The 45,764-nt window shown below is 47.2% G+C and carries 39 protein-coding genes and 1 pseudogene; 13 read left to right on the top strand and 27 right to left on the bottom strand.

The window, feature by feature from the left end; genetic code table 11:
* The 9 genes from L5M29_RS21505 to L5M29_RS21545 all read right to left on the bottom strand — a co-directional run.
* Window positions 1–7,539, bottom strand: a 7,539-nt coding sequence (locus tag L5M29_RS21505) for a DUF4347 domain-containing protein (RefSeq protein WP_263170000.1), incomplete at its 3' end; no start/stop codon positions are given.
* The gene (locus L5M29_RS21510) at window positions 7,536–8,396 is read right to left on the bottom strand and encodes a sulfotransferase family protein (protein ID WP_212600796.1); all 861 of its coding nucleotides are present in this window, start codon (window positions 8,394–8,396) and stop codon (window positions 7,536–7,538) included. The genes L5M29_RS21505 and L5M29_RS21510, both read right to left, overlap by 4 nt.
* 69 nt (window positions 8,397–8,465) lie before the next feature.
* Window positions 8,466–9,002, bottom strand: coding sequence for a phage tail protein (locus L5M29_RS21515; RefSeq protein WP_113941567.1), 537 nt, complete (start codon window positions 9,000–9,002; stop codon window positions 8,466–8,468).
* Window positions 9,003–9,013: 11 nt separating this feature from the next.
* Window positions 9,014–9,544 (bottom strand): phage tail protein, encoded by a 531-nt coding sequence (locus L5M29_RS21520; protein ID WP_263170003.1) that lies wholly within the window; start codon window positions 9,542–9,544, stop codon window positions 9,014–9,016.
* Between the two features lie 12 nt (window positions 9,545–9,556).
* Complete coding sequence (locus L5M29_RS21525; RefSeq protein WP_263170005.1) at window positions 9,557–10,078, bottom strand: phage tail protein; 522 nt, start codon at window positions 10,076–10,078, stop codon at window positions 9,557–9,559.
* 75 nt (window positions 10,079–10,153) lie between these two features.
* The gene (locus tag L5M29_RS21530) at window positions 10,154–10,645 is read right to left on the bottom strand and encodes a GNAT family N-acetyltransferase (protein WP_173497009.1); all 492 of its coding nucleotides are present in this window, start codon (window positions 10,643–10,645) and stop codon (window positions 10,154–10,156) included.
* Window positions 10,646–10,924: 279 nt separating this feature from the next.
* A complete protein-coding gene (locus L5M29_RS21535; protein WP_263170008.1) occupies window positions 10,925–12,064 on the bottom strand; it encodes a sulfotransferase family protein in 1,140 nt (379 codons plus the stop codon).
* Window positions 12,064–14,109, bottom strand: coding sequence for a phytanoyl-CoA dioxygenase family protein (locus L5M29_RS21540; protein ID WP_263170010.1), 2,046 nt, complete (start codon window positions 14,107–14,109; stop codon window positions 12,064–12,066). Before L5M29_RS21540 ends, L5M29_RS21535 begins: the two co-directional genes overlap by 1 nt.
* Window positions 14,087–14,674: an aspartyl/asparaginyl beta-hydroxylase domain-containing protein gene (locus L5M29_RS21545; protein ID WP_263170012.1), complete on the bottom strand. Its 588-nt coding sequence runs from the start codon at window positions 14,672–14,674 to the stop codon at window positions 14,087–14,089. The genes L5M29_RS21540 and L5M29_RS21545 overlap by 23 nt, the downstream gene beginning before the upstream one ends.
* 160 nt (window positions 14,675–14,834) lie before the next feature.
* Between L5M29_RS21545 and yrfG the strand changes: the two genes are divergently transcribed.
* Entirely contained in the window at window positions 14,835–15,497 is a 663-nt protein-coding gene (gene yrfG, locus L5M29_RS21550) for a GMP/IMP nucleotidase (protein WP_263147052.1), read from the top strand.
* Between the two features lie 141 nt (window positions 15,498–15,638).
* Here yrfG and L5M29_RS21555 read toward each other — a convergent pair whose 3' ends face one another.
* From L5M29_RS21555 to gspC, 13 genes are all read right to left on the bottom strand, one after another.
* Window positions 15,639–16,400, bottom strand: coding sequence for a type II secretion system protein N (locus L5M29_RS21555; protein ID WP_263170013.1), 762 nt, complete (start codon window positions 16,398–16,400; stop codon window positions 15,639–15,641).
* A gap of 14 nt (window positions 16,401–16,414) precedes the next feature.
* Window positions 16,415–16,891 carry a type II secretion system protein M gene (locus tag L5M29_RS21560; protein WP_105251002.1) on the bottom strand — a complete coding sequence of 159 codons (477 nt, stop codon included), beginning with the start codon at window positions 16,889–16,891 and terminating at the stop codon, window positions 16,415–16,417.
* A 1-nt stretch (window position 16,892) separates the two neighbouring features.
* On the bottom strand, window positions 16,893–18,080 hold the full coding sequence (gene gspL / locus L5M29_RS21565) for a type II secretion system protein GspL (protein WP_173242587.1): 1,188 nt from the start codon (window positions 18,078–18,080) through the stop codon (window positions 16,893–16,895).
* Between the two features lie 183 nt (window positions 18,081–18,263).
* On the bottom strand, window positions 18,264–18,449 hold the full coding sequence (locus tag L5M29_RS21570) for a hypothetical protein (protein WP_263170016.1): 186 nt from the start codon (window positions 18,447–18,449) through the stop codon (window positions 18,264–18,266).
* Window positions 18,449–19,447, bottom strand: coding sequence for a type II secretion system minor pseudopilin GspK (gene gspK / locus L5M29_RS21575; RefSeq protein WP_105251000.1), 999 nt, complete (start codon window positions 19,445–19,447; stop codon window positions 18,449–18,451). The genes L5M29_RS21570 and gspK overlap by 1 nt, the downstream gene beginning before the upstream one ends.
* Complete coding sequence (gene gspJ, locus L5M29_RS21580) at window positions 19,444–20,217, bottom strand: type II secretion system minor pseudopilin GspJ (RefSeq protein WP_263170018.1); 774 nt, start codon at window positions 20,215–20,217, stop codon at window positions 19,444–19,446. The genes gspK and gspJ overlap by 4 nt, the downstream gene beginning before the upstream one ends.
* Window positions 20,198–20,566 (bottom strand): type II secretion system minor pseudopilin GspI, encoded by a 369-nt coding sequence (gspI, locus tag L5M29_RS21585; RefSeq protein ID WP_105250998.1) that lies wholly within the window; start codon window positions 20,564–20,566, stop codon window positions 20,198–20,200. Before gspI ends, gspJ begins: the two co-directional genes overlap by 20 nt.
* Window positions 20,553–21,128: a type II secretion system minor pseudopilin GspH gene (gene gspH / locus L5M29_RS21590; protein ID WP_113941577.1), complete on the bottom strand. Its 576-nt coding sequence runs from the start codon at window positions 21,126–21,128 to the stop codon at window positions 20,553–20,555. The genes gspI and gspH overlap by 14 nt, the downstream gene beginning before the upstream one ends.
* Window position 21,129: 1 nt before the next feature.
* Window positions 21,130–21,564, bottom strand: coding sequence for a type II secretion system major pseudopilin GspG (gspG, locus tag L5M29_RS21595; protein WP_105250996.1), 435 nt, complete (start codon window positions 21,562–21,564; stop codon window positions 21,130–21,132).
* Window positions 21,565–21,626: 62 nt separating this feature from the next.
* A complete protein-coding gene (gspF, locus tag L5M29_RS21600; protein WP_105250995.1) occupies window positions 21,627–22,850 on the bottom strand; it encodes a type II secretion system inner membrane protein GspF in 1,224 nt (407 codons plus the stop codon).
* Window positions 22,851–22,853: 3 nt separating this feature from the next.
* Window positions 22,854–24,419 carry a type II secretion system ATPase GspE gene (gspE, locus tag L5M29_RS21605; RefSeq protein WP_105250994.1) on the bottom strand — a complete coding sequence of 522 codons (1,566 nt, stop codon included), beginning with the start codon at window positions 24,417–24,419 and terminating at the stop codon, window positions 22,854–22,856.
* The gene (gene gspD / locus L5M29_RS21610; RefSeq protein ID WP_113941578.1) at window positions 24,412–26,526 is read right to left on the bottom strand and encodes a type II secretion system secretin GspD; all 2,115 of its coding nucleotides are present in this window, start codon (window positions 26,524–26,526) and stop codon (window positions 24,412–24,414) included. Before gspD ends, gspE begins: the two co-directional genes overlap by 8 nt.
* 24 nt (window positions 26,527–26,550) lie before the next feature.
* Window positions 26,551–27,480, bottom strand: a complete 930-nt coding sequence (gene gspC / locus L5M29_RS21615; RefSeq protein WP_113941579.1) for a type II secretion system protein GspC — start codon at window positions 27,478–27,480, stop codon at window positions 26,551–26,553.
* Window positions 27,481–27,733: 253 nt separating this feature from the next.
* Between gspC and hslR the strand changes: the two genes are divergently transcribed.
* The 4 genes from hslR (at window position 27,734) to L5M29_RS21635 (ending at window position 32,561) form a co-directional block, all read left to right on the top strand.
* Entirely contained in the window at window positions 27,734–28,132 is a 399-nt protein-coding gene (gene hslR / locus L5M29_RS21620) for a ribosome-associated heat shock protein Hsp15 (RefSeq protein ID WP_105250991.1), read from the top strand.
* Window positions 28,133–28,146: 14 nt separating this feature from the next.
* Window positions 28,147–29,007 carry an Hsp33 family molecular chaperone HslO gene (hslO, locus tag L5M29_RS21625; protein ID WP_105250990.1) on the top strand — a complete coding sequence of 287 codons (861 nt, stop codon included), beginning with the start codon at window positions 28,147–28,149 and terminating at the stop codon, window positions 29,005–29,007.
* A 198-nt stretch (window positions 29,008–29,205) separates the two neighbouring features.
* A complete protein-coding gene (locus L5M29_RS21630) occupies window positions 29,206–30,747 on the top strand; it encodes a phosphoenolpyruvate carboxykinase (RefSeq protein ID WP_173497001.1) in 1,542 nt (513 codons plus the stop codon).
* Window positions 30,748–31,001: 254 nt separating this feature from the next.
* A complete protein-coding gene (locus tag L5M29_RS21635) occupies window positions 31,002–32,561 on the top strand; it encodes an AbgT family transporter (RefSeq protein WP_263170024.1) in 1,560 nt (519 codons plus the stop codon).
* Between the two features lie 196 nt (window positions 32,562–32,757).
* Here L5M29_RS21635 and L5M29_RS21640 read toward each other — a convergent pair whose 3' ends face one another.
* Window positions 32,758–33,114 carry a hypothetical protein gene (locus L5M29_RS21640; protein ID WP_263170025.1) on the bottom strand — a complete coding sequence of 119 codons (357 nt, stop codon included), beginning with the start codon at window positions 33,112–33,114 and terminating at the stop codon, window positions 32,758–32,760.
* A 499-nt stretch (window positions 33,115–33,613) separates the two neighbouring features.
* On the opposite strand from L5M29_RS21640, the gene L5M29_RS21645 reads away from it, so the two are divergent.
* The 3 genes from L5M29_RS21645 (at window position 33,614) to L5M29_RS21655 (ending at window position 38,445) form a co-directional block, all read left to right on the top strand.
* A complete protein-coding gene (locus tag L5M29_RS21645; protein WP_105250986.1) occupies window positions 33,614–34,864 on the top strand; it encodes a dicarboxylate/amino acid:cation symporter in 1,251 nt (416 codons plus the stop codon).
* A 274-nt stretch (window positions 34,865–35,138) separates the two neighbouring features.
* Entirely contained in the window at window positions 35,139–36,275 is a 1,137-nt protein-coding gene (locus tag L5M29_RS21650) for an FUSC family protein (protein ID WP_173242572.1), read from the top strand.
* A 133-nt stretch (window positions 36,276–36,408) separates the two neighbouring features.
* Window positions 36,409–38,445 (top strand): M14 family metallopeptidase, encoded by a 2,037-nt coding sequence (locus L5M29_RS21655; protein WP_263170028.1) that lies wholly within the window; start codon window positions 36,409–36,411, stop codon window positions 38,443–38,445.
* Window positions 38,446–38,470: 25 nt separating this feature from the next.
* On the opposite strand, the gene L5M29_RS21660 is transcribed toward L5M29_RS21655, so the two are convergent.
* Complete coding sequence (locus L5M29_RS21660) at window positions 38,471–39,238, bottom strand: class I SAM-dependent methyltransferase (protein WP_263170031.1); 768 nt, start codon at window positions 39,236–39,238, stop codon at window positions 38,471–38,473.
* Between the two features lie 270 nt (window positions 39,239–39,508).
* Here L5M29_RS21660 and L5M29_RS21665 point away from each other — a divergent pair, with 270 nt between their 5' ends.
* The 3 genes from L5M29_RS21665 to L5M29_RS21675 all read left to right on the top strand — a co-directional run bounded on the left by L5M29_RS21665 (window position 39,509) and on the right by L5M29_RS21675 (window position 41,888).
* Window positions 39,509–40,294, top strand: coding sequence for a hypothetical protein (locus L5M29_RS21665; RefSeq protein ID WP_263170042.1), 786 nt, complete (start codon window positions 39,509–39,511; stop codon window positions 40,292–40,294).
* Window positions 40,295–40,603: 309 nt separating this feature from the next.
* Window positions 40,604–41,074: a hypothetical protein gene (locus L5M29_RS21670; RefSeq protein ID WP_219251733.1), complete on the top strand. Its 471-nt coding sequence runs from the start codon at window positions 40,604–40,606 to the stop codon at window positions 41,072–41,074.
* 121 nt (window positions 41,075–41,195) lie between these two features.
* Complete coding sequence (locus L5M29_RS21675; RefSeq protein ID WP_219251732.1) at window positions 41,196–41,888, top strand: hypothetical protein; 693 nt, start codon at window positions 41,196–41,198, stop codon at window positions 41,886–41,888.
* Window positions 41,889–42,502: 614 nt separating this feature from the next.
* On the opposite strand, the gene L5M29_RS21680 is transcribed toward L5M29_RS21675, so the two are convergent.
* The 3 genes from L5M29_RS21680 to L5M29_RS21690 form a co-directional block, all read right to left on the bottom strand.
* Complete coding sequence (locus tag L5M29_RS21680) at window positions 42,503–43,333, bottom strand: isocitrate lyase/phosphoenolpyruvate mutase family protein (protein WP_219251731.1); 831 nt, start codon at window positions 43,331–43,333, stop codon at window positions 42,503–42,505.
* 102 nt (window positions 43,334–43,435) lie between these two features.
* A complete protein-coding gene (locus L5M29_RS21685) occupies window positions 43,436–43,921 on the bottom strand; it encodes a hypothetical protein (RefSeq protein ID WP_219251730.1) in 486 nt (161 codons plus the stop codon).
* Window positions 43,922–44,212: 291 nt separating this feature from the next.
* Window positions 44,213–44,674 carry an Lrp/AsnC family transcriptional regulator gene (locus L5M29_RS21690; RefSeq protein WP_263170038.1) on the bottom strand — a complete coding sequence of 154 codons (462 nt, stop codon included), beginning with the start codon at window positions 44,672–44,674 and terminating at the stop codon, window positions 44,213–44,215.
* A gap of 130 nt (window positions 44,675–44,804) precedes the next feature.
* Here L5M29_RS21690 and L5M29_RS21695 point away from each other — a divergent pair, with 130 nt between their 5' ends.
* Together L5M29_RS21695 and L5M29_RS21700 are read left to right on the top strand one after the other, a co-directional pair.
* Window positions 44,805–45,152, top strand: coding sequence for an NIPSNAP family protein (locus L5M29_RS21695; protein ID WP_219251728.1), 348 nt, complete (start codon window positions 44,805–44,807; stop codon window positions 45,150–45,152).
* Between the two features lie 478 nt (window positions 45,153–45,630).
* Window positions 45,631–45,764 (top strand): annotated as a pseudogene (locus tag L5M29_RS21700) (IS110 family transposase); the annotation flags it as partial.

The raw sequence follows: 45,764 nt of genomic DNA on the forward strand, positions 1-45,764 counted from the left end.
CGGCGCATCGTTGACGTTTGTCACTGTAATGCTAAAGGACTGCTCAGCCGTTAAGCCATCCGTGTCCGTCACTCGTAAGGTGACAGCGTGACTGCCCACATCCGCATTGCTTGGCGTGCCACTGAGTAAACCCGTCGCCGCGTTGAAGCTCAACCAGCTCGGTTTGGTCACTGCGCTCAAGGTTAAACTGTCACCGGTATCGGAGTCAGTTGCAGTCAAGCTGTAGCTGTACGCCGCATCTTGAGTGGCTGCCGTCACCGCCATTGAACTAATCGTCGGCGCATCGTTGACGTTCGTCACTGTGAGATTGAAAGCGGGTAGGCTCGCACTGAGCACTCCATCACTCACACTGATCACAATTGCCGTCGTCGTACCAACATCTGCATTGCTCGGCGTACCGCTCAATGCCCCCGTCGCTGTATTAAAGCTCGCCCACGAAGGTCGATTCGTAATATCAAAGACTAAACTATTACCGTCCGCGTCTGCGGCGGTGGGCATGAAGTTATAAAATGTACCTTGAGCTACATTGGTCGCAGGTGTCCCCAAAATAGTGGGCGCACTATTCACCACAACATCGAAGTTCCGAGTACTGGTATTGCCCGCATCATCTTCGAGCGTCAAGGTGATGGTACTCGTACCCGATCCCAACGCAGTCACAGTCACACTTCTATTAGCATCGCTTCCTGCCAGCACAACATCCGCAAGTGGAACCGCCGAAGTATCTGAACTAGCCGGCGTCACTAGGATATCTGCCGCAGCGGTGACATCATCGGCAATGGTAAATGCGAGTGCCGATGAGCTCTCACCAGGTTGAATGTTTTGATTATCAATTGCAGAAGAAGTGGGTGCGATCGTATCAAGGGTCACAGATAAGGCGCTCGATTCGATACTGCTATTTCCTGCAATATCAGTAGCAACTGCTGTGATGCTATGGGTTCCAGCACTCACGTTCGTCGCGGTGACACTCCAGTCACCACTCCCATCTGCGTTAACAGTGCCAAGCACTCCATCAAGATGGCTGCTAAGGACAATGCTGGCGCCGGCCTCTGCAGTGCCCGTTAGTACGAGAGTCGTATTCTTGGTGATGTTATCCGTTGAACTCACACCTGAATCGCTTGCCGCATCGAGATCAGGTGCAGAAGGTGCGACAGGTGCTGTGGCGTCTTGAGTAATAGTGGGGACATTCTGAGGGGCTGAAACGTTACTCGCAGCATCGCTTGCAACCACGACAAAATTATTGTCACTGTCCGTCGATAATCCGGCGCTCAGGGTCCAAGCGCCCGCCACCACAATAGTGTCATCCAACACAGTCGCGTTATCGGCAACACCGTCATTATTCACGTCGGCATAGAGGCTGATTGTCACCCCATCTTCAGCGTGCGTACCGCTGACCAATGTCGTTACCTGATTGGTGCTCATAGCGCTTGAAGGTGTCGTCACTATAGGATTAACGGGAGCCGTCGTATCGACAATCACATCGACACTGCTCCACTGGCTGTAGCTTAGGTCGGCATCATTGCTACCCGCATCCCGCATGGTATCGCCATTTAGCGCTATGCCATTAGCATCGACAATTAACCCACTCGCCCCCGTATTGTCACCCGCTTGAACTGTATATCTATAGGTCAGCACACCACTCGCCGCAGACACAAACACAGCCTGACGAGCCACACCATCGATATCGATCGACAGAGTAGAAAGCGTGCCAGAAACAGTCACATCCTCGGTCAAGGTGACCGTGATATCGATAGTGCTACCGACACCATAATGCCCATCGCTAACGGCGACGACATCCACAGTAGGCACTGCAGCATCTTTCGATATGGTATTGGTCACGGCAGGGCTAGAAACATTGCCCGCCGCATCGGTCAGGGTCAGGCTCACTGTCAGAGTGCCATCTCCTAAGCCGCTCACGTCTATATTGACGATCTGTTGTGACGCACTTGCGACCGCAATAGATCCTGTGACAGGCGTGCCTGAACTACCAGTAATAGTGTAATTCGCGCTGGTTCCGGCCTCCGCACTCGCTAAGGTCAAGCTAATCGCACTTTGATTTGCCTGAGTCACCGACGTCTGGTCAAAACTGACACCCGAAATAGTTGGTGCATCCGTATCGACAGAGTGTGCAGTGCCGGCACTATAAGCACCGAGTGCATTACCCGCATCATCAACAATATCACTCGTTGTGTGGCCTACCTTCAGACTACCCGTACCCGATATGCCATTAACAGTGACGGCAACACCCGTTCCAGAGCTAGCGGAAACGCTCGAAATAGTGCCAGATGCAGTGCCTGTGCTCGCCAGAGCAAAATCTTCCGTCGTCAGACTATTCACTGATTCGCTAAAAGCGAGGTTGAATATCACACTGGCATCCGCTGCGGCACCTACTGCAGGAGCCGAGCTGGTTATCGTGGGGATTTGCGTATCGAGCGTAAGCGCAAGTGCCGTCGATGCCGCGCCAGTATTGCCAGCGACATCGGTCGCAGCGGCTGTAATGTTATGCGCTGAATTACTGGTTAATAGCGGCGTGGTAAATGACCAATTTCCAACACCATCTGCAGTTGTAGTCCCCAATGCGCCATCGATGCTGCTCGTGAGCGTCACAGTGCTATTCGCCTCTGCGCTGCCAGTGAATGCCGGAGTAGTATCGTTGGTTACATTATCTGTGCTGCTGATCCCGGAATCGGAAGCCGTAGCAAGATCGAGCCCCGAAGGTGCTAAAGGCGCATCGCGATCGACCGCATGACTTGCGCCACCGGTATAAGCGGCAGTATAGCCATTGGTTCCATTACCGTTACCGGAAGCATCTTGGATATTGGAATTCGCCTTGACATCGAGTCTCAGGCTACCAGTGCCACTCACAGTATTCACAGTCACATCAACACTGGTGCCGGATGCCGCAGAAACACTGGCAATACTGCCACTTGCCGAACCTGTTGCCGTAAGAGCAAAATCATCGATAGAGAGATTGCTCGCCACCTCATCTAAACTCACACTAAACACGAGACTAGCGGCGTTCGCTGCGGGTGAGCCCGATACTACCACGCCAGTAACAACTGGTGGAGTTACATCGGCAACGGTAAAGTTCCAATCGGTTTTATTACTAATGCCGGCGTAAATGTTACCCGCCAAGTCGGTAATAGCTCCATTGGCGATTTGAATATAATAACTGGTGTTTTCAACTAGATTAGCGGTTGGGTTAATAGTCAACACGCCAGCCGTTATCATTAGCTGCCCGGCTGGTGAACCCACATCAATCGTCGCTACGGCCAGATCATCGGCATCGTAGATCACTATATTGCCAGCACCAAGCTGGATATCCTCATTCATGGTCAGCACAAAGTTAGCACCGATAGCGACATTCACATCACCATCTGCGGGACTAAAACTCTGCACTGTCGGTGCGGCTGTATCCACGAGAATTGCGACAGTTGAACCAACCGAGTTCAGCGTGAGCACTAAATTATTACCCGCGCCGTCAAGTAAGGTTCCTCCGTTGTCATCAATGCTAGATGCCAACATAATGCCGTCAGTATCGTTATCACCTGCCTGCACTGTATAACTAAAGACTAGATTAGTGGTTCCAGAGCTACTCGCGTAGGAAGCATAACGGGTGGTTCCGCCAATGGTTACGGCGATACGCGGCGTACCGCCGCCCGTATTAACAGTCACATTTTCAGTGCTGCTCACCGTAAAACTCAAGGTTTCTCCAACCACATACGTATCATTTGCAGGGACAGCAACACTACTCACAGTAGGCGCTATCGCATCAACTAATACCGCAGCCATACTGCCAATAGAATTTAATACTGAGTTTAGAGTATTACCCGAGCTCTCTTTTAAGGTGCCGCCATTGGCATCTATCGACCCAGCGATCGCAATTCCATCAGTATCGAGATCACCACTCTGCACTGTGTAGCGGAAAGTCAGTGCATTGCTACCGGAGCCGGAAAGGTAACTGGCGTACGCAGTGGCAGAGCCAATCGTCAAGGTAAGCTGCGGCGTGCCACCAGCAGCATTCACGGTAATCGCTTCGCTAGTATTGACGGTAAAATCGAGGGATTGCCCTACTATATAAGTCGCATTGGCCGGAACGCTGACACTGGTTACGGCTGGCACCACACTATCCACAACCGCATTACTGCTATCGGCCCGAGTGGTAATATTGCCAGAGTTATCCATCGCCGTAACCGACACATTACGATTGTTGGTATTAATGGCACCCGCAACTAAGGTATAAGTCGCCGTCCAAGTACCGCTGCTATTGCTGGCGGCCACAGCCGCACCGCCGCCGAATTGGCTGAAGTCAACTGTCGCTGCACTGATGGTATCGCTGTTGTTATCGCCACCTGCGGTGTTATTCCAGATAGCAGTGACTGTATCGCCGGCGATATAAGCGCCCGCAGTACCAGTGCCGCCGGAAATGCCGATATTCACATCGGATACCAATGGCGCAATACTATCAACTGTCGCGTTGCTGGTGTCTCCAGTTGTTGTAGTGTTGCCCGCGTTATCAATCGCAGTAAGACTGATATTGCGGTTTGTGGCATCAATAGCACCTGAGGTAATAGTGTAGGTTGCTGTCCAAGTACTGCTACTATTGCTCGCCGCCACCACCGCACCGCCACCAAATGCAGAAAAGTCCACAGTAGCACTGCTAATAGTGTCTGTGTTGTTATCGCCACCCGCAGTATTATTCCAACTGGCGGTTACTGTATCGCCAATTTTATAGGCACCTCCGGTACCAGTGGCACCGCTGATGCTAAGACGGTTATCTGTGACAACTGGCACAACATTATCCACAACGGCATTGGTTGTGTCAGCAGTAGTAGTGTCCCCTTGGGCATTGGTTGCGGTCACGCTGACATTACGACTGGATGCATCAATCGCACCAGAAGTGAGAGTATAAGTTGCCGTCCAGGTTCCGCTGCTATCCGTCGCAGCCACAGCGGCGCCACCACCAAATTGCGAGAAATCGACAGTCACACCTGTGATTCCGGCATTATTATTGCCGCCAGCGGTATTATTCCAGGTCACAGTGACGGTATCGCCAATTTTGAAGGCTCCCCCTGACCCTGTCCCCCCTGAAATGCTGATATTGCCATCGGTTACTGTCGGCGTGGTTGACGCCGTTAATTGACTGCTATCTGCCGTGGTTAAACCACCAGAAGATGCGCGCAAATTGAAAGTTTCACTACCCACGCCAGAATTGGTGTAGGTAATTTGCATACTGGTAAAAGTGGATACGCCACTGCTGGGAGTGATAGACACTGTGGCACCATTACCATCGGTATCTCCCGTCCCCGTGATCGTCGCGCTGCCCGCACCGTTAACTTCCGCCAAGGTAATACCTGTAGCATAACCCGTGTCCACAATGCTGTTTGCATCGCGTGCCGATACGATTGGCACAGTAGAGAAAGCAGTGTTCTGACCGCTAATGACGCTAGTAGGTGCAGGTTGAGTATCGAATACCAATTGGGTGGCTACTACATCTGAGGTTACAGAATTGGCATCAACAGTCGGCAAATTTGAACCAACGCCATCCTGATCATTCGCGGTCAGAGTGAATGCTTGCTGATCGGCGGTGGCGGTATAAGTCAGGTTGCTAAATGTCGCCACACCCGCGGTCGCCGCTTGAGTAGCGTTGGTTAAGGTGCCCGCACTGGACTCGGTCAAGGTAAGGGTTTCGGCGAAGTCCACATCGGTATTGCCGAACGCATCACGCGCCACAATAACAGGTTGGGTCGTCAATGCCGCGCCGGAAACAGAACCCGCAGGCTGGGTGGTAAAGACTAGCTGGCTAGCGACCACATCAAGGGTTGTGCCGCTGCCATTGGTGACAGCACTCTGCCCGCTTGCCATTTGCGTACCGCTGCCACCGACCGTGAGGTTGGTATCGCCATCCACACTCAAAATAATAGTGCGATCTTCTGTGAGCGTCGTATTGTCGTTGTAGTAGGCATTAACCGTGTAAGTTTCATTGCCCCCATCAGCAACGGACATAGCCAGGCCAGAGAAGGTAATAGTATCTGCACCAGCGTTGTAAGTACCGTTCATATTGCTGGCATCCGGCCCGTTCAGGCGCCAGGTAATTTTGCTGCGCTCGGCATCGGTACTGGTGCCACTCACGCTGACAACAATTTGAGAAACAGTGGTTGCAAGACCGTCTGAAGTTCCGCCATCTGTGATGGTGAAATCAAAAACACCCACAGCTTCACCGACCGTATCAATGGTGGTGGCAAGACCAATAGGCTCAACAACGCCACCAGCTGCGATGAGGGTGGCATCAGAGTTGGCAGGAGGAGTATCTATTGTATTCGCGACGGTGAAACCATAAAACTCAAAGAACTCGGGGCCATCCGTTGAAGAATTACAAGCACTGGCACAATCAAAAAACAATTTAAAGCCTTTTAGCTTAACGCCCGAAAAAGACGCCAATTGTCCTGGTGCAAAGGTAAAGGTCTCTTTAACTCCGCTTCCGTTAACAGTCGAGGAGGTAACAGTTCCGCCATTCTGCAAGTAACCAACAATACGCAGATTAGTAAATTGAGCTGTATAGGCAGGATCAGCAGCCTCGCCTCCCGTTAATCCCGTTAACTCAAATGCAGTGGTATTGGTACCATCTGCGCGCAAATAAAAATAATGGTTAGTGCTAGTCTCACCACCATGCATGTAAGCAAAATTGCCAATGCTACTAGCTAGATTTTGAGTGACGCCATCACCACCCTTAGCGGTTAATCTGAAATGAGTTGTGCTGAGCTGTGCAGTTGCCTGCCCACTCCAACCTACAAAACCATAAGTGCCATTTACAATTGGCGCTAACACCCCTGAAAAATCCCTTAATGCTTTTTCAGAAAACGCCAAAGTAGATTCAATATTTCCGCGGGTAACTTCTAAATCCCAGTCGCCTTGTAATTCGGCATTGCCGGTTAAATTATTGGAGGCGGCAATATCCAAACCTGTGTTATTGCTGATGATATCCAGCAACTCTTCACCGCTGTCATTCGCGGCCAGATCGCAACCGTAAAATAATAAATCGCCACCTTCACGCACCGCGCCTTTTAACGCGGCAAATGCCAACACTTCACGCTGGATTGTCTCCGGAGTAATACGTGAATTACCCAGCAAAATAGCGCCCGCTTGTGCGTGGGAGACCACATGAATAGCAGCGAGATTTTTGTGTCCATCAAGTACATTAATTAATTGCGGTAATCCAGCGATAGAAGAATCTAACTCTACCAATTGAACACTAGGTTTAAGGGCGCGGCGCAATACCGATTTATCAGCTTCAGCCACTGCACCATCAACAATCACCAGCTCACGCACCGGATGTGCACTCTGGATATCCAATTGATCGCCTGATAAATCAATTAGATCCTGTGGTAGAGAGGTGTCTGAACGCAATAATAGATCGGTCGATGCACTTATCGATGAACTCAAATAGGATCGCTGATAACTCGGCGCTGCAATAGCACCAGCACCATAGAGTCCGAATGGTAATAACAGCGAGGAAAGCCCACTAAGCAGTGCATGTCTCATGATAAGTGATTCCCTTCATTTTTTGCGTTAGGTGCTACAGGTTTTTTACTTGCAATAATATTGGCTGCAGTGCCAGTACTATCCAGCCAGAAGTCCATTTCTTGATACTTCATAAATAAGTCAGGCGGTAAAATACTGCGCCTACTTTTGTATTCCACTTTCCGCTTAACGCTATGCAAACCTTTGACCCCAAGATTGTGGTCAAACTCATTTTCAGCATAGTCGACATTATTAAAATCGTGATCGAATTGCGGTTCGCCAATAAAACGATAGATTAACTCCAGCGTGCGTGCCGGATGCTGGGTAAGCAGATCATAATCCACTAATAGCAAGCGATCAGAAAACTCGCCGTAATAGGCTTCCTTGAGTGCGGTCCATGCACTTCCAACCGCACCACCAGCATTGATTAATGACTCGCAGCGGCTATACACCGTCTGACGCGAGGCCGCATTGAACATACGGCTGTAATCAAATGGGTTTTTACGGTAAATCACTTCAAAACTATCCATAATCCAAGCCGGATTGCGCACACAACAAATCACTTTAAAATCATCAACCAACTCTACCAATTGATGTAGACGGGCAGTCCAGTGACGGTTGGTGTCGAAAATAACCGGATGATTTTTATCTTGGTAATAAGCATCAATTAATGCCCGACAAATGACCTTACGTTTATGTTCATCGAAAAATGAATAGGACTCACTACCTGCCCCCATTTGTTCGAGGGCACCATTCACAAGCCCCGCTACAGGGCTACTGATAGCCGCATGAAAGCGTGGATTTTGCCGAAGTATACCTGCGAGCAGCGTCGAGCCAGCACGCGGTAAACCTGAAATAAAATGTAATTTGTTTGGCATTAATGTGACTTACTAATTAAAAATATTTATTAAAAACTTCCCGACAAACATGCCGGGATCATTCATCAATTAATTGCGTGCCGGAAATACACCATAAAGGGCAATACAATAATTCAATGCGATAAATGGCTGACGGTTTTCATGGGGTAGACCACCACCATTTAGACCTAAAGTCTGTGGTGCCATAGTGGTATTTAATGTACCTGGTGCTGCCTGCATATAGTTGACTATGCCACCACCACGTCCATCCTTCGCAAGATAGGTATTCGCTGCCGGAGAAGGCAAAGTCCCCTGATTATTCAAACCGGTCAGCGTGTGGTTGTGTGCTGGCATTTCAGTGGAGATCAGCGTCACCCCATTTTCACCAAACTGTTCGCCCCAATCCCAGGTTCTCAGCCCGGGGCCCTGACCTACACCAACTACGGTCTGCCCCTGCAAATTAGGCAATTGGAACGTGGTTGTACCATTGCCACCATAAGTAATTCCGATAATTGAAAACAACGCGGTATTACTTGCGATTGACAATATTTGGCCATTACACAGCGCCCAATTGTGGGGAGCGAAGCTGAATGGCAACAAACGGATTTCACCTATAAATGGATCCATAATTTCGCTCCTTAATTACGCGATGGGAAAATGCCTTCAATACATATGATGTAATTTATCGCTGTAGTAGGCATGATGTTATTGTGTGGTTGTGTTCCCCCTGAGGCTTGCACACTGAGTGCATTCATAACTTGGGGATCGGCACCGCTAGATGGCAAAGGAGCATAAATATTATCGGTATTACTGTGGGCAAAGACATTACCCGTAGGGCTGGGTGATGTGGAGGAACTTGCTGTGCTCGCCGACAAACTATGGCTGTGTGAAGGTATTTGCGGCGTTAATAAGGTAACGGATTCAACACCAAACTGCTGACCGATAACACGGGGAGTCAGACCAGGGCCATTACCCTGCCCAACCGGAAGGCGACCGCGCAAATCCGGCAATTGAAATGTTGTTACCCCATCACCACCATAAGAGGTTCCGATAATTGCGAAAAGAGTGCTTTGCTCACTAATACTTAATAGCTGACCAGCGCACAACATCCAACCTCTAGGTGCAAAACTACCCGCAAAAAGACGGATATCACCGATATAAGGATCCATAGTGATTCTCCTCTAGTTACGTGAAGGGTAAATGCCTTGAGTGGCAATGCAATAATTCATTACCAGTGAAGGCTGACAATTTTCATGGGCTTGATTGCCGCCGGTACTGGATACCGTTGCAGGGTCCAACGCTTGTAAACTTGCAGCGGACCCATACAAATTGACCTCCCCTGCTGCATTTTTGGCGGCGGCAATATTATTGCCTACAAACAACGTGGTATCGCCGGCAGTAGAACTGGCCATCACAAGGTGATTGTGTACTGGCAGGTTGTTAGGTACTAGGGTTACATTTTCAACACCCGCCTTACTGCCCTGAGGCAAACCTGCACTAACATTAGGGTGAACTGGTACGCGACCACGTAAATCCGGCAACGCAAAATTATTAATACCGTCGCCACCGTAGGTCGTACCCAAGAGTGAAAAAAGCGCTTGGTTGGTGTTGATTGGCAATAATTGCCCAGCACACAAAGTCCAATACTTAGGTGCCCAGTTGTAAGGGAGAAGCTTAATTTCTCCGAGAAAAAAATCAGACATCCATGACTCCTTAATAAAAGTAAACCTGTCTAAACGTCATCAGGTTGATTGCACAAGCTTTCCTCTACTCCGAACCTATGGTGATGGCCACGATAGCCACTCTTGGGTAGGTGATATTTCAAAAGGTAAGAAACCCAAGCGAAGATATAACTGTTTCGCACGCATATTTTGTCGATCAACACTCAGACTCACACTCGCCTCTTTTGCTTGGGCATAGGCTTTTACCGAGTCCAAAATGACTGAACCATAACCATAGCCACGAAATTGCGGTGCGATGACAAAATCGACGATATGGACACCGTTAACAGAGGGATTAAGTATGATTTTGCCAATAGAAATTGATTGATATTCAATGATTAGAGTCACCGCTTGAGGGTATTGGGCTGCGTAACTCGCTTGCTGTAAGCGGTATTGTTGTTGCACTAACAGCTCTCGTTGCTGTGGGGGAAGCGGTAATAGAGACAGTTCCGTCCTTGCAGAACAAAATAGTGAAAATACAAAAGCATCGTCATTTTTATACGCATAACGCAATGAATAGGCTTTAGGTAATACTATGTCTTCTACCATCAAATACATTCCCTGTAGTAAGTAACTCTAACAGCGCTTTATAGTTCTTTAATTCGTCGTGGCATCTCGGGGTTAACGGACAAAAAACTCGACAAATTGAATGACAGGTTTAAAGAGAGACTCAGGGAAATGCGTTCGCAGAATAAAAAAGGCTAACGACTTGGAAGTACATGGTTGCATTTTCCATCCCTAGAATAAAAACGTTAACTTGCTGATATTTTTTAAAGATACACCATTGGCTAAAGCTAGTTTACGTTACTCTAAAATACAAGATGCATGTTAACTTTTAGTTTCAAAAAGGTGAACATTAGACCAGTTGCAATAACGGTGGATCTGTTCTTTTTGCTTAGCCGAAAAAAAACTTTGCTTAGATGGTGAATCAGCTATAAAGGGTTGCGTGGCTGTTTTAGAGTGTATTAACTGACATTGTTCGACTTGGCTGCACTCTTCTTTAGAGAGAGCCAACGAAAACCAATTTGCAATTTTATTCGCTATCGCGGGTAACAACTCCTGATAATCCACGACCATCACTTGGTTACGCTGACTCATCTCTAACCCATAACCCAATAACAAGCGCAATACCTTACATTGATAATCCAGTATCGACTCCCCCTCCTCTGGTACTGATAATTCACGGAATAAAGGTCGAGACGGTTGTCGCACCATATGATATCCAGCAGACTTTTGCTGTGAGGCTAAGATCTCGACGGGGTCCCTAAGTAGCAATAACACGGGAACTTGAGGATAAAGTGATAGGATCAATGGCCAAAACTGCAAATCCCACGCATTCCATTTAATCAACAAATGCTGTTCAGGATGAAACAACTGACCTTGGGTATTAATGCAAAATATTAAAGCTGCGCGTCTTTGTGTGTCTGATAGGTTCCTATCCAATAGCACTTGAGTCAGCAAAGGCGATTCAGATAACACCCTGCATTTAGATAACCCCGCAAAACTGCGCGACACTAAGGTAGATCCACAGCGAGAGAGGTGAAATATAAATCCGGCAGGCTGCACTTGTTCTACTAGCCCAGAAAGATTTGGCGCAGGTAACAGAGCAGTTTGGGGTTTGATCAAAGCGGACAATAACTGACCCCGCACGGCAGAAATATGCTCCGAGTAGAAAGGATGAATCGGTTTTTCTGCGGCGGACATCCACTCTAATACTCTGCGTTTAGGGTCATAGTCAGTTGGCGCCCAAAACTGGCAGAAGAGTGAATAATCCGGCTCTATCCTTTGTCGATTACCAGTATGCAAGATAGCCAGTAACGTATCATCACCACAGTCTGGTAAGTGCCAAAAAAGCCGCAAATATTGGCAAAAGTTGGTGAGAGTCATAACCTTGCCAAGCTCCCTCAGGGCGGCTGGATTATGAACTAACAACCAATAGCGTTGCTGTTGTTCTTTAAAATCAACCATTAGGAAGCCATAGGGTAAAAGTTAATGTATTGCACCATACGCGGTAACGTCCCACGATTAGGACTGGCGCCGTGGGGCAAGGCATGGTGCCAAATGATTAAATCGCCCGCTTTAGCCGCTATAGGTTTTACTTGCCAGCGATGCCAATCCTGTTGCTGAAGCTCAATATCAGGCTTGCTCTGTTCGAGAAGCCACTCCTCTATCTTGAGATGAAATCCGGGGACACAACAGAATGCGCCTTGTTCCTCGCCAGTGTCGGTTAAATAAATTAACCCTTGCGTCGCAAACTTAACGGGGAGCTGTAGCGGCATATCCCAGTGCATATCAGGACCGGGGAAATGCCAAGTTGGCGTTTCTGGTGGATTAAAGCTGACTCTATCGGTTGTCATAACTAAATCCGTTTGCTGCCACAATTGTTCAAACACTTGACGAATTTTGGGGACTTGTCGATTCGCGTCCAGTTGCGGATGGCGAAACAGTTGCAGCATGATTTTCTGCATAAACTCATGAGCTTGATACCAAGTGGTGGGATCTTGTTCATTGGCTCCTAACTGTTTCCAAATAAAATCTCGAGTTGCGGCGCATTGCTCTGCCGTGAGTACTTGCGGGATCACTAAGTAGCCTTCTCTTTGCCAAAAATTGAGTTGTGACTCACTGAGTACTGCCGCCGGATTTGAGTCTTCAACCTCCGCTGAATTGAAGTCTTCGACTTCTGGTACTATGACCGATGGCGTTAATCCATGGGAAATAGCACCTAATTGCTGATTAATCCCAGCAATATCCGCAGCTGTCAGCTTGGCTATTTGCTGAATGTAAGCGATAAAAGCTGACTGATGATCGTTTTGATATAAAGCTCTTAGACCCGGCTCTAGCCCTATTCCACAAAGATCCAGCAAGGTTTTATCTAAGTGCCATTCATTAGCCAGTTCAGTGAATGGCACTCCCCGTTTGCGTTGCTGTATCTTTTGCCAAAGCCGCTGCAAATGATAAATGCCTAAGCAGCTCAGATCGTCACTCGACACCAGCACTGGTTTTTGCTCTATAACATCAAACACAAAATCGGGATGAATACCCTGCTCATATCGAAAAGCAAGGCATGAGAGTGGCTTAAGCCAATGCTCGCGTCGATATCGAGGTAACGTGAGTTGAGATTGGTTTTCGCTCAACTTCGATTCACCATAAACTTGAATGCTGGTAGTAAACTTAAGCGTTACTGCACTCGGGCTGAAATCGGGTAATAGTAATGTACCAGCCAAGAAACTGCGGTCTCCACTGGCAAGCAAGCGTGCTGTTTGTAGGTTGAGCGCGAATAACGGCCCTAAATAATGCGTCTCCACAAAATCCTGCACAGTACGACACTCAAGCCAAGCGTCTAACTCAATATTTTGCGGGATGAGCACACCATCATCGGCAAGATACGCCTGTAAATGGGTAAAAATTTGCACTTGCGGCTCCTGTTGCAACAAGTGCTTCATGGTTTCGGAAAGAATCACATCAAACTTTACGACTGTATTTGGCTGCCAAAGCGTGGCATCCGCACAGACACTCTCCACCACACGATCAGCTAAATCAAAGTGTTCAATAAGCTTGGTAACTTTATCTAACGAGGCTTGATGAATGTCGAGCAAGGTCACTTGAATTTGACTCGCAGAAAATAACGGCAGCAGAGGTAATAATAACCAAGCAAAAGGCCCAGTCCCCGCATATAAGATGTTCACAATCTGCCCGGGATGAGCCTTTAGACGATCTTGTATTGCTTGATAAATCCCTTGTATAAAGACTCGGCCCCGCTCGGGATCTTCGGCACACTGCGCCGCGGTAGTGAGTGACACCGCCTTACCAAAAGGCGTATGGCTCGCCTCAGTATCCAAAAAAGACTCGGGGTGTAACTCCACTGCCGCTATTTGGCATAACTGCTTCAACATGGGATCGATGAGCCGTTTAGACTCCCCTGCTGAGGTTGACAGTAGTAGCGCATTAGCAAAATGCGTTAATACAGCTATATCCAAACTATGCCCTAATTCAAGCTCTGATTTTTGCAGCATCGATTAACTCCCTTAACCAAGTATTGACTTCGCAATCAATCACTAAATTGATCCGCGCATCCTGCCCTTTATTTTCAACCCAATGGACTTGGTCGGCATTGATATACCAAAGCTCTCCGGCCTGCATGGGTACACGTTTATCGTCCACGTAAAAATTGAGTTGCTCATTCGTTTGCAGTGGCAAATGTAATCTTGCCTCGCCTTGTTCTAGGCAGAGTCCTTGATCTCTATGGGGTTTGATTTCTGCCCCCGCATGTAAGCGCATCAAACGCACGGATTTCACTGGGCAGGCTAAGGATTGCAGAAAATGGCATAACGCAGGGCTCGATTCGAGTTGAGGCAAATCTTGCCAGTGCTGACCGGTAGAAATTGAGAAGGCTTGCAAGATAGGATGAGCACCGCGATACTCTGCTGCACAGCGTAAGACGAGAACATCCCAACCACCCATATAATCACGCTGATTTACATGGGGTAACCAGTCTTGTTGCAGCAAAGCATTCAACTCTTGCTGTAAACTAAGGGGGGTTGAAACTTGAGCTAATAGGGCAAAAGAACAGATATCCATATCCAACCGCTTAATTTTCAGACTAAAAATAATTAATCATCCAAGACTAGCACAAAGATTTAAGCATACAAGTGACTCGAATCATCGTCATCACTGAGTATTACGCAGTGCAACAATCAATGCTAAGCGTGATTCAGTTTTGCAAAAATAGGAAATACCCATGTTTAACTGGAAGACTATCGATACGGTTCTGCTCGATATGGATGGCACCCTATTGGATTTGCACTTCGACAATCATTTTTGGCTGAATTTAGTACCGCAGGAATTGAGTCGACAGCAAGGTGTGAGCCACAACGAAGCGCAGCAATTAGTTGTAAACGCCTATGAGAAAGTCGTCGGCACGCTCGATTGGTACTGTCTCGATTATTGGCAGGAGCAACTGCAGCTCGACATTATGGGCTTGCACCGCACTTTAGTGGATCGCATTCAACTGCGCCAAGACAGCATGCCATTTTTAACGGCCTTGGCCTCTGCGGGTAAACGGCGCATCTTAGTGACCAATGCGCATCCCAAGAGTCTTGCCCTAAAACTTGAACATACCGAGCTGGCAGCAGGGCTCGATGCCATGATCTCCAGCCACGAGACGGGTTACCCTAAGGAACACCCACAATTCTGGCTCACCTTGTTTGAAAAGTTTCAACTTGAGCCAAGTCGCTGTCTCTTTATCGACGACAGCGAAGCCATACTCAAGGCCGCTAAACTTGCCGGTGTGGGTCATCAATTAGGGATTGCTAACCCTGACAGTAAAAAACCAATCAAAGTCTTTCACGATTTCCCCGCGATTACCGACTATCACTCACTACTGACTGATCTAACGCGATAAAAAGGCCATAAAAAAGGCACCTAAGGTGCCTTCGTTTCTATTCATCGCATTGTTTTATGATCGGACATTTAATGCAACTCTCGCATTACGGCCTTCACATCTGAGCACTCACATTAAGTTTAAGTGCTCATCTAAAACAGCCTATAACCCAGGGATCCGCCCCTGATATACCACAGGGAAATAACCATCCGCACCACGCTTACCTAAAATATTCAGCGACTCACGCATATCTTCTGGTTGCTCTGCCGTTTCTTTAATCTTAGCCTCAACCTTCACCATATTGCCTTCATCTAACTGTAAGGTACCAACAATACCAAGCTGGTTCTTGGTTTCATCTGTGGCCAATTGCGCTTTGCCTTCGACACAACTCAGTCCGAGTTCAATATTACCTAGAGGATAGTTACCAAACTGATTCTTAACATTGGTTTGATTCAAAAACAGCTTACCAGACAACTGCTCGCACCAAGGCTTACCTTGCTCTAACGTCTCGACTAATAGGCTGACTTCACCGGATATTTCGGTTTTAAAAGGCAGTTTTGCATTGCCGAGTAAAAAGCTATCCGGCGCTTCGAAACGTAACCCCTTCGCACTTAAGCCTCCCATAGACCAAGAAATTAATCCCTTAGCACTGACAGGTGTTGCGCGGCTGCCCACTTGAAAATCAACTTTCACTTTACCTAAAAATAGCGCCCAAGGACTCAGATCCCAACGCACTTGCTCTACCTGACGCTGCGGCATACTTAAGGTTTCTATGCTGCCAGACCAAATACTGCCACTTACACCCGAAACACTGATATTCGCGGGCAATGGGGCTAACGCTATCGCAATCTTAGCGGGGAATAGGACGACTAAAAATATTAAATAAATCAGTACGCCTATGATGACTTTTTTTATCAAACTCACAGCTACACCTTAATTTATTGCGCTAATTGGATACGTCTCACTTTGACATAGCCAGGTACATCGGCCTCAGCCAAATCAACACTTTCGAGTGAAAGTCCTTTCTTCTGTACTAACTCACTCAAATAACCTAACAAGGCATCAAAAGGAACATCGTCCATCCACACTTGGATCTTATCGCCTTGGGGCTGCATGCGAGTAATCACTAACCCATAATTGCCCGCAGTTTGGTTAACCACTGAGCTTAAACTGCCCGACGTCGTTGGCTTAGCACCGTTCTGCTTAAGACTCGCTATTTTATTCGCCGTTTGTTTTACATAGTTCAACGTCTGTTGTTGTGCATTGAGGTTACGTAATGCATCGGCTTCAGCATTGGCAATCGGCGTCCAAACACCCCAATAAAAAATACCTATAACTAAGAATACCGAGCAAAAGCCCACTAACTGTTGCTCGCGCGATGCGAGCCCTTGCCACCAAGTCCGCAAATTATCCATCTTATTTGCTCCTCAAGGTTAAGGTACTGGTGACTTGCTCTTCACCGCTATTCATAGTGCCGCCGTCGAGTTGAAAACGACGACCAACAATCTCTTTAAACTTCTCGATCTGCGCGTAATTTTTCGCACTCACTTGCATGCGGATCTCGTTACGCGCGCTTTCGAATCTTAAGCTATTAGGTTTAAGTTCAGGCACTTGCTTAAAGGCATCCTGTAAACCATCGAGCATGGCAAAAAACTCGGCACCACTGCCCTGTCCCTGCAATGCACGTAATTGACTTTCCATCTGCGAACGTAGGTTAACAATGCGCGAATTTCCCGGGATCACTTGCTGATAAATGGATTCACTCTGGGCTTTAAGATCGGCAATCTGACCATTGACTTGATGTATAGTCAGCCCTTTATTCACTAAGGCCAGCACACAAGCGATGGCAATAACGATGGCCGCACTTTTCCACATCATCAACTGTTTGCTGTATTCACGCTTCGGCGTGTAAACGCCGCTCAGTAAATTCACTGGCGCATGCAAAATACCGCGGGCTAACACTAACATAGGTAGCTCAAGTGACTGCGGCTTAAGCTCGACCCCCTCGAGTTGCATCTCGGTATAACTGGCAACTGAGACCTCACCTTGCACTGGCTTAAGTTGTTCTAACGCAATTGGCAACCAAGGCAGAGGTAAGCTCTGGCCCGAAGCTAATCCGGTACGCAGCAATAGCTCATTGCCAAAATTCATTGCCGCCCATTGGCACTCTTGCAATGGCAAGGCTAAACAATCAGGCACAATGCGCTTCACTTTTAAACCCGCTTCGGTCAAACAACTCAGCCAAGTCTGCATTTGCTCATGTGCCACTGCGACCACACTTAAGGCATCACCATCACGTGGACCAACAGTAAAATGCATAGCATCGACATCATCGGCTAAGGCTTCTTCGAGCATAAAAGGCAAGGCTTTCAAGGCTTGGCGTTGACCTTTTTCGGGCAAATGCACACTAGTGAGCGTCATCGCCGCGGCGGGCACTAACACATCGACGGGACGATTGCCCGCACGCTCGGTTAAGGTCGACAAACCTTGGGCATTGGCGAGCTCGCCAGAGGCGATAATTTCCTGTTCTTGCTCTGACCAAACGAGCCAAGAGCACGCTTGCTCTGCTGTTCTGCCTAAGCGAATAAATAGCCGTTCACTCACAGTTTTTCTCCACCAGTCCCAGTCAAGAAAGTGTGACTGAGCTCGTTGCTATTATTTTTGTCCACCAGATTCTGCTGGGTGAGCACTTCCATTATTTTTGGCCACCAACATCAAACCCTGACGGGTGAGCACTGCCATTATTTTTGGCCACCAACACCAAACCCTGCCGGGTGAGCACTGCCATTATTTTTGGCCACCAACACCAAACCCTGCCGGGTGAGCACTGCCATTATTTTTGGCCACCGACACCAAACCCTGACGGGTGAGCACTTCCATTATTTTTTGGCCACCAACATCAAACCCTGCCGGGTGATCACTTCCATTATTTTTGGCCACCAACATCAAACCCTGACGGGTGAGCACTTCCATTATTTTTGTCCACCAAACTGACGGGTGAGCACTTCCATTTTATTGCCGCCGCTCTTTTTGAGCACACTTTCCATTCTAAATACGGCGTTATCAACCTTCGCCCCCGAGGCCAATAAAAAATATTGGCTATCGATGACAAAGCTCGACTTCATGGCACCTTCCCACTTGATCGATCCCATGGATGAGCTTTCATAAAAATCATCTATCTTGGCAAAGCCATCACCGGGGCGTTGGTTGATGATACTTTCTGCTTCGCCTACCGAAATCTGATTTTCGAGCATGCCAGCTAATAGTGCCGCTTGCTCGACTTCCAAGGTATTCACATTCAGTAATTGCCTGTCATTACCTGGGATAACGCATACATAGGGCAAGAGTTTCAAATAGATATCTTGGGTGTATCCCATCACTGCCCGTAATTCACTGCGATGATTCATCAGCGTATTGGCCGCACGGTAAGGCACATTTCGCGCTTCGTATTCCGCATCTTCGGCACCATAAGGGCTAGCAGTGGTGTCTTCGTCGATATAATCTTTTAAGGTCTGGGTCAGACGGTCCGCACTAAAGTCGTCCATTCCTAAACTCACCAACAAGGCCTTATATTGCTTCGCCGCCAACGGCAGCTTAGGTTGACTGTTTTCCACCTCTTTCGTGGTCACAGACAAGGCATTTAAGTTAAAACAGGCACGCATATCTGTGATCTTGCCAGCAATTTCACCGTATTCAGCCGGAAACACCACATCGGCCATGGCCCAATATTGTTGCCTGTGGACCCGACCTTCCGAGTCGTCTAAATCTTGTTTTAAAATTTTCTTCGCCAGTTCTTCAGCAGAAATCGCGTACCAATAGGCTTGATCGTACTGGGCCAAGTTCAACGTTCGACGCATGGATAACTGATTACGGCCAGTGATATTTGTCGCGATGATCACCACCATGGCCACAATCAAGAGCACAACTATCAGTGCGACACCACGCTGTTTAGACCGAGATTGGGTTCTCATTCGCGGCCCTCATCTTCAGGGTCGCCATCACCAGAACCGTCACCTGGATCGTTCCCCGAGCCATCATCGACTCCATCACCATCTTTGTCTTTATCTTTGTTCGTATCGTCAGGATTTTCGTCTTTATTATCGTCATCCTTAGACTTTTCTGGTGCAACAGCACCCAGCGGCAACAAGAACTTACGTTGGATCTTGCCTAAACCTTCAATCTCAATCTCCATGGCGATCGCTTTAGGCAACTTAGTCGCCTCGACTTTGCGCTCCCACTTGTCTTCCATAAAGAAGGAATATTCCACCGACAGCACTTTGTCGATAATCACTGTCTTAATCGGCTCGGCGCCAAACTCAGGCTCAGGATAAGGAAAGTACCAACGTTCCAGCCGCCCTTCATGCACCACATACGCCACCGACTGCAAGCTGCCTCGCGGTAATAAACCGTCGGGATTTAACCAGCCTAAACGGTAAAACACTAAGGCTTCTGATTCCGAATCTAAAATATCATTGCCTGTTTGGAAGACGGTCGAACCTCGACCACCTTCGAGTAATCTTGGCGTGCGCGCCACCATTTGCGCGAGATCACGCTCAATCGCACCAAAGCCTTGTTGTAGAGCTTTAAGCCGAGTTGAAAAAGCGCGCGTCACTTCATCGTTAGTCAGCACTGTGCTGAGTACCGCATTAGAAGCCAAACCTATCATGGCGAAAATCGCGATGGCGATCAGCATTTCCAGCAGGGTGAATCCCCGCTGCGCACTAGTTAGTTTTAAGGACATAACTGCTCACTTGTGCGGCAATACGCTGATAGCGTTCGTCTTCACTCACACTTATGCGGATCATACGAAAATTATCGTCCGTCGTTTTCACCACTTCTTTACGCCAATACCAATCCTTTCCTGCGAGCTCAACTTGACCTTCTTTTTTACCGATTTCAGGAAACTGTGGATCGAGTCTGGCATCGACCATCTGATTATCAGCCACCCACTGTGCCAAAGTGCGCGATTCCAGAATCGGCATGTTTGCCATCTGCTCGCCCAAACTTTTAGTGATAGACACGGCCGCAATCGAAAATACGGCAAGGGCCACAATCACTTCGAGTAGGGTCATGCCCTTAACGCGTTTCATCGGGGCGCCCTATGGTTAATCTGCCCAGCGCATCACCGACCACTAACGTTTCGGCCTGCTGGCCTTTGTTAGTTTTAGCGATAAACGTCAGCTCAAAAGCGCTCATTTCACCGCTCGGGAATAGCATGACCTGTGGCTCAGGGTGTTTCTTCTTATCATCGGCAGAGGGTTCAATCAGCGGTTCTTCGAACCAAGAATCGTCTTTCTCATCCTCTTGTACCAAAGGTAAACCATCGAGCACTAAGTTCAGTACAACCCCTGGCTCCATTTGCTTTTCAGATAAGAGTCTGTCTTTATCCAAAGGCTCCCACTTACCTTCTTTATAAAAAACAAACTGATAACTGGTTTTCTCAATCACAATACCAATAAACTGGCCACTTAAAACGGTTTCATCAAGCACCATTTCAGTGGCCGCAATAAACTGCCGCGCCGTTCTATCTAAGGCCTGTTGCGGCCCAGAATTGCCGATAGACATAGTCACAGCCGCAGCCGTGAGCCCCATCAACAAAATCACTAGCATCACCTCCATTAAGGTGAAACCAGCGTGACGCAGCTTTAGCATCTTATTGGAAATTCTGTAAATTCCAGTTACCGATGTCATCTTCGGTACCTGGTTGACCATCGGGGCCTGCACTGAAAATGTCTAACTTGCCGTTTTCGCCAGGGCTTAACAACAGGTAGTTATTGCGCCATGGATCTTCTGGCAAACGTTTTACATAACCATCTTCACGGTAGTTACGTGGCTCAGGCGAAATCGTAGGCTTTTGCACTAATGCTTCTAAGCCTTGTTCGGTCGATGGATAGACACCGTTATCTAACTTATACATATCTAAGGCATTTTCGAGTGCAACTATGTCAGACACGGCTTTTTGTTGGTCAGCCTTATCTTTGTTACCCATCAAGTTAGGCACAACCATAGAGGCTAAAATCCCTAAAATCACGATAACAACCATCACTTCGAGTAAGGTAAAACCTTGATGTTTCTTGTTCATTTGCATCGACTACTTCTCCTAAAAAAACCTATGCCAATCGACTTGGTCATAATCCATAAATTCAAAAATTAACCGCTAATCAAGTTATTCAAGGCTAAAATTGGCTGCAAAATTGCCATCACGATAAAGAGCACAACACACGCCATACTGACCACCAGCATAGGCTCGAATACACCCAATGCTATGTTGACGTTACCTTCGAATTCCCTGTCTTGGTTATCGGCGGCCCGCTCTAACATCTGCTCAAGTTGACCACTCTTCTCGCCCGACGCAATCATGTATAACATCATAGCCGGAAACAACTTAGTATTAGTCAACGCTGCACCTAAGCTAGTTCCTTCCCGCACGCGTGCGGTCGCATCGTCAACTGCGGCCCGCACTCGCATATTCTGCAACACTTCACTGGCGATACGCATACCATCGAGCAAAGGCACTGAACTGGCGGATAAGATACTTAACGTCCGCGCAAAACGCGCCGTATTTAATCCCTTACTCACGCGGCCAACAACCGGCATGCTCAATAAAAAATTATCGTACTTCATCCGAAACGCAGGTGACTTTAACATGCGCCGAAAGAGTGCGAACAGCAGCACTAAGGCGATGACCACAAACACACCATAGTTTTGCACAAAGTCAGAGGCCGAGATCAAAAATCGGGTCGAGGCGGGAAGCTCAGCGCCCATGTGCTCAAACTGTCCGACCACTTTAGGCACAACCGCAGCTAGCAGGATTGAAATCACCCCTATCGCCACTGTGGTCAAAACCGCGGGATAAATCATGGCTTGGGTCAGCTTAGATTTAAGCTGTTGGCGTCGCTCGGTATAATCCGCTAACCGATTAAGTACCACTTCTAAGTGACCGGACTTTTCACCCGAGGCCACCATGGCACGGTATAAATCATCGAAAATATGCGGAAATTCAGCCAAGGAATCGGCCAGACTATAACCTTCCACCACCCGAGAACGTACCGCCATAATCATGCTCGCGAGACGATCTTTCTCGCACTGCTGACCAACGGCTTTAAGGGATTCTTCAATCGGTAAACCCGCGGCCACTAAGGTCGCAATTTGGCGGGTGATCAAAGCTAATTCAGCAACTGAAATGCCACGTTTGAAAAACGAAAAACTGCTGCTCTTAGCTTTGGCTTCTTTTTCAGTAACAGGCAGTATTTCCAAGGGCATCATGCGCTGATCGCGCAGTTGGCTGCGGGCGTGTCTGGCGGTATCAGCCTCAATCACGCCCTTAAGCTGCTTTCCCTTGGCATCCAGTGCCTTATATTCAAATGCTGGCATAAATTACTCCTCGCGAGTCACACGTAGCACTTCTTCGAGAGTGGTGATGCCCGCGAGCACTTTGCTCATGCCATCGTGACGAATACTTGGCACAAACTGACGAATATACTTTTCGATGGCTAACTCACCGCGGCCGCCATGGATCAATTCACGCACATTATCGTCAACCAGTAATAGCTCATGAATACCGGTTCGACCACGGTAGCCATTGTTACCACAGGATTTACAGCCATTGGCACGGAAAATACGTCTGTCGTCATCGGCGGCTATGCCCAGCAACTCACGCTCACGCGCATCGGGCACATGCTCGATTTTACATTTAGGACAAAGGGTTCGGATCAAACGTTGAGCCAACACGCCGAGTAAACTTGAAGACACGAGGAATGGCTCTACGCCCATGTCTTGCAAACGTGTAATCGCGCCAGACGCTGTGTTGGTATGTAGGGTTGAAATTACCATGTGACCAGTGAGTGACGCTTGCACCGCAATTTGCGCGGTTTCGAGGTCACGGATCTCACCTATCATCACGACATCGGGATCTTGACGCAAAATTGCGCGCAGACCACGGGCGAAGGTCATGTCGGCCTTAGTGTTAACTTGGGTCTGACCGATACCGTCTAACTCGTATTCGATAGGGTCTTCTACTGTGAGTATGTTGGTGTCTTTGGAGTTGATCTCCGTCAAACCCGCATACAAAGTGGTACTTTTACCCGAGCCCGTTGGGCCAGTCACCAAAATGATCCCGTGAGGGCGACGAATAAGATCTTCAAACTTAACCCGAATACTGTCGGTCATCCCCAATTGCTCTAAATCGAGGTTGCCAGTATTTTTATCCAGCAGACGCAGTACAACACGTTCACCGTGGCTCGATGGCATGGTCGATACCCGCACATCTACCGCACGACCTGCGATACGCAGCGAAATACGGCCATCCTGTGGCACACGTTTTTCGGCGATATCGAGGCGAGCCATAACCTTAATCCGCGACACTAACAGCGACGACAGTTTACGGTTTGGCTTGAGCACTTCCTTAAGTACACCATCGATACGGAAACGCACCACAAGCTGTTTCTCGTAGGTTTCGATATGGATATCCGACGCTTCTTCTTTAATCGCTTCAGATAACAAGGCATTAATCAGTTTGATGATAGGCGCATCATCATCACCTTCGAGCAAGTCTTCGGTCTGCGGCAGCTCTTCGGCAAGGGTGAATAAATCCATCTCGTTGCCTATGTCTTCCATCAACTGCTGCGCTTCAGACGAGTTCGCCTGATATGCTTGAGTGAGTTTGGCCTCAAACTTCGCCACTTCGAGCTTAACCAAAGGCAAATCGACACCCGAATAACGCCGCGCTTCGAGCATAGCCGTTAAGGGTGTTTTACTCGTATAGAACAAGCTTAACTCGCCCGTTTCGCCCAGCGCGAGCACCACATCGTGGCGGTGTGCAAAGGCAAAAGGTAAACGCTCTTTACTGCTCGAACGAAATACCTCATCACCTTCAGCTTCAAGGCCTAGCTCATTAGAGACTTGACTGAGGTCATCGACTTGGGATAGTTGAATTTCACTCATTGGTTTTATCTTTGTTTTTGTTTTCATCGAGCGTTTTGAGCGTTGGATCCGTTTTACGCATCTGGGTCTCTAAACCTTTACCTTCTTTATAACGCTCTAAAATCTCGTTAACTTCAGGTGGTAAATACTCAGACTGATTCCATTCATCTAGTACAGGCACTTTAGTCTCAGGCATTAAGTTAACGCCACGCTCTTGCTGTTCAAGCTGTAATGCTCTGAAATAATTATATTTACGTCCCGCAATCCCTTCCATCGTGATGCCATCACGTATAATCGTTGGCTTGATGAAGATCATGAGGTTTTTCTTCGTTTTTTTACTCGAAGAAGATTTAAACAAATGTCCTAGAATAGGGATATCACCCAAGAACGGTACTTTTTGTATACTTTCTTGTACTTCTTCGTTGATCAAACCACCGAGTACCACAATTTGACCAGAATCCGCCATAACGGTAGTGGTTAAGCGACGAGTCGCGAAGGAAATATCCACGCCTGTATTACCGTTAACCCCAGAAACTTCCTGTTCAATCGTCAGCTTCACTGAGCTGCCTTCGTTGATCTGTGGCACCACTTTCAGTTTAACCCCAACCTCTTTACGCTCAACAGTTTGGAATGGGTTGCTATTGCTCGAGCTGGCGGTAGAACCTGTCAGAATAGGCACTTCGTCACCCACAATAAACGAGGCCTCTTGGTTATCTAAGGTGGTAATCGAAGGCGTTGCCAGTACGTTTGAGTTAGTGTCACTCGACACTGCTTGAATTAAGGCACCAAAGTCGCCCATGGCCACGCCCCAAGCCATACCGTTCACTTTACCTAAGGCTTGAGCAAGTAAAGTAACATCACCTTTAGTATCTGGGTTTTTGCCAATCACGTCACCTGTATTTGGGTTAGTGATGAATGTCCCTTCTTGATCTTGCGCCTGCCATACACCTGCACCAATTTCACCTATGGTTGGGCCTAAGTTATTAAACTGAGTACCACCACCCGCTTTCGCGGCCCATTGGACCCCAAAGCCGACGCTATCGCCTTCGGCGACTTCCACGATAATGGCTTCTACGAGTACCTGAGCACGGCGGATGTCGAGTTGATTAATCACGCTCTCGATAGTGCGCATCTGATCGGGTTCAGCACTGATCACTAAGGCGTTGGTTTCAGTATGCGCCATGATATTGATTTCATTACGGCGTTTACCACCTGCAGCCTGAGCGCTCGGATCTTTCTCGCCTTCCAACTTTTGGGCAAAACCGGTCAGCACTTCAACTAAATCTTCTGCTTTGGCATAACGTAGATAACGAACTTTTGTGTTACCTGTGCTGGCTTGTTCGGCATCGAGACGACGGATAAGCTCGACCACACGTTGGCGGCTCTTCTCATCACCGCTCACGACTACGGCATTGATACGTTCGTCAGCAACCACTTTTGGCGCTTGGCCTGGCAATTGGGATTGGTTAGCGGTAGCACGATAAAGGGTATCAATAATTCGTACCATTTCACCCGCGGAGGCAAATTCTAACGGCACCACTTGCACCGAGGTATCGCCTTGCTTATCCACTCGACGGATAATTTCGACTAACTTGTTCACGACAGCAGCACGGCCAGACAACATCAAGACATTGGAGGGGTCGTAGTTCACTACGTTGCCGCCACCCGCATTATCATTAAGTTGGCGCAATAACGGCGCTAATTGCTTAGCCTCAGTATTATACAAGGCCACGATACGCGTCACCATTTCATCACCAAGGCCGGGGTCGTTATCGTTAGCGACTCGAATTGCAGCGGTTTTGGCATCTTTGTCTTTAATGACTTTAATAACGTTATTTTCCATCTCAACGATGGCATAACCGTAAACTTGTAAGACGTTGAGGAAAAACTGGTAATACTGTTCATCGTTCAACAGATCATAACTGCGAACGTTGATTTTGCCGCGAATTGTCGGGTCAACTATGATCGTCTTATTCAGGTTTTTACCAACGATATTGATAAATTCTTGAATATCCGTGCCTTTAAAGTTGGCCGCATACTGTTCAGACCAAGCGAATTGGGAGGAGAACATGGCTGCACCCGCAACAACCCCAGCAATCAGCTTGCGTCGAATCCTTTTGTTATTCATTCTTTTTCTTTCCTCTAACGCGTGTTATTGCGGCAAACTAAACATGATTTCAACCAATTGTCCTTCCCGCTCAACCATAATAGAAACTTCGGTTAACTCGGGTAATTGGCTCATCATTTCTAACGCTTGACTCATTACGGTCAAGTCGTATCCATTAATCGATTTGGCTAAATCGTTAGCTTTAAAACCCGCCTGCTTAAACAAATTGGCGTCTTTCCCTGGATTCAAGCGATATCCCGCCACAGCGTCACCCTGTCTGACAGGTGAAATGGCAATATAATCGGTGATCTTACTAGGGTCGGCTAACAATTCGGTGCGGGATTCGGCGAGTTCTTGGGAGATTTCGGCATTTTTACGTTGATCGACACGGCTCACTGCCGAGCCAGTCTTATTAGTCTTAGCTTGTTGTAACTGTTGATTGGCTGGGCTTTGGCTAGTGTAAACTAAGCCATCGAGCATTAATGTCTCGTAACGGCCAGCGTTAGTGATGATAATACGGTCGGCATAGACTTCTTTCAGTGATGCCGAAGTACCCTTGATTTTATCGCCTAAGCTGTAGGTCTCTTGGCTGCCGTTTGACTCAATGATCGCTAAGCCTTTCTGATCCGCTGTCGATGCAACAACGCCAGTGAGCTGAATAGAGAGTGTGGTCTTAGGCGCGTCGGTCACAGTCTCAACAACCTCAGTTTTTGGCTTTTCAGATTTAGCATCTGCCTTACCAAAGAGACCAAGCTGCTGTAAACCCGCAAGATCAACCTGTCCAGCACTTTTACCCGTCAGGTTAACGGGCGTTGGCGACCAAGCACTGGGTGATGAGCTAGTAGGCACTAATTTCCATGTAATTTGCGCGGCTAACAACATGATCACAATAAAACCCAACCAGAAGACTATCCGGCTTAAGGGCTTATGGGGCATGCCAATGGCTTTTGCGATAACTTTATCTAATAAATCCATATTTTATGTGGACCCTCGATACAGGTCTCTGTTCTGATTATAATAATTAGGCGATTACCGTCTCATGCTAACCTAGGCAGCATTTGGCAACAAGCCCATAACAGCATTCAAATTGGCGAAAATAGGCCAATTATGCTAACTTTGCCCGCCATAAAAGGGTGTGAAGCACGCCACCCTTTAACATAATAGAAATGCTCTTGACGCATTTTCTTGCTCGGCGTGTGAACTCATCGATCTTTTAGCTGGAGACACTATGACTCAAGGTCAAAGCGACAAAACAGACATTCGACTCGATAAGTGGCTTTGGGCTGCACGTTTTTATAAAACCCGTGCCATCGCCAAAGAAATGATTAACGGCGGCAAAGTACATTACAACGGCCAGCGTGCCAAATCTAGTAGGAATGCCGAGATAGGCGCCGTCCTTAAGATACGCCAAGGATATGACGATAAAGAGATCGTCATAAAAAAATTATCGCAATTACGCCAAAGTGGTTCGATTGCACAAGAATTGTACGAAGAAACCGCGACAAGTCTGGCTAAACGGGCCATTAATGCTGAGCAACGACGCCTCCACATGCTCAATAACCCGATACCCGATCAGAAACCAGATAAAAAGCAACGACGCCAGCTCATGCGCTTTAAAGACCTTTAACAGTGAGATACACGATGAACCAAGATACTTTACACCGCTACTTGTTCGATAATGCCGATGTGCGCGGTGAACTGGTGCAGTTACAAGACAGCTATCAACAAGTGATCAGCGCCCAAGAATACCCAGCCGTACTGCAAGTGCTACTGGGTGAATTAATGGCAGCCACCTCACTATTAACCGCTACATTGAAATTTAGCGGTGATATCAGCGTGCAGTTACAAGGCAACGGCCCTGTTTCTTTAGCAGTGATCAACGGTAACAATTTACAAGAGTTACGCGGTGTGGCTCGCTGGAATGCTGAACTCGCCGATGATGCTAGCCTCACAGAACTCTTCGGCCAAGGCTACATGGTCATCACCTTAACACCCGACGAAGGTGAACGCTACCAAGGTGTCGTTGCACTAGACAAGCCAACACTTGCGGCCTGTGTTGAGGAATACTTCAATCAATCTGAGCAGTTACCTACGGGAATTTGGTTATTTGCCGACGGCAAACAAGCGGCGGGCATGTTCCTACAAATTCTGCCAAGCCAGCAAGATCACAACGCCGACTTCGAACACTTGAGCCAACTGACGTCGACCATCAAGGCCGAAGAGCTATTTACTCTTGATGCAGAAAGCGTGTTACATCGCCTCTATCATCAGGAAGAAGTACGCTTATTTGATCCTATCGATGTGAGCTTTAAATGCACTTGTTCCCATGAACGCAGTGCAGGTGCGATCAAGACCTTAGATCAAGCAGAAATCGAAGCCATACTCGCCGAAGATGGCAAGATAGAAATGGGTTGCGAATATTGCCACGCTAAATACACCTTTGATGCCATAGACGTAGCAACCTTATTTGCTAACGGTCAAACATCAACAACCCAGCAGTAAAACGACTCCCGCTAAAAAATGGGCGCCCTATTTGGCGCCCATTTTTTATTCATACCTATAATCCCCTCACACATTGCACTCGGCTTAGGCTACAATCGCCCTCACTTTGTCACCTAGCACGACTCAGGCGATAAATAAAATTAAATCGGCAGACGATCGATATTAAAATAACCTTACAAATCAAATGGAGACCTCACTATGGCGGATGGATTAAACCGCGTTCACTTTAACCCCTCAACAGCACAACTTGTCGAATTTGCCCTGCTACGCGGCGAAGGTGAATTGACAGCCAATGGCGCATTAGTTGCTAAAACAGGCGCTCGCAGCGGTCGCTCACCTGGCGATCGTTTCATTGTAAGAGAACCCAGTTCAGAAGCTGATATCGAATGGGGCCCAGTCAATCAGGCTTTCGATCCAGGTGCTTTTGAAGGTTTATGGGCACGGGTTGAAGCTTACCTAGCCGATAAAGAACTGTTTGTATCTGATCTCGAAGTCGGTGCCGACACTGAACATTACCAACCAGTACGAGTCACCACGCAATACGCTTGGCACCAACTGTTCGCCCGCAATCTATTTATCATTCCTGAAGAATTTAATCGTAAAGACAAACCAGTGTGGCAGATCATCAATGCCCCTGACTTTGTTTGCGTACCAGAACGTGATGGCACTAACTCAGATGCGACCGTGATTTTAAACTTCGCCGAACGTAAAGTGCTGCTCGCTGGCCTGAAATACGCTGGCGAAATGAAAAAGTCTATGTTCTCAGTACAAAACTTCCTACTGCCAGCCCAAGGCGTGCTCCCAATGCACTGCTCGGCCAACGTAGGTAAAGATGGCGACACTACGCTGTTTTTCGGTTTATCTGGCACAGGTAAAACCACACTCTCTGCCGATCCAAAACGCTTCCTCATTGGTGACGATGAGCACGGCTGGGCACCCGGCGGCGTATTCAACATCGAAGGCGGTTGCTACGCCAAATGTATCGATTTAAGCCAGAAGAATGAGCCCGTGATTTGGGATGCGATTCGTTTCGGCACTGTACTTGAAAACGTCGTGATGGACGAACACCGCGTACCTAACTACAAAGACAGCAGCCTGACGGAAAACACCCGCGCAGCCTATCCGCTGGAGCACATTGCCCAACGTAAAGAAGACAACTGCGGCGCTGAGCCACATGCGGTTGTATTCTTAACCTGCGACGTATCTGGCGTATTACCACCGGTTTCTATCCTGACCAAAGAACAAGCGGCATACCACTTCTTGTCTGGCTATACCGCCAAAGTGGGTTCGACTGAAATCGGCTCAACCTCAGCGATTCAATCCACCTTCTCAACGTGCTTCGGCGCACCTTTCTTCCCACGCCCTGCTGGCGTGTACGCAGAACTGTTGATGAAGCGCATTGAGTCCTTCGGCAGCCAAGTGTACTTAGTCAACACTGGTTGGACTGGTGGCCCACACGGTGTAGGTAAACGTTTTGACATCCCCACCACCCGCGCCATCGTCGATGCGATTGTCAGCGGTGAGTTGAAAGATGTTGAAACCGTCCACTTAGACACCTTGAACCTCGCCGTTCCTGTGGCAGTCACAGGCGTAGACAGCAATTTACTCAACCCAATCAACACTTGGGGCGATAAAGCGCTATATGCCGAATACGCCCAGAAGCTGGCCGAAGCTTTCACTAAAAACTTCGCTAAGTATCAAGTGTCAGACGCTATCCGTAACGCAGGCCCAAAAGCATAAGCGCGTAGTGGATCCATTCGGATAATGTAATCAAACACATTGTTGAGTAAAAAAGCGCGGGTTCAGTCATGAACCCGCGCTTTTTATTTGCGGCTAAATTGATTTAGTGATGATTAAATCCACCCACACTAAAGCCACTACGATAGATTTTTATGTGTTTTATTTCTTATCGATTAGTTAAACCAAGCTTAAATTAATGCTGCGTTTTTATAATCACCGATAACAATCATCATTTTTTAGGAAGCGGCACCCAAATGGAAAATCATAAACCTGTCACTGGATTCCAGCGATTTCTCAATGGCGTCGAAGTCGTCGGCAATAAACTGCCTGATCCGGCGGTATTATTTGCGATGTTTCTGGGCTTAGTCTGGCTGATCTCTTGGGGATTATCGGGTGTCAGTTTTGATGAAATCGACCCTCGTACTGGTAACCCGATTCAAGTCGTTAATATGCTTGATGGTGGTACGTTAACCGCTTTTACCTCGGCGATGGTCACGACCTTTGTCACTTTCCCGCCGCTAGGTGTGGTGCTTGTGGCCATGCTGGGCCTAGGCGTTGCTGAACATACCGGCTTTATTAATGCGGGGCTGCGCTCCATTTTATCTGTCACTCCCAAGATGTTACTCACCCCGGTATTGATAGCCGTGGGTATTCTGAGCCATGTCGCGGTTGATGCGGGTTATGTACTCGTTATCCCACTCGGCGCGGTGATCTTCTATGCCGCGGGTCGTCATCCCTTAGCCGGTATTGCCGCCGCTTTCGCTGGCGTATCCGGCGGTTTTTCTGCAACCGTTGGCGTGCCATCCAGCCTTGATCCTATGTTAGCGGGCTTAACTCAGGCAGCGGCAAGATTATCGGCCGATCCCGCGGCCGCCACATTAACGATTAACCCACTGAATAACATCTTTTTTACTTCGGCTTCTGCCATTTTAATTATCTTAGTTGGCTGGTTCTTAACGGATAAAGTTATCGAGCCGCGCCTAAAAAACACTGCGGTGAATGGCGATCCCAGCACGCTCCCAACCCTAGATGAACTGCAACCCCATGAGCGCCGCGGACTCAAATTCGCCATGGCCGCCATGTTGTTGTGTGCATTAGGATTAGTATTAACCGCCTATGGTGAACATTCTGCTTGGCGTGCTACTGACGGCGCCCTAACCAGTGCTTCAGCGCCATTAATGCGCTCCATTGTGGCGATTATTTTTGTGTTTTTCCTCATTCCCGGCATCGTGTATGGCTATGCCGCTGGCACGGCAAACAACCACAGAGCCATTATTCAAGGCATGAGCAAATCCATGAGCGGCATGGGTTATTACATCGTCATGGCTTTTTTCTGCGCCCAGTTTATTTATGCTTTTGGTCAATCCAATTTAGGCGCATTAATGGCCATTAAAGGCGCGTTGGCGTTAAAGGAATTAGCCCTTCCTATGGGTGTGACTTTGGTGGGAATTGTGTTTCTCACGGCGTTCGTCAATCTATTAGTAGGTTCCGCCTCAGCCAAATGGGCATTGATTGGTGCCATTATGGTGCCCATGTTAATGGAACTAGGTGTGTCACCGGATTTGACTCAAGCCGCTTACCGAGTGGGCGACTCATCCACTAATATCATCACCCCACTGATGCCTTACTTTCCGTTAATTGTGGTGTTTTGCCAAAAATACGTTAAGGAATCAGGCATCGGCACCTTAGTGGCACTGATGTTACCGTTTTCAATCAGTTTTCTTTTACTTTGGAGCGGTTTCTTACTGGCATATTGGGCATTAGGCCTGCCTCTAGGGATTGGCAGCTCGCTCTCCTTCCCCGCAATGCCTTAGGGCGTTCAAGAGGTATTCAGAGTGCTTGCGAAATTGAATTCATAATAAACAGGCGCTCAATACCTCAATAACCACTAAATGGTGCACAACTTATTACCTCGCCTTAAACGCAAATGCCGACGTTAACCGTCGGTATTTTACCGCTAACAACACGTAATTTTATTTTATATAGAAACAACAAAATAAAAATAAACACTTAAATATCTATAAACGCATCTCGCTCATAGTAAAAGATAATAGCTTCAAGCAGTTCCTGTTCACTTGGTAGGGCTTTTTGCTGCATCAGGTTATCGATCACATCCTCAATCTGATCCGTGTTTAGCAGATAACCATAGTCACTCCGGCCTAAGCTATCCTCAAAGGCATCGATTTCGTCATCCGATAGGTCTCTCATATCATTCACTATCGGGAATAATGGAGTGATCAGTTGCAGGGATTCACCTTCATCAAGATCTTGATAAACCAGCCAATAACTAAATCCAGGTTGTTCGACGCACTTTCTTATCCAGCACTGTAACGATTCGGGTGGGCCAAAAAATGAGGTGATGTTCATAATGTCCTCGAAATGGAGTTGTCATAGGGAAAACTGAGTGAGTCACAGAGTTGAATGGTCATGGAGGTTTTTTAGCTATTAACCACTCTCATGATTCATACAAGTAAAAGATGGGTAACTAACGACTCAAGCCGCCCCAAGAATACGAGAGGATATCTGCGCCCATCAAAGTAAAAATCACAATTCATCAATTCGGCAGTTAAAACCCCACAATAAAATAAGCTTTATTCATTTTTAATGGCATAAATTTAAGCATTCCTCATTTAACGTTAACGTGATTTAGACTTTGGTTATTTTGAAACCAAGGTTAGTGATGTTTCACAATCCCCTGCTATGCAATTGTGGTACTTTACTCGGTCAAAAATGTCGGGCATTTGCCTTTAACATAGAGTGAACCTTTAGCCTAGATTAAGCCTTAATCACTAAGCCTTGAGTCGTCTAGGTTCAAATCGTCTGTGCATGACACAAAATGCTGCGGCAACTGGGGAGTTTCGCAAGAATGAAGAGCAAGAGTTTATTAGGTAACATTGGTGTGCAAGTGGTTATTGCCATGATTATCGGCGCACTGGTGGGTTTTATCATGGGCGAGAGTGCAAGTGTGTTTGCACCACTCGGAACCATTTTCATCCATTTAATCAAAATGCTAGTGATACCACTGGTATTGGTTTCTATCATCAGCGGCGCGGCGAGCTTAGGCGATAGCCCATCGGCGGGTAAGATTGGCATTGGCACTTTCGGCTTTTTTATTGTCACGTCGGGCTTTGCCGTTGTGCTTGCACTCTTGATGGGTAATCTGTTCCAACCAGGTGCAGGCGTTGATTTTACCGCCCACAGCAGCACAGACTTGATGGAAGTAACCAAGGAACATGGCGCATTGCCTGGGGTAATGGATACCTTTATCGGCATGATCCCAACCAATGTGTTCGAGTCGCTGAACGGCGGTAACATATTACAAATCTTAGTCTTTAGTATCTTCTTCGGCATCGCACTGACTAAAGTTAAAGGCGATGGCGCTAAGCCTATTTTGGCCGCACTCAACACAGTCGTCGATGCCTTTGTGTGGATGATCAACTGCGTGATGATCATTGCCCCTATCGGTGTATTTGGTTTGATGGCCGATTCTGTCGGCACCTTCGGTTTCGATGCACTAGAAGTCGTGTTTAAGTTATTCGCCGTGTTTGTTGCTGCGATTCTGATCTACGGCTTTATCTTCTTTCCATTAGTGGTACAACTCTTCTCAAGAGTGTCGGCGCGCCAGTTTATTTCGGCAATGAAGAAGCCGCAGGTGATGGCCTTATCGACCGCCTCTTCAATGGCAACTCTGCCAGTGAATATGGAAACCTGCGAGGAAGATCTTAAAGTCTCTAAGGCAACCACGGCTTTTGTACTGCCGTTAGGCGCCACCATAAATATGAGCGGCAACGCGATTTATTATGGTTTAGTAGCCATGTTCTTCGCCCAAATGTATAACGTTGATCTATCGATGACAGCCTATGCGGCCATCATTTTCACCTCAACCTTAGGTGCAATTGGTCAAGCAGGTGTGCCGGGCCCATCCTTCTTAGTAGTGGCAGTGCTGTTAGCTGCGGGAATTCCTATCGATGGTTTACCTTTGCTGTTTGCATTAGACAGGGTTTTTGACATGATCCGTACCGCACTCAATATCACTGGCGATGCGGCTTGTGCCTTGATCATGGATAAATACACAGAAGTTGACGTTAAAGCGGATAGTGAGCGCAGCTTAAGCTAACTCAAACACTTTGAATATAGGCTTGAATAGGCAATGCTTATTCAAGCCTTTTTTATATCTGCAGCACGGTATAATGGCCTGCCTCTACACGCATCAGTTAAGCCTATTTAATCTGAGTGTTAATGTGATCTCTCCCGCGCCATCCACTAAGCTCAATTTGCTAGATTTCGCAATTTACATTTCTTTATGGCGCTATGGCCGCAAGTGACACGGTTTTTCTGCGATACTGCCACCAGATTAACATCGCTAAGTTAGCTCAAAGGAATTTTGCCCTATGTCTGTATTTGCCCCAGCCACACCCTTTGCCGACTTTATCTATCGCCATTTCCGCTCAATCCACGCCCTAAAGCTCGGGCTAGCCTTACTCGTTGCTGTCACTATTAATGCCATTTGGGCGCCACCGCATTTTATTTGGAGCATGGTCACGATAGTGATCATTATGATGAGCTTACCTCAAGTAGGCGGCGCGATTGAAAAGTCGCTACAAAGGGCGATAGGCACTTGTTTAGGCTCAGCTTATGGGGTGATGTTAGTTGCCACTGTGGACAGTTATTGGCTAATCATGAGCCTGCTGATCTTAGCCGTTAGCTTGATTTGTTTTATTTCGGCCGGACGTTACAGCTATGCCTATTTAGTGGCCGGATTTACCATCATAATCGTCGTCGGCGACGCCAACCATGACACCTCTGAGGCACTATGGCGCACGGCCAACATCCTCTCCGGCTGCGTGATTGCTATTTTGGTCTCACTGTTCATTTTTCCGATTAAAGCTAAACAAGATTGGCGCTCCCAACTCACCCATGCCATCGACAATATGGCCGAAGTATTAGCCGAGCATCTTAAAGCGCCCGCCAATCATGAGCTCGATTTTCGCGCTAGACTGGAGGCTGCGATGAAGGCCGTACTCACTCAAAAGAAACTGTTTTTCTCCTTGGAATGGGAAAGTCAAACCCTCAAAAAACACAAAGTGCTACTGTCGCAGTTAGCCAATAAACAAGTGCGCTTAATCACCTTACTCGAACTCTTACCCTTAACCCGCTGGCAGGAAGAAGACAAAGACGCCTATCTGCAGATTAATGCGGTTGCCTCTGAGCTTGCCTTCTATTTGCAACAACTTGCAGAATTTGTAGCGGGTAAAGCTCAACAATTACCGACACTACCAGAATGCTTAGATCAAGAATTACAACACAGACTCCAGCTTGCCCTAGTCGCAGCCACTCAAGCATCAACCGCAGATCCAGTGACAGCCGTAAACGACCAAGTGCCGCAGGGATTTGCACTCACAGGTTATAGCTGGCTGATTTATCAGCTCGCGATTGCCGTCGAAGCACTTTATAAAGACATTGCCATTATCGACATTGCCTATCACAAGCGGCCAGCTTCTCAGATAACGCCCAACAAAACGGCTTAGTTGATTTTACCGTTCCGCTTAGTGCTTAAATCCACGTCAGAAATGCCGGATAACCCTTAGCCGCCCTTGCGTTAACGGGGCGTTTAATGAAAAGATACCGTCCTAATAAAAATTCGATATATGGACTCTTTTCATGCGCTTGTTTTCTTTCTCCGTTATCGCCATTGCCTGTCTCTCTACGGGCAATCTGTACCCTGGGAATGCTTTTGCCAATGATGCGAAAACCACAACCCAAACAACCCCGGCAGCCACTATGGCGCAAGCCTCTACCACCGAAACATTGGCAGTTGGCTCCCCAGTAATCACAACGTCACAGGATGCAAGTCCAGCAGCGAATAGCCAAACGACTGAAACTGCGACTAATGTACTGGCCGATACCACAGTTGCAGCGCCAGAAGCACAACCAGCGCCCATTCCTGAACGAGCCAACACCTTTGTCAACGATGCGATTTTACCGCCCAGCATCACTTGGCATGGCGCCAGCGAATCGCTCATGTTAAGTGTTGATAGCGAGTGGGCGACTCCCTTTGAGCAAAGTGGCGGTATTGAAAGTCCAAGCTACGATGCCACTATCGCTTGGCTCGACAAACTCGCGGGCGAGACAGATAAATTACAAAAGGTTAGCTTAGGTAAGAGCCCACAAGGGCGCGATATTTGGATGTATATCGCCAGCAGTGAAGGCATTAATGAATCGGCACGCCTCAAACAAAACACTAAACCGACAGTGCTAGTGCAGGCGGGAATTCATGCGGGAGAAATCGACGGTAAAGATGCCGGCATGATGCTGCTACGTGACATTATCCAAGGCGATAAAAGTGCCCTGCTCGATAAAGCTAACCTCTTGTTTGTGCCTATGTTTAGTGTTGATGCCCATGAGCGCAGCGGCGAATTTAATCGAGTCAATCAACGTGGCCCAGTGAATATGGGCTGGCGCACTACGGCTAATAATCTCAACCTTAACCGCGATTATGCTAAGGCAGACAGCTTAGAAATGCAGCACATGCTGCGCGCAATCAACGTATGGCAACCAGATCTGTATATCGATGTCCATGTTACTGACGGCATCGACTATCAATACGATGTTACCTTTGGTTATAACCTTGCCCAAGGCTTAAGCCCTGCGAGCTACCGCTGGCTCGAAAACAGCTACAGACCTGCGGTTGAAGCCGCATTAACGGAACAAGGCCATATTCCCGGCGCACTGATTTTTGCCGTGGATAACGCCGATATTAACAAAGGCATGTCGCTGTGGAATCCAAGCCCGCGCTTCTCTAACGGTTATGGCGATGCTCGCCATTTGCCCACCATTCTGGTTGAAAACCACAGCCTAAAGCCCTTTAAGCAAAGGGTGCTCGGCACTTATGTGATGTTAGCGCAAACCCTCAAAACCGTGGGTGAACAGGCGACGAAACTTAAGAGTGCGATTCAAGAAGATAAATACCGCGCCTCACCGCTAATCACCCTTACTTGGAAATTAGCACCATTAGAAAAAGGCTGGGATTTTAAAGGCATAGATTATCAACTTGAAAAGAGCCCCATCAGTGGCGCTGAAGTTGTGCGCTGGACAGGTGAACCTAAGCTTTACCCTAACTTGCCTGTGATGGCTGAAACAGTGCCCGACATTAAGGTCACTCGTCCGAGTGCTTACTATATTCCAGCGCAATGGACTCAAGTGATTGATCGTCTTAACGTGCATGGCATTCGCATGACCACGATCAAAAAGCCAACCGAGTTGAAATTGCAGCAATATACCCTCAGCAATCCCGTGTTTAACACTAAGGATTTTGAGGGCCGCCAAACGGTCAAAGCTGAGTCAGAGTTAACCAAAGTCAGCACCACACTGCCCGCTGGCACCATTAAAATCAGTACAGATCAACCGCTAGGCGATCTGGCGATTTTACTGCTTGAGCCGCAATCACCTGATTCTTTACTGCAATGGGGTTTCTTCAATCCTATCTTCACTCGTACTGAATACATTGAAGATTATGCGGTAGAGCCACTGGCGGCCAAGATGCTAAAAGATGATCCTAAGCTACAAGCTGAGTTCGACAAAGCACTGACCAATACCGAGTTTGCCGCCGATCCTGAGGCACGCCTACGCTGGTTCTATGAACGTAGCCCTTACTACGATAACCAATACCTTAAGTATCCGGTTTACCGTAGTCGCTGATCATCTCGATTACAAAAGGCTGTGATTACGCAGGCTTACGCGCGCTTATGCTGTACACCAAGGGCACATTCTGCCCTTGGTGTGTTAACACATAACGACCATCGGCTTGCGCTTCGAGCCCTTCAAAGCAGTTATAGGGGCTAAAATCAAACTCGTGGAAGAACTCCAATACTAAGCCCGCCTGCAATAACGCATTGATCACTTCAGATAAACTGTGCGACCAGCACATTAAGGTTTGCTGATCATCACCGGTATTTTCGGTATATGTGCCTTCCAGCTCTATGTCTGGCTCACCCCGATTAAAATAGCTATAGCCATCGAACAACTGCTGCGCCGGATGAAACTCGGCCATGTAAAACTGTCCGCCGGGTTTTAAACAGTCGGCAACCGTCTGCGCCCACAGGGTTAAATCCGGCAGCCACACAATGGCACCATAGGACGTAAACACAATATCGTGAGGCTCAACCTTGCTCGCCACACTGTAAACATCGCTACAGATAAACTCGGCGGACAACTGTGTCCGTCCTGCCAGCTTTTGCGCTTCAACAATCGCCACCTCTGACAAATCGACGCCTGTGACTCTCGCTCCCATTCGCGCCCACGACAAGGTGTCTAAGCCGAAATGACATTGCAGATGCAGCAAATTTTTACCTGCAACCTCGAGTTCACCTAGCTCAATTTCCCGCAGCGAAGTCTTACCACTAAGAAAGCCCGCCACATCATAAAAATCAGAAGTTAAATGTACCCGAGTGCGCGCATCCCAAGCCGTCTTGTTCGTCGTTAAATAATCCATCTGCATCCCTTCTTATGTTTTTTGTATTTTTGATTCCGCGTGACTTACGGAGCTTAAACTAACTTAATAAATGAGCAATTTCACTAATCTATGAGTAAATCACCCATGTAGCGGACATGTCCGCATAGTGAACCTCGGACAATTTTTAGCTTAACCAATTGATTATAAATGAAACTTAAAATTGGCATGGGCTGTGCAATGTCTTATTCATCGCAAGACGACTCAGCACTCACCCAAAAAATCGAGTGCCAGATAAACAAGGAAGCTAACATGTCACTACGCCCATTTATATTCACCCTCGCTTTTATAGTGTTTTTTACTGCTGGGGTATCGCTCACTGGCTGCATTCTTAATGTGAACGCAGCAGGCATGCCAGACTTAGACCACCAACAACGCGAGCTCACCCTCAATAGCCAAGACTTACAAGGCCTGATTGCAGAAACTGGCGCAGGCAGTCTCGAAATTATCGGTGTCGAAGGCCTCAGCCAAATTAAACTCGTCGCCGACATCTATAGCAATAAGGATGGCAACGATGACAGCAAAGTCATTCTCACCCTTGAGAAAAAAGCCAATAAAGCCAAGCTCAAGGCCAACTTTGAGCAAACAGATTCTAACAATGACTCGCCCTATATAGACCTAAAACTGCAAGTCCCTGCGAACTTTACACTGGATATTGATGACAGCTCAGGGGCTATTTTGATCAGCAAGATGACGTCAGACATGAACGTCAAAGACGGTTCGGGTGAACTCACTATCAACGGTGGTAACAATATCAACATAGAGGATGGCTCAGGTGATATTGAAATCAGCCAAATCAACGGCAGCCTAACCATTGAAGATGGCTCTGGTGCCATCAAGCTGACCGATATTCGCGGCAATACCGCAATTGATGACGGCTCAGGCAACATAGAGGTCGCCAATGTGCAAAGTGCTGTGACCATCACAGACGGCTCAGGCAATATTAATGTCTTTAACACTAAGGGATTAACGATTCTTGCGGCAGGTTCTGGCGATGTGACATTTAACAAAATCGACGGCCCAGTGAGCATGCAATAACGCGCCGTTTTACCCCTCAACTCCCAAAGGTTTTACCCTCTTCCCGGCGTAGAGGCTGATGTTGCAACGGTTCCCAGCCAAGATGTCAGTCTTCTACCCACCCTTTTAAGCGTATGCCAGACTTATGCATTTATGCCACTAACCCCTTGTAGTGGCATTTTTTTATACCGAAATTAAGCTTGAGTTTGCAGAAATGATGTTGATTTTATTCAGACCGTTACGCTTTAACCTTGTGGATTTGCTAAGATTGTCAGCCTTCCCACTTCAATAGTCGAAAAGTCACACTGTATTGCCAGTAAGGTCGAGAATATGGATCAGTTTTCGGAATACCAAAAAGAAATTGAAGCGCTTTCTCTATCGGATAACCCTAGACAGATAATGGAAGGACTAGGGGATATTTGTTTTGATGGCGAATCTTTTTATCGCAACGGCAATAAAGCCCTAGCCAAACACATTTTCAAGCATATTTACGCCTTAGATGCGCACTCAGACTATTTATCACACGCCAGGACTGTCGCAAAAGCCTTTCTTATAACCTTGGAAGAAATTCCCCCTATCTCCCTAGAAGATGTTATTTTACAGATAAAGCATGAGCATGCCTCATTAGCTACACATCAATTAAATCTGCTGATTGCAAAGCGTATTTTTAGGGAATTTAGTCACCATCAAGATGCTATCCACATCACTATGCAATATCTCACCCAAGCCGAGGCACTTACCCCTCTGAGCAAGAGTGACCTTCGCTTTAAAGCTTTAGTCAGCTCAAATAAGAGTGAGTAAAGGGATAGCGTGACAGAATAAATCATCAGAATTTAGAGGCGCTTCTCAAAAGAAATGCAAAAATATACCGGAAGAGATCAACGTTCTGAATTCGACAACCCAATTTTAATTAAGTGATAATATGGACATTTCATCTTTTAAGAAATATATAAAGTTAGCACCAGAAAATGTTTCAGAATGGCAGAGATGGGAAAATTCATTACCTACCTTCGATTCTATATTACCAATATTGGATTATGTATATAACGCTGAGTGGCAGCGAGATGATTGGAAAGCCATAATGGCATTCATTCGGAAAGGTTATGTTGAGCAAAATGAATCATCTGAATTGGTTGACGGGATTAAGCATGTAAATATATTCAACTCCAAAGTTATTAATCTAAAAGTTGATGTCGCAATTTCATTAAACTGCTCCATTGTTCGTTCATTAGAGTCAATTAATTTATGCTCAGACTCAGTTGAATCATTAAGTGTATCCCATGCAAGCAAACTCTCTGAAATTACCGGAAACACCCAGAATTTAAGCTACTTATCTTTAAATAAATGTCAAAAGTTAGATTTTGGTTCTATCATTTCAACGCTGGACAACGTAAAAATTTTAGACCTCAGTGGAAACCCACAGTTGTCCAGTATTGACGAGTTGCGTGGAAATAAAAATATTTTTGCGTTGTATCTTGTTGAAACAAATGTAATTAAGACTAAAGAGACAGTAGAAATCTTGGCTTCGATACCAAACTTGAAAAAACTTTGGATTAAAGCAAACAAAAAGGAGTTGGAACTTTTAAGAAAAGCCCTACCAGGGATTGTAAATTAAGCATAGAAAAAGGCCGGACATGTAGTTCGAGAGCGCGAAAAGATCTGTGTAAGTGGCATTCTTAAACTGTTGAATGGATTTCAGAATACCAATAGCAGACAAACTTATCGCTCAGCAGAAGAAAAAATCGACTCATCCCAATAATAAATCCGGCAATAAACCGGCCATTGGCATTTTTTAACTTTCAATTCTTACTTCTCTAACCCTAACCCCGATGCAGACCAGTCTTTGGTGGCGAAAAAGCTTAAACACTTGATGTATTATGGAAGTTAATCGTTAAGCTATTAAGCACAGCCATTCTAGTGACTCGCCGCCCTTTCGTTTAACAAGAAGTGTCCCTATAGGCTCGACGGCGGCATCTGCTGCATACGGAAGTGCAAATACCGCAAGCTAAATCATATTCTGTTATCCTGAAACTGCGCCCAAGTGTTACGCCAAGGCCGAGCTAACCATCTCAGCAAACATTTCTCTTTAAGCAAGTTCAACAGTAAAGAATTTGCCTATTCTCTGTATTTTCGTAGCAAAATTTAACAATGGGTGTCTAAATAAATTTTTATTGGTAGCACTTTTTTTGCGCCAGCCATGCCTTGATGCTGACTGGCTCTTCCGTTGCTTTAGTCGGCAATTTCCAACGAGCCGATCATCTGGTTCATCTCGCCATAACTCAAATGACTCACAGCGGGCTGCAAATAACCGGTTTGCTGAAATATGTGCATCTGAGCCAACACATGGCTATATGCGGATTCTGCCATAAAGGACCCTGCGCTATAACGCTTGACTCCCGTGGAGAAGATTTCGTTGGCGCTCGGCGCACCCGATAATGCCATCACGTTCAAAGGTGCATCGATACCAAGGGCCACTTGCTGGCACAGTGCTAAATCGATTAACCCGGGAATAAAAATCCCATCTGCACCAGCCGCAATATAAGCTTGAGCTCGGTTGATTAAGCTGTCGGCATCCTTGTTTCCGCCGCGAAGCAATACATCCATCCTGGCATTAATAAATAACGGGTAGTCCAATGCTTTGCAGGCGTCACGCAATTGTTGAATGCGTTGTGCGCTGCTCACAAGGTCGAGCATACTGCCGTCCTGTGTATCTTCCAGATTCACGCCGACGACCCCTGCAGCCAGTAGATCTTGCGCCAAGTCGTTCATGCTTTCGCCAGCGCTTAGCAAGCCGTTTTCAACGTCGATAGACACAGGCAGTTCGGTACTGGCAACAATTGCGGCCGCATGTTGCATCACGCACTTGCGGGGGATGGTATGGCCATCGGCATATCCCATTGACCATGCAACGCCTGCGCTGGTTGTCGCAATTGCGGTCGCTCCAGCTTTTTCGGCAAGACGCACACTCATCACATCCCATACATTATTGAGTAGTAAACCGCCTTGACTGTGCAACTGGCGGAATGTCGTGATTTTGTTTATTAATTTAGTGCTTAGCATGATTTTCCTATATTTTTTAAGTGCTAGAGCAGTGGGTTGTTTGGGTATATCCATAATCTACTGCTTGGCCATTCAACACGATTCGGGTTTGCGACCATAAATTTATTGTCGGAACATTTGCATGCGCCAATTCACTTCCCAGGTTTTACCTTGATCTGCAGACATAGCTTGCTCCCAGCGCGGGGTTTCGGTAGAGGTGTCAAACCATTTGTAGCGAACCCGAATAGGTTTGCCATCCAGTTCATCATCACATTCGAAGATGCCAATACCATTTTCAAACTTACCTACGACCGGCGGCATTAAACTACCGGTGCCATCAAGACCAGCGTTGATATTGTCGAGCCAATAAATACTCCACAATTGCGTTTGCGGATTAAACAAACGCAGCGACATGCCGACAAAACCCGGGCGCCAGGAGGGTGCGAGGAAATCATCGTAGTTGCCGATGCCACCAGGCAGCAATCGCATCTCTTGGTTCGCTTCGAAATGCTCCCAGTCGTTGGAATGTTGCAAACGATGACGCAGCCGTTGGTTCTCTATCCGCCAGCGGCCAACGAAAAAATCAAAATCATGTTTAGGGTCATTCACACTGTGTTTTCCTTGACTGAGTGATGCTGTAGAAAGGGCAAGTGCCGAACGAGATCATAAGGCGCCAGGCGTTATCAGGACATAGACAAAACCAAGTAATTAGCCAAGGTGAACCACGGATTTCACAGATTTAAACCGGTTTTACTTTGGATTTCGCACAAATGGCGAAAGCTGGCTAAATTGCCCCGTGAGCAAGGGCTTGAAGGTCGAAAAAACACTGCGCATTGGTTGAGCATAGGCGGTACTGACGCTGCAAATTGCCCTTGGCAAGCGCCAGTTTTGAGGAGCGCATTAGGAGGATTTCGGCAATTGATCACCATGACAGCGTGGACGGTTTTCAAACTGAGACGACAGCACCATCGAGGTACTGGTTTTACCTATTTTACCCAACGACATTAACACGCCTTGTAAATGTTCCGGCGAGGTGACACCTATGTGCATCAGTGCACAGTGGTTACCGGTGGTCGCATGCAGTGCTAACACCTCGGAATGCGCAGCAGCCCAAGCATCCAAGGCAGCATGTGAATCCACCACAATATTGATAAAGGCTTCAAAGCTATAACCCAAGGCGCGTAAATTAACTCGGGTTTGGTAGCCCGTAATCACACCAGCCTCTTCCAAACGTCGCACCCGCTCTGTTACCGCGGGCGCAGTGAGATGGACTTGCCGGCCAATTTCGGTGTAGCTGATGCGCGCATTACTTTGCAACAGGGCGATAATTTTGCGGTCGTAGTTATCAAGTTCAAAAGCCATAGTAAACCTAGTGAAATATCTTTAATTCAGTGGTTGTATCGCGGCAAATGCTTGGGATTTGCACTGTGTCGACACGAGTTTTCCACTTACCATAGTGGCTTGTTATTGCCACTTTCGCAGATGCTCATCGATGCAAAATATCATTGAAATTCGGAGTTACCAATTAAAACCAGGCACTGGGTCACAGTTCCATCAATTGTTACATGAAAAATCCTTACCACTATTGGCCGCCGCAGGGATTGATGTGGTTCTCGCCTCAGCCTCTTTGCAAACCCCAGACGCCTACATGTTAGTGAGGGCTTATCACAGCTTAGCGGATTGTGAGCAAAGCCAGCAGGCGTTTTATGCCAGTGCCGCCTGGCAAAATGGGCCGCGGGTCGCTATTTTGGCTTGCATAGAAAGCTGCAACACCATGGTTTTGACTGCCGATGCTAATTTAATCGAGATTTTACGCCATCAGGCCGGACCGACCCCGTGATCAAAAACGGCTGGTTATGCATCCAGCCAATCATCATGAACCTGTTTGCAGTCGCGTCGGTTTTGTTACTTTTTCCATTGCAGATCAATTTGCCTAAAGAAGTTTATCGAGAAACCCATGGTTAAATTTTGCGGCAAAACAACAGAATTGGGGTAATTCTTATTAAATGAAAAGGCGGCGTGTCACTGGATTGACAGTGCTTAATCGTTTCATCGGCATATACAAACATCTGGATTCCCGCTCAAAAACACTGCGGGAATGACGGAAAAAAGACAGGACATGCGTATCTTTTTAAGCAAATCGCAGACAACACCAAAGCGACAGGAGTTCACCTCCCCTCGGAGTTGCCGCAGGGCGAATAGACAAATTGCGTGAGTCTCGCCATGGATAATGGAATGGACCCATCCACTTTAAATCGGCCTCGCAATGGGCCACGATGTAGTCGCTAAAACTCATCAGAAAGAGGACGGGTCCACCTATGAAGATTACTACAATCGGTTTAGATATCGCAAAGTCTGTTTTTCATGCTGTTGGCGTCGATAAAGCGGGCAAGTTAATCAAAAAGAAAATGCTTAGACGCAAAGACTTGCTGCCCTTTGTCGCGAAAATTGA

The organism is Shewanella sp. SM95, assembly GCF_025653595.1.
Lineage (GTDB): Bacteria > Pseudomonadota > Gammaproteobacteria > Enterobacterales > Shewanellaceae > Shewanella > Shewanella oncorhynchi.

Bases quoted from the DNA above. Each gene is read 5' to 3' on its own strand.
- L5M29_RS21510 (WP_212600796.1), bottom strand. From the start codon at position 8,396: ATGCCAAACAAATTACATTTTATTTCAGGTTTACCGCGTGCTGGCTCG.
- L5M29_RS21515 (WP_113941567.1), bottom strand. From the start codon at position 9,002: ATGGATCCATTTATAGGTGAAATCCGTTTGTTGCCATTCAGCTTCGCT.
- L5M29_RS21520 (WP_263170003.1), bottom strand. From the start codon at position 9,544: ATGGATCCTTATATCGGTGATATCCGTCTTTTTGCGGGTAGTTTTGCA.
- L5M29_RS21525 (WP_263170005.1), bottom strand. From the start codon at position 10,078: ATGTCTGATTTTTTTCTCGGAGAAATTAAGCTTCTCCCTTACAACTGG.
- L5M29_RS21530 (WP_173497009.1), bottom strand. From the start codon at position 10,645: ATGGTAGAAGACATAGTATTACCTAAAGCCTATTCATTGCGTTATGCG.
- L5M29_RS21535 (WP_263170008.1), bottom strand. From the start codon at position 12,064: ATGGTTGATTTTAAAGAACAACAGCAACGCTATTGGTTGTTAGTTCAT.
- L5M29_RS21540 (WP_263170010.1), bottom strand. From the start codon at position 14,109: ATGCTGCAAAAATCAGAGCTTGAATTAGGGCATAGTTTGGATATAGCT.
- L5M29_RS21545 (WP_263170012.1), bottom strand. From the start codon at position 14,674: ATGGATATCTGTTCTTTTGCCCTATTAGCTCAAGTTTCAACCCCCCTT.
- yrfG (WP_263147052.1), top strand. From the start codon at position 14,835: ATGTTTAACTGGAAGACTATCGATACGGTTCTGCTCGATATGGATGGC.
- L5M29_RS21560 (WP_105251002.1), bottom strand. From the start codon at position 16,891: ATGGATAATTTGCGGACTTGGTGGCAAGGGCTCGCATCGCGCGAGCAA.
- L5M29_RS21570 (WP_263170016.1), bottom strand. From the start codon at position 18,449: ATGGAAGTGCTCACCCGTCAGGGTTTGATGTTGGTGGCCAAAAATAAT.
- gspK (WP_105251000.1), bottom strand. From the start codon at position 19,447: ATGAGAACCCAATCTCGGTCTAAACAGCGTGGTGTCGCACTGATAGTT.
- gspJ (WP_263170018.1), bottom strand. From the start codon at position 20,217: ATGTCCTTAAAACTAACTAGTGCGCAGCGGGGATTCACCCTGCTGGAA.
- gspI (WP_105250998.1), bottom strand. From the start codon at position 20,566: ATGAAACGCGTTAAGGGCATGACCCTACTCGAAGTGATTGTGGCCCTT.
- gspH (WP_113941577.1), bottom strand. From the start codon at position 21,128: ATGCTAAAGCTGCGTCACGCTGGTTTCACCTTAATGGAGGTGATGCTA.
- gspG (WP_105250996.1), bottom strand. From the start codon at position 21,564: ATGCAAATGAACAAGAAACATCAAGGTTTTACCTTACTCGAAGTGATG.
- gspF (WP_105250995.1), bottom strand. From the start codon at position 22,850: ATGCCAGCATTTGAATATAAGGCACTGGATGCCAAGGGAAAGCAGCTT.
- gspE (WP_105250994.1), bottom strand. From the start codon at position 24,419: ATGAGTGAAATTCAACTATCCCAAGTCGATGACCTCAGTCAAGTCTCT.
- gspD (WP_113941578.1), bottom strand. From the start codon at position 26,526: ATGAATAACAAAAGGATTCGACGCAAGCTGATTGCTGGGGTTGTTGCG.
- gspC (WP_113941579.1), bottom strand. From the start codon at position 27,480: ATGGATTTATTAGATAAAGTTATCGCAAAAGCCATTGGCATGCCCCAT.
- hslR (WP_105250991.1), top strand. From the start codon at position 27,734: ATGACTCAAGGTCAAAGCGACAAAACAGACATTCGACTCGATAAGTGG.
- hslO (WP_105250990.1), top strand. From the start codon at position 28,147: ATGAACCAAGATACTTTACACCGCTACTTGTTCGATAATGCCGATGTG.
- L5M29_RS21630 (WP_173497001.1), top strand. From the start codon at position 29,206: ATGGCGGATGGATTAAACCGCGTTCACTTTAACCCCTCAACAGCACAA.
- L5M29_RS21635 (WP_263170024.1), top strand. From the start codon at position 31,002: ATGGAAAATCATAAACCTGTCACTGGATTCCAGCGATTTCTCAATGGC.
- L5M29_RS21640 (WP_263170025.1), bottom strand. From the start codon at position 33,114: ATGAACATCACCTCATTTTTTGGCCCACCCGAATCGTTACAGTGCTGG.
- L5M29_RS21645 (WP_105250986.1), top strand. From the start codon at position 33,614: ATGAAGAGCAAGAGTTTATTAGGTAACATTGGTGTGCAAGTGGTTATT.
- L5M29_RS21650 (WP_173242572.1), top strand. From the start codon at position 35,139: ATGTCTGTATTTGCCCCAGCCACACCCTTTGCCGACTTTATCTATCGC.
- L5M29_RS21655 (WP_263170028.1), top strand. From the start codon at position 36,409: ATGCGCTTGTTTTCTTTCTCCGTTATCGCCATTGCCTGTCTCTCTACG.
- L5M29_RS21660 (WP_263170031.1), bottom strand. From the start codon at position 39,238: ATGGATTATTTAACGACGAACAAGACGGCTTGGGATGCGCGCACTCGG.
- L5M29_RS21665 (WP_263170042.1), top strand. From the start codon at position 39,509: ATGTCACTACGCCCATTTATATTCACCCTCGCTTTTATAGTGTTTTTT.
- L5M29_RS21670 (WP_219251733.1), top strand. From the start codon at position 40,604: ATGGATCAGTTTTCGGAATACCAAAAAGAAATTGAAGCGCTTTCTCTA.
- L5M29_RS21675 (WP_219251732.1), top strand. From the start codon at position 41,196: ATGGACATTTCATCTTTTAAGAAATATATAAAGTTAGCACCAGAAAAT.
- L5M29_RS21680 (WP_219251731.1), bottom strand. From the start codon at position 43,333: ATGCTAAGCACTAAATTAATAAACAAAATCACGACATTCCGCCAGTTG.
- L5M29_RS21690 (WP_263170038.1), bottom strand. From the start codon at position 44,674: ATGGCTTTTGAACTTGATAACTACGACCGCAAAATTATCGCCCTGTTG.
- L5M29_RS21695 (WP_219251728.1), top strand. From the start codon at position 44,805: ATGCAAAATATCATTGAAATTCGGAGTTACCAATTAAAACCAGGCACT.